The sequence below is a fragment of the Ideonella sp. genome, assembly GCF_044358605.1.
Lineage (GTDB): Bacteria > Pseudomonadota > Gammaproteobacteria > Burkholderiales > Burkholderiaceae_C > Ideonella.
On sequence record NZ_JBIKNQ010000031.1, the window covers coordinates 1 to 55,517 of the forward strand.

Below are 55,517 nucleotides of genomic sequence, written 5' to 3' on the forward strand. Positions count from 1 at the left end.
GCGCGAAGGCCATCTGTTCGTCGGTGAATTTGCTCTTCCTCATGGCATGAACTCCTAGGCCCTCAGGGGCCATCTTCATGCCGGTCCATTCTGTTACTGAACGGTTCGGATTCTTGGGACAGGGTCAACGCGATTCGCTCAGCTGAACCAGTCGCTCTATCGTCCGTTCCTCCCAGGCTTGATCGAGCGAAGAAATGGGGTCGTCAAAGATGAACGGTGCGTTGCTGGGCTTTTCAGACAGGTCAGCGAGGAATGCCGCGAGCGCAACAATTCTTCGCTCACCCTCACTCAACACTGCGTCGATGGCCTGCTTACCGACAGCGCCTTTGAGCTGCAAGCGGTGTAGCACCTTGCCTTTTTCAGCTTTGGTTTTGACCAGTTCTACCTTGATGCGGGTCGCACCCAGGGCCTGCAACTCACCGTTGAAGCGCTTTACATAGGCTCGTGTGATGACCTGCTCAGCCACTTCGCTCGATTTTTTCGATATGCGCAGTGAGTTCGCCAATGACTTCCAGTCGTCATAGGTCTTGTATTGCTTCAGGCGCTCGACTTCGGCACGCACGGCAACGGCTTGCTGGCTAACCCACTTCTTCGCATCCAGTTCCAACTTCGCCCTCTGCAGCGCGATCATGTCAATGCAATTGGCATCTGCATCGTGTTGGAGTGCTTCTTTCTCAAGCTGGTCGGCAAAGTCTGTCAGTGTCTTGACCGCATCGGAGACATCTGCAACTGGAATGGCTGGCGCCGCCTTCTCGTCATCGATCAATGCTGTTCTGGCCTGGACAGCACTTGCCCAGAATGCTTTCAAGTACTTCGGCCAGACCTCTTCGGAGGTAAGCCCTGCGGCCTGAACATGTGTGTCGGTTTGGATTGACGTCCAAGCAATGGGCAACTGATTCTTCGAGTTCGTGTACGCGGCTTCTGCGGCAGTTGCCTCCGATGCCAGTTTGCTCTGCACAAAGCGTTCAAATGCCTTCAGGCGTTCTTGGGCGGCATGTGACAGTTCTTGGTGGCACAGCACGCAGCGGGCACTCTGCGTGGCTGGAAACGGTTGCGCCGAGTAGACGTCTTGCGAGTACTCGCGTGCAGCCATCCACATAGCTCGCCAGGTGTCAGAGCCAACCTGGTCCAGCTCTGCTGACTCAACCTTTGCAGACTCCATGGCGATCTTGCGTTTGCTTTGAGCGGTGGCACGCAATGCGCGTAGGCTTTCTGTGGCGACGGCACCGTAGGCATTGAATGCCTGTTGCAGGCCGGTCGCAATCTGCTGAACCTGGGTCTGTTGCGCGCGCTTCTGCCTGGCAAGTGCTCCATGGTCACCGGTTTTCAATCGCTCGATGGTCTGGTTCAGTACTCTTTCGTTGTCGTCTGTCCATGTGAGCAGGTCATTCAAGATGTCCTCACTCACATTGGGCTTGAGGCGCGAATACTCCGCATGGGCGGCTGTCGTCGAAAATTGAATTGGCATAGCTGGCAAGGCCTTGATCAGCAGGTCTTGCTCAGCTTGTAGCTTGGCCTTTACCAGATCGCATGCTCCAGCAAGGCCCTCGAACATCGCGACGATGGGAGGGGTATAGGCGGCAGCACTTTCGTTTCTAAGGTAGTGGGCAGCTTCCTCCGCATCGAAGATGTCAACTGCCCGAAGTGCTTCAATGGGCACGGCATTCGCCACCCATTCTGTTTGGGTCTCTCTGCCTGCAAGCGCATATGTGAATTTGCACTTGCTCTTAGGTGCTTTGGGCTGAAAGACATTGGCTTTCAACTCTTGAGCCCTGGGCTTGCCGGTCACTTTTTTCAGCAGCCGCGCGTAGCTGGATTTACCCGATCCGTTATGGCCATAGACTACCGTCAGGTTCGACTTTCCAAATGTCAATGGGCGACGTGGAGCCAGGCCTTCGATGTCTGCAATCTCGCTGATGCTGTGCAAGCGCAAGTCAACATTGGCGTGAGCCGGTTGCGGCAAGCCAGCAAAGAATCGGTGGTTGGTGACCTTTTGCTCGTGCGGCGTTTTCAGCAAGGCCACGAGGTCCTGCACATCGGATTGGCTAAGTGGCCCCTTGCTCAGCAGCCGGTCTGCAGCTTCTTGAAGCCAATCTGGCTGTTGAAGCAGCCATTGGCGGATGTCTTCGCCGGTGGATTGCATGAACCTTCCCCTGATTGATTGTGCTATTCCCGCCGTCAATGGACTCAGGTCCACTAGACAAGCCGCGTGCGGCCCGTCAACAGCTCTTGCATCATCCCGTGCTTGACGGCGCGGGATTTGGCGAGGCGTGCTTCGAGCGCGGTGAGGTCGGCATCCATACCCGAGAGGATGGTGGCGATGGCGGATTGTTCATCTTTCTCTGGAATGCAAAACTCAAGTGACATGACACTTGCAGATGACAGATTGTTGATGTTTGAATCTGCCAAGAGATTGTTGATCTAAAAATCATTCAAAGGGCGCTTGCGCTAGAGCGCATTCACCACCCACCCTAAGCCGCTGGCGCGCTGTGTGCGGTTCTCCAGCGCCTGCCCCCAAATCTGCCGTTGTGGGCACACCAAGGTGAAGGCTTGGCGCGCCCGGGTGATGCCGGTGTAGACCAATTCGCGGCTGAGCAACTGGCCGCCCTGGTCAGGCAAGACCAGGACGGTGTGGCCGAACTCGGAGCCTTGGGATTTGTGCACCGTCATGGCAAAGGCGGTGTCGGTGTGGGGCAGGCGCATGGGGCTGATGGCGCGCAGGGTGTCGCCTTGGGCGAACCACACTTTGAGCGAAGCGGGCTGTCCCGGTGCGCTCCAGGCGGACAGGGTCAGGCCAATGTCGCCGTTGAACACGCCCAGGGCGGGCTCGTTGCGGGTGACCATGACCGGGCGGCCGGGCCACCACAGGCCGTCTGGGCGCACAAGGCCGGTCTGCGCCATGGCTTGTTGAATGGCGTCGTTGAGACCGCTGACACCCCAGGGGCCTTCACGGGTGGCGCAGAGCAGGCGGAAGCGCTCAAAGCTTTGCAGCAGGCCACGCACCCATGTAAGGTGAGCCTCTTCGCTGCCTGCAGGCCGCTCGGCCAGTGCGGCCAGGCAGCGCGCATAACCGCCAGGTTCAGGGGCTTCGGTCCGGCCATGCAGCGCCAGGTGGATCAGGCGTTCTCTTTGGGCTGAAAAGTCTGCGGCCAGCTCAGGCCCGGCGTGCATCAAGGCGTGGGTGGCCCCTGCAGCATCGCCCCGGTTAGCGGCCAGGGCCAATTGGCCAATGGGGCCGCTGAAGCGGCGGCTTTCGCGCAGCATCACGGTCAACTGGGCCAAGGGCTTGGGGCTGCTGCTGGCCAGCGTCTCGGTGGGCAAGGCCTGGCCGGTGGCTTGCTGCAGCCAAGCGGCGGTGGCTGGGCTGTAGCCGCCTCGCTCAGCGCCTTGGCAGAGGTCGCCCAGCACGGCCCCGGCTTCGACGGAGGCGAGCTGGTCTTTGTCGCCCAGCAGCACCAGGCGGGCGTGGGGCGGCAGGGCGTCCAGCAGGGCGGCCATCATCTCCAGGTGGATCATGCTGGCCTCGTCCACGATCATCACGTCCACCGCCAGCGGGTTGCCGGCATGGCGGGCGAACTGCCGGGTGTCGGGGCGGGCGCCCAACCAAGCGTGCAGGGTGCGGGCGGTCTCTAGGCGGCTGACCAGGGCGGGCATGTCCAGCGTCTCGCCGGTGCGCGGGGAGGTGACCTCCGGCAGGGTCAGCAGCGCGTCTGCAATGCTGAGTTTGAGCCGCGCGGCGGCCTTGCCGGTGGGGGCGGCCAGGGCGATGCGCAAGCTGCTGGGCTCGGGCGTGGTGGCCAGCACCGTGGCCAGCAAGCGGGCGGCGGTGTAGGTTTTGCCAGTGCCGGGGCCGCCGGTGATCACGCCCAAGCGGGCGCGCAAGGCCAACGCGCAAGCCTGGCGCTGCCAGTCCACATGTTGCTCATTGGCCGGACCAAAGAGTTGGGCTAGCACCAGGCGCAGCAGGCTGGGCGCTGGTGAATCCTCCGCCGGCTGGCTGCGCCAACGCAGGTGCTGGGCCACCACCTGCTCGTCCGCGTGGTGGCGGCGGAGGTAGAGGCGCAAAGGGTGCTGGGCCAGCACCAGCGGCTGACCCTGGTCCGGTTGCTGCTGCTCACGCACCGTGGGCTGCTCGGCCAACAAACCGTGCCATTGATCCTCGCTGGTAGGCAACAGTGGCCACAGCGACTCCAGTGCTGCTTGGCCCACCGGCGGCCAGGGCAGCCACATGCTGCGCTGGGTGTGCAGGGCTTGCAGCGGCATGCAGGTGTGGCCTTGGCCTTCCAGGTGCGAGAGCAGGGCCACGCCCAGCAGCAGCGCTGGGGGGCTGGCGGGATGCAGATCGTGCACCAGCGCGGCCAGCGCAGCATCCAGGCGCCGCAGCCAGCCCTGCTCGGTCCAGTGGCGCAGGGTGGCCAGCAACTCAGGCGCGGTGAGGGCGGTGGCTGCAGGTTCCACGGTTTCGGGCTCGTCAAACAGCGAGCGGGTCAGTTGGGTGCTCAGCATGGCTGACCCTCCAGCATCGCGTCCAGTGCCTGCAGTAGCGGCCAGGGCGTGGGCACTGTCAGCACACCATGGCTGGGGGCGGCCACGCCGCGGATGAACCAGTAGAGCGCGCCGCCCAAGTGGTGTTCAGGCTGATAGGCGGCGCCTAAGCGGCTGCGCAGCAGGCGGTGCAGGGCCAGTAGATAGAGTACGGCCTGCACGTCGTATCGGGCTTCGACAAAGGCCTGGGCCATGCGCTCGGGCGTGTAGGCCGCGTCCTGCGAGCCCAGGTGGTTGCTCTTGTAATCCAGCACCCAAAAGCGGCCCTCATGCTCCACCACCAAGTCAGCAAAGCCCATCACCAAGCCGTGCAGTTGGCGCTGGGGCAGCGCAGGGCGGGGCAGCTCGGGCCAGAGCTGGGCTTGGCAGAGCCGGTGCACCTCTGGTGCATCTAGTTGGGCCGCTGGCAGCCAAAACTCCATTTCGGCCATCACGCGTTGCAGCTCGGGCGCGGCCACGCCCGGGCCCTGGGTTTGCGCGTCGCACAACGGGGCCGCCAGCAGGGCTTGCAACCAGGCCACGCCATCGTCGGCTTGGGCGCTGCGGCCCGCGCGCTCAAAGCGCTGGCGCAGCGCGGCCTCGGTGCCCGGCCCCCATGCAAAGTGCTGGGTGGCCAGCCACTCCAGTTGCTCATGTAAAAAGTTGCCCGCCAAAGCGCCACGCTCAAAGCGGTGCCATGGTGCGACGAGGCTAGGTGTTGCTGCGGTCGATAGCGGCGCCTCGAGCGACTCAGCCAGGGTTTCATCCTCTGCGGCTTGGCGGGGCAGGGGCGTTAGCGCCGAGCCGTGCGTGCTCATGGCCCGCACTAGAGATGAAAAACTCGCCACGCCCCAGCGGGTGTCAAAACCCCCGGCGTAGGGGCGGGCAGGCGCCAAAGCGGGCGGGGCCTCGGCGGCCACCCAGCGGGTCAGCGGGGCCGGGTCTTGGGCGGGCTCGATGCGCAGCGCAGGCCCCAGCGTGCGGCGGCCGGGCCAGTCGTCCACGGCGGCTTCCAGTGTGGGCACCTCAACCTCCTCTGGCCCCACCAACAAGCGGCCCAAGGCGCTGAGGTGGGATTGGGGCTTCTGGCCTTGGCCCCGCCGCAGCGGCGCAAAGCCCAGCCACAGTGCATGGCGGGCGCGGGTCAGGCCCACATAGAGCAGACGCAGTTCTTCGCGCAGGCGTTCATGGTCTTCTTCGGCCTTGGCCTCGTCGCTGGGGTTCAGGTCCCATCTCTTTTCAGCGCTGTCCGGCAGCGCGCGCTGCACCGCTTTGATCGCCGATTTCTTCAGCGGGCGGAAGTGGCCGGCAAAGGGCATCAGCACCAAGGGGTACTCCAGGCCCTTGCTTTGGTGGATGGTGACGATCTTGACCAAGTCAGCGTCGCTCTCCAGGCGCACGATCTGGTCTTCAGCCTGGCCGCGCTGGGCTCGGGCGTCCAGCACATGCTGGGTCAGCCAGCGGATCAGCCCCGCCTCGCCGGGCACGGCCAGCGCGTCTTGAGCGGCTTGCTGCATCAGCTCGGCCAGGTGCAGCACGTTGGAGAGGCGTCTCTCGCCCCCCATTTGCATCAACCACCGCTGCGGCAGCCCCAGCCGATGCAGTGTTTGCCGCCACATCGGCAGCACGCCCTGGCTGCGCCAGACGTTTTGCAGGCTGCGCATCAGCTCGCAGCGCTCGTCGAGCAGCTCGTCGTCTTGGGCCATGCGCTGCAGCTCGTCTAAGCTCAATGCCCAGGTGCTGCTGGCCCAGGCGGCACGCACCAGGCCGATGTCGCCTGGCTGGGCCACGGCCTGCAGCCAGCGCAGCAGGTCCAAGGCCTCTTGCGAGTCGAACACCGATTCACGGTCACTCAGATAGACCGAGGGCAGAGCCCGCGCCTGGAGTGCTCGGCGCATGGCCTGGGCTTCGCGGCGGCCGGGCACCAGCACGGCGACATCGGCGGGGCGCAGGCGCGCAAAGCCCTTCTCGCTGTCAAAGCCTGCGCTGTCATCCATCAGCCAGGTGCAGATGCGCTCGGCGGCCAGTGCGGCCATGCGCTCGCGGTAGGCGTCACCGTTCAGCAGCTCGCCCTCCCAGCAGACGGTCAGCGCCGCTTGGTCCAGCCCACCCACCACCCAGCGCTCGGGGCGGCCTTGGGCCAGCACGGGCGCGAAGGGCAGGGGGTTGCGGCCATCGGCCTCGCGGTAGGCAAAGGCACCTCGGTTGGCCTCGCGGCTCTCGGCTTGCTCAAAAAGCGCGTTCACCGCCTGCACCACGGCGATGCTGGAGCGGAAGTTGGTGCCCAGGCGGTAGTGCCGCCCCGCCGTGGCGCGGCGGGCTTGCAGGTAGCTGGCAATGTCAGCGCCCCGGAAGCGGTAGATGGACTGCTTGGGGTCGCCAATCAGCAGCAGCGCGGTGGCCGGGTCGTTGGCTGGCGGGTGGAACAGTGCATCAAAGATCTGGTACTGCAGCGCCGAGGTGTCTTGAAACTCATCAATCAAGGCGACGGGCGTTTGCTCAACGATGCGCTCACGCAGCCGCGCACCTTGCGGGCCGAGCAGCGCCTTAGCCAGGCGCTCTTGGACCTCGCCAAAGCTCAGCTCGCGCCGGGCCTGTTGCAGGGCACGCATGCGGCGCTGCACGGCGTGGGTGGCCACGCAGCGCAGCGCGGGGGCGAGCTCGGGCAGATCGGCCAAGTCGGCTCGGAGTTGGGCGAAGGCGTCGAATACTGGCGGAATGGGCGTGTCCGGGGCGTTTTTGTTGCGACAGGTCTCCAGCGCGTCGGGCATGAAATAGCACACGCCCTTGTCGGTGGACATGGCTTTGAAATCCGGGGCTTCAGCCGTGTCGTTGCGTGCCCATGTGTCCAGCACAGCCAAGCGCTTGGCGACGGTGTCGGGCTTGAGCTTGTTCCCACTCCAGTGCTTTGTTGGGAGTTGGACCTCAAACCAAGCTCGCATCGCCGCCACCCGCTCAGGCCAGCCCTGGCGTGCGGCCTGCACCCGGCGCAGGCGCTCGCCGCCCACTTCGTCCAGCGCCTGAGCCAGGTTTGCATGGGGCGAGTCGGGCAGGGTGTGGGGGAGCAGGTCTTTGAGATCCGCGGCCATGCGGGCCAAGTCCGGCCAGATGCTGGCCAAGGCCGTCATCTGCGGAGCCGTGAGCGGGTAGGCCTGCTGGCGCCAAACGTCTTGCAGGGCTTGTTGGCGCAGGGCTTGCTCTTCGGGCTGCAGGGTTTCGTCAAACAGGCTGCCGCTGTCCAGCGCATGCTCGCGCAGCATGCGCTGGCACCAGGCGTCGATGGTGTGGATGGCCGCGTCGTCCATGCTGGTGGCGGCTTGCTCTAGCCGCCAGGCGGCTTGTGGCCACTGGCCTTCCGGCCAATCGGCCTTCAAGGCCGTCAGAAACTCGTCCTCGTCTTTGGCCGCTAGGCTGCCCCGGAAGGCCTGCGCGGCTTGCACCAGGCGGGCCCGAACACGGTCACTCAACTCGCGCGTTGCAGCGCGGGTGAAGGTCATCACCAAGATCTGGTCGGGCCGCAGCGCGCGGGGGTGGGCGGCCTCGCCGCCATGCCCCAGCACCAAGCGCACATACAGCGCCGCCATAGTCCAGGTTTTGCCGGTGCCCGCACTCGCCTCAATCAGGCGGCTGCCCCAGAGTGGAAAGCTCAAGGGCGACAGGGCTTGCACGGTGTCGTCGGTGCTCATTCGTCGCGGCCTTCATCGTCGCTGTCGTCGCCAGCCTCGCCATGCCATTCGATCTGCGCGGTGGCGGCCCAGGCGGCGAGCGGGTCGTAGACCGCCTCGGCCAGATCCTCAAACTCGCCGCTGGCCAGGAGGCTATCCGCATCTGCAAAGAGCCGAGCCACGGCTGGGTGATCCACGTCGCCGACTTGGCGTTCGTCCCCCTCAAAGGCCTTGGCAACGTCTTGCTCCAGGGCATAGGCCAGGCCGGCACGCAGCGTCAAGGGTAAAGGCCGAGTTTGGCCTTGGGCCCAGGTGCTCAAGAGATGGGTCAGGACCTCGCCGGCGCTGTCGGCGTCCGGGGCTTCCAGGCGCACGGTAGCGTCGGCGCCGATCAAGGTCAGACCGGCGAGTTGCCCCTGCGCCGCCAGTGCCGTCAAGCCGACCCAAGCGGCCAGCAGTTTGTCGGGGCGGACGCGGTCGACCTGCTTTTGGCTGGAGGCGGGGATTGCCACCTTGCTGGCCGAGACCTCTACCCACTGAAAGGCCCCAGGGCTCTTGGGCTGTCCACGCAGCCCTGGCAACCAGTCGTCCAACGGTGCTTGCTCATGCGCCCAATGCAGCGCCGCCGGGCCCAAAGCCTGGGGCCAGGCTTGCAGCGCCTGCAGCCACGCTTGCAAGCTGTGCTGCCACGTGGCGCGCAAGCGGGCCAGGCCTTGTTCGCCGGGCGCGCCCAGCGGCAGTTGGCCCGCACTGGCCCAGTGCTGCACCATCGCGTCCATCAAGGCTGGGACTTGCGCTTGTGCGGCACGGGTGTCGCCGTCCTGGCACAGGGCCAGCAGCGGGGCCTGCAAGCCCTGCAAGGCGGCGTCGCCCAGCTGCCAGTGCGAGAGGCCATCCAAGGCAAAAACTTCGTCGTCGCCCGCGCCATCTTTGGGGTCGCGCAGCTCGACGTGCAACTGGCTCCGCAGGTATTCGGCCACCGGGTTCTTGAGCCAGCGTGCCAAGTCTTTGAGCGTGACGGGCTGCGGGCCTTCAGTCGGCGCTGTGGTGTGAGTTTGCGGGACAACGGTGGGGCTGTCATGGGCGCCGCGCCACTCGGCCGCCCAGGTGTGCAGGGCGCTGCCCTGTTCAAAGTAGCGGCGGCTGAAGGGCTGCAGCGGGTGGTCCACGGTGCGGGCTTGCACGGCGGCCTCGCCCCAGCCGCTGACCAGGTAGTCGCGCAACTGGGCCACCAGCACCGAGGGCGGCTGCTCGCCGTTGTTGCGCGGGCTGAAGCCGGCCCAGCTGACATAGAGCACGCGGCGCGCGGCCAGCAGGGCGTCGAGCATCAATTGGCGGTCGTCATCGCGGCGCGAGCGGTCACCCGGCCGCGCCATGCTGGGCAGGGCCAGCAGGTCGAAGTCGTTGCGCACGGCGCGGCGTGGGTAGTCGCCCTCGTTCATGCCCAGCAGGGCCACCACCTCAAAGGGGATGGCGCGCATGGGCATCAGGGTGCAGAAGGTCAGCCCCCCGGCTTTGAAGCGCTTGTTGACCGAAGGCTCATCGACGGCGTTGAGCCAAGCCTCGCGGGCCACGTCCATAGGCAGCTCTGCGCTGAACTGGGCCTCGGCGCAGTGGGCCAGCCAGGTGCCCAGGGCTTTGTCCAGCGCGGCCAGGGTCTGGCGTTCGTCGTCGGCTTTGGCCAGCAGCAGGTCGGCCAGCAGGGCGCGGAAGCGCTCGGCCCATTGCGTGGGCGTGGTGGGCGTGGCGAGGGCCTGCGCCCAGTGCAGCAGGCGCTCCAGCAGCAGGGCCAGGCAGCCTGCCAGCTCGGCGTCCAGACCGCCGACCTCGGTGTACGGAGCGATGCCCGCATATTCACCATCCCCGCGCGGGCCATTCATGAAGCCCAGCAGCATGCGGCGCAGGGCCCAGAGGCCCGAGGTCGTCTCGCCGCTGGCACCCAAACCCAGGCTGTCGCGGTGGGTGGCGTCCAGGCCCCAGCGCCAGGCGGCGCCTTCCATCCAGGCGTTCAGGCGGAAAAGGCCGTCTTCGGGCAGGCCAAAGCGCTGGCGCAGGGCGGGCACGTCCAGCAGGTCGCGCAGCTCAGACAGGGTGCAGCGCTGCTGAGGCAGGCGCAGCAGCCAGTCGAGTGCGGCTAGCAGCGGGCTGGTGTCGCGGCTAGAGAGGTCGGCAATGTCAAAGGGAATGAAGCGGGGGTCGTGGCGTGGGATGGCGCCAAAAACGGCGCGGATGGCCGGGGCAGCCGCCGCAATGTCCGGCACCATGACCACCATGTCGCGTGGATGCAGTGCGGCACTGTTGCCCTTGCCGCCCGCCGCCATGAGAGTCAGCAGATGGTCTTGCAACACTTCCAGTTCGCGTACCAAGCTGTGGCAGCGGCGAAAGACGATGCTCTGGTCGTCGTCGGCCAAAGCTAGGCGCGGGTGCTCGTGCAGCGGGCGCAGGTCGCGGATGTGGGCCTGTACCTGGCCCAGCAGAGGCAGGCTGTCGGCGGGGCTGTCGTCGAAGAGGTCGATGCGTGGCACATCGAGGGCAGCTTGCAGGCGCTGCGACTCATCAAAGGCATCCAGTTGCCGCACCAAGTCGCGCGCCTGGCGGCCCCAGGCGGCCAGCAGCGGGTGGGCGTGGGCATGCATCTGCTCCAGCGGCACGGTGCTGAGGTCGGCCCCGCCGCGCTGGTGGCGTTTGGCGGTGGCGCGCAGCAGCTCGCGGCCGTCGATGATGTCGCCCCAATAGACGCTGCAGGGGTTGGGCAGGGCCAGCATCACCGGGATGCGGGTGGCCAGCGCGGCCAAGAGGTCCAGCGTGCTGGCAGGCAAGTGCGTGGTGCCAAAAAGCAGCACGCGGCCGGGCAGCGGCTGGGCCGTGGGCTCGCTGCCGCGTAGGGCAGCGATGGCGCGGCGGTGGACCTCGGGGCGCAAGCCTTGCTGGTCGGCCGCTTCAGTGACGGTGCCCAGCACCCGGCGCCACAGCTCGGCCTGCCAAAGTTGGTCTGCAGGCAGCGGGTTGCTGCTGCCTTGGGGCTTTTGCAGCACATCGTCCTTGGCCTTCCAATCAGCCAGCCAGTCGGCGCGGTACATCTGGTACTGGTCGAACAAGTCAGCCAAGGTTTGGGCCAGTTGCCAGCGCCGGGTGGCGGCTTGCTCACCTTGGCCCAGGTAGGCACGCAGCGGCGCAAAGGCGTCTTCTTGGGCCCAGGAGGCCAAGCCTTGCATCAGGCGCCAGGTCAGCGGGGCTTTGTCGAGCGCCGACTCAAAGGGCACGGTGTGGGCACCCAGCACTTGGCGGTAGAGCCGCCAGATGAAGCGGGCGGGCAACTCCACCTGGGAAGCCGCGCACACGCCCCAGCGCTGGGCCAGGTTCATCTTCAGCCACTCGGCCATGCCGTTGGAGGGCACGAGCATGACCTCGGGCTCCAAGGGCGGCAGCGGGTGGGCGGCCAGCCAATGGGCCACTGCGTCGGCCAGCCACTCTAGGCGGTTGCCGTGCAGCACCAGCAGACCAGGAGGGTGTAAGGAATGGGAGGCAGGGGCGACCATAGAGGATTGACTTTAACGTCAGGACAGCGAGATGCTGGGTGTTGCCTGGGCTTTTTGAACCCCTGGCCGACTGCATCGACCCTTAGACTTGTCCGACCATGACCCACGTTCCGCAAACCGGCCTGATCCTCACGGGGGGCGGTGCGCGTGCGGCCTACCAAGTGGGGGTGTTGAAGGCGCTTCGAGACATTCGCCAAAGCTGTGTCGCCCCTGCGGGCAACCCGTTTCCGGTGATTGCCGGCACCTCGGCCGGGGCCATCAATGCGGCGGCGCTGGCCGGCTGTGCCGATGAATTTGACCTGGCGGTGAGTAAGCTGGTCGAGGTGTGGGCGCAGTTTCATGCCGATCAGGTTTACCGTGCGGATTCGATTGGCGTGATTCGCAGCGGCGCCAACTGGCTGACCATGATGTCGATTGGCTGGGTGATTGCCCGTTGGCGCAAGCTCAAGCCCCGATCGCTGTTGGACAACAGCCCGCTGGCCAGCCTGTTGAGTCAGCTGGTGGCTGTAGAGCGTGTGCCGCAACTGATTGCCCAGGGGCACTTGAAGGCCTTGGCGGTGAGTGCGTCGAGCTACAGCAGTGGTCAGCATGTGACCTTTTACGATGCTGCCCAGCCAGCCGACCATTGGGTGCGCTCGCAGCGCATGGCGGTGCATAGCCGCATCAGTGTCGAGCACTTGCTGGCGTCTGCGGCTATTCCTTTTGTGTTCCCAGCCACCCGCTTGCCGCTCTTGGGTGAGCAAGAGTGGTTTGGCGACGGCTCCATGCGCCAAGCCGCGCCCATCTCGCCCGCCGTCCATCTGGGGGCCGAGCGTGTTTTGGTGGTGGGGGCAGGCCGCATGCATGAGCCGCCGGGGCGGCGCGTGGGCAGCACCGATTACCCGAACATGGCGCAGATCGCCGGGCATGCGCTCTCCAACATCTTTCTGGATGCCTTGGCGGTGGATGTGGAGCGCCTGCAGCGCATTAACGCGACGCTGCGCCTCTTGCCACCCGAGGCACGTGCCCACACGCACCTGCGGCCCATTGATGTGCTGGTGATTGCGCCGACTCAGCGCTTGGACGACATCGCAGCCCGCCATCTCAACGCCTTGCCTACGCCCATCCGGGCGCTGCTGCGGGGTGTGGGCGTGAATGGGCAGGGGCAGACCGCACGCGGGGCGGCTTTGGCCAGCTATCTGCTGTTTGAGTCGGACTACACCTGTGAGCTGATGGCGCTGGGCGAGGCCGATACCCTGGCGCGACGACAGGAGGTACTGAGCTTCTTTGGCTGGAGCGAGCCGCTGGCGGCTTCAGGGCAGAAGCGGCCTCAGTCTGGGGTGGCCGTCACGGCTTCGGCAACGGTGTAGCGGCCGCCCAGGCTTGGCCGTTGATGCGCAGGCCTCGTTCAGACAGCCGTTTGGCACTCGCCGGACCCAGGCCTTTGACCCGCTGTTGGGCGTCGGCCCAACTGATGAACAAGCCTGCTCGGCGGGCGTGCAAGAGCCGCTCTGCCAATTGGGGCCCCAAGCCGGGGACCTGCTCTAGCTCGGCCTGATTGGCCAGGTTCAGCTCGGTGGTGGCAGGCGTTTGAGCCATGGCTTGAACCAGCGGCAAAGCTAAGCTGAACAGCGCTGAGGCCGTGAGGCGAAGAAGGCTGGGTTTAGGCCGGGGCATGCCCGCCATTGTGCAGCGCCGGCCCCGCCAGCGACTGCAGCTGCGCCTTGCCCAGCCGAGTGGCGCTCTCAAAATCTGCCTCGATCTCGGCCAAGGCTTCGGGCGTCTCCGCTTGCACGGCGGCCAGGCCTAGGGCTTGGTTGCGGCCTTGGCTCTTGGCCAAGTAAAGCGCCATGTCGGCCAAGTTCAGGGCTTGCTCCCAGGCCACATGCAGCGCTGCTTGGGGCAATGGGTAGGTGCCGAAACCCACTGAGGCGGTGACGCGCAATGCCACGGACGGCAGCAGCACGGGGCGTCCACCAATGGCCTGCAGCACAGCATCAGCGACCTCTGCGGTGCGCTTGGGCGTGGCCTGGGCCAGGTGAATGGCAAATTCTTCGCCGCCCCAGCGTCCCACCACATCGGCGGGGCCGATCAAGGCTTTGAGGCGCCGCGCCACCTCTTGCAGCACCACATCGCCCGCGCCGTGTCCGTGCTCGTCGTTGATGCGTTTGAAATGGTCCAGATCAATCAGCAACAGGCCACCCCGGTACTCTCCGGCGTCGCCCTGGGCGGCTTGAATGCTGCGGTGCAGACTGCGGCGGTTGGCCAAGCCGGTCAGGCTGTCCTGCTCGCTCTGCACACGCAAGTCGTCTTGACGGCGGCGCAGCAGGCGCTGGGTTTGACGCATGCGCCGCAACAACAAAATCAGGATGACCATGATGAGCAGTGCCACCACCGCCAGCCAGGCCCAAAGGCGTTGGCGCGCCTGATGGTTGTCCAGCAGGGCTTTCTGCACTGCGTTCTCGCGCACTTGAAGTTCGATCTCTCGCTTCTGGGCGTCTTTGTTGAAACGGCTGTGCAAGGCGCTGAGCGAGGCTTCTCGGTCGGCTGCCAAGGCTTCGTTCTTGAGCTTGCGTTCACGGTGGTAGGCCGACAAGGCGCCTGCCGTGTCTCCGGCTTTTGCCAGGGCTTCGCTGTACTCTTGCAAAGAGCTGGCCAGCTCTTCGCGCGCGCCTGAGCCTTCCCAAAGGGTGAGCCCGGCTTCGATGTCGCGTTTGCCTGCTGCGACCTGCCCCAGGGCGAGACGGGCCATGCCCAAGTTGTGTTTCAGGGTCGCCTCTATGCGCTTGTCCTTCAGTGCGGACATGCTCGATTGCGCTTGTTCCAGGGCTTGAATGGCCTGGGCTGGCCTGTGTGCCTTGAGCTCCAAGTCTGACAAGTTGATGAGGATGGTGACGGCATGGCGGGTGAGGTGTGCAGATTGCGCCAACGCCAGGGCCTCGCGCAGGTGGCCTTGCATCCCGACGCTGTCGTTGCGTGCACCTTGCAGTTGCGAAGTGAACATCAAGACGCGGACCTTCAAGCTTGGCTCATTGGTCTGGTCTGCCAAACCACGGGCCTGCCGCAGCAGGCGGTCGGCCTGGTCCAGCTGCTCGGCATGGATGGCCTGTGCGGCCAAGCCCACCAGGGAGACAGTTTGGCGGTAGGCGTCTTTGCCACTCTTGGCGGTGTGCAGGGCGGCTTGCGCCATGCGTCTGGCTTCGTCCTCCAGGCCCCTGGCACGCGCTGCGCCGCTGGCCAGCATTTGCAACTGCCACTGCCGCCGCCAGTCACAAGCGCTGGTGGGGGGCTCACAACTGAGCTCAAGCCTCTGCAAGCCTGCTTGGGTGTGGCTGGCGGCGCGATCCGGTTTGGCCTCGACCTGTGCCAATTGGGCCAGCACCATGTCGGCAGCCACCAGTCCGGCGTCACCATGCAGGGCAGGGTCAGCTTGCTGCAGTGCTTCTGCGATGGATCGGGCCTCTTGAGCCCGGCCGTTCGCGGCATAGATCAGACCTTGGGTGATGCGACGCTGAAACACATCCTTGGGTGCGGTCAGCGGCAGCAGATCTAAGGCACGCAATGCCCGGTCGGGCGCTTCTCGCCCCTGGCGCTCCAGTCTGTCGAGCGTGTCGGCCAGGCTGGCCGCAGCCAGTGGAGTGCTCAGCGCAAGACTCAGCAGCAGCAAGGCTAACTGCTTCATGCGGGGGCTCCTGGGCTAGGCGTCTCGGTGCAGCCTTGCAGCAATTGCAGGTCAATGTGACCGTTCCGCCAAGCTTCTTCTAGAGAGGAGGCAACAGCCAGCAGATCGTCCTCTCGGGTGATCTCTCTGGTGTGCACGCCATAGGCGCGGTTGCGGCCATGGGCCTTGGCCAAGTAGAGCGCGGTGTCGATCAGGTCCACGGCGCGCTCCCACGGCAAGGTCAGCAGACTCGGCCCCATAGGAAAGCAGGCATAGCCGATGGAGGCTGTGACGGCGATAGATTGACTGTCGTGGGTGACCGGGGCTTGGCACAGGCAGTCCAGCACCCGCTGAGCCAAGCGTTCCGCGTCCTCGGCGGTGGCTGTGTGGGCCGCAATCAGAAACTCTTCACCGCCCCATCGCACCACCAAATCGTCGGCACGAACTGTGGCCGCAAGGCGGCGTCCGACCTCGACCAACACAGTGTCGCCCGCTGCGTGTCCGTGTTGGTCGTTGATCCTTTTGAAGTGATCCAGGTCCACCAGCATCAGGCAGCCGTGCCAGCGGCCATCGCTATGGCGTTCCGCCATGACCTGGGCCATGCGACGCCGGTTGGCCAGACCCGTGAGGGGGTCACGCTCACTCTGGACCAACAACTGGGCATTCACCTGAGCCAATTGCTGGTTGGCGCGGCGGGTTTGGCGCCATAGCCAGACCAGAAGTCCCATGCTGAGTGCGGCGGCACTGGCGATGGCCAACCAGGTGCGCTCTTGAAGTTGCTTGCCTTCCAGGCCTGCTGTTTGCAGTGCGGCCTCTTCCTGCAGCAAACGCAATTCACGTTGCCGTTCGCTGCGTTCAAACCCAGCCTGCAACTCCAAAACAACTTGCTGCTGCTTGTCCTTGAAGAGCCGGTCGGCCAGGGGGCGATACTCGAGGTAAAGCTGGAGGGCGCTGTTCAGGTCTCCGGCGCGCTCTAGGTAGCCGGCAGCCTCCTTTAATCTCGCGGCTTTCTGGCTGATCTGCCCGGACTCCTCGTCCAGTTTGATGGCTTCTTTGAGGTCCGCTTTGCCCAAGTCAAACTGCCTCAGCATGATTCTGGCCATGGCGCGGTTGGAAAGCGCCAAGGCCATCACGCCTTTGTCATTCAATTCTCGGCCCATGCGCAAGGCACGCTCGGACTGCTGGAGGGCGGTGTTGTAGTCCGCGCTCTTGAGACTGAAGTCCGCAGCATTGCCCAAAAAGAGCGCCATAGAGGACTTGTCGCCAGAGTTTTCCACCAAGGCAATTGCCTCGTTCATGGCGCGTAGGCCTTCTGCCGGGAGACCGGACTCCGCATCGATGAAGGCCTCCGCATTGAGGATCTGCGCCAGCACCTCGTCATTGTTCAGGCTGCGAGCCTGCTGCAGTGCTCGCGCATTGACCTCCTTGGCCGCGACGAACTGCTGCATGGTCATGTAGGTCCAGGCCAAGGATGAACGTGCCAAGGCGCCTCGGCGCACGTTGCCCAAACGGTCTGCCGCTTCAATGGCGAGCAGGCGCAGGCGAACAGCTTCGTCTAAATGGCCTGTCTCTTCTTGGGCAAAGCTGAGAATGGAGAGGTACCGGAAGCGGATCAAGTCACCCACTGCGGGCGTCAAGTCGCGTTGGGCGTCCAACAGCCAGCGTTTAGTGGCCTCTGCGTGCGGCTCCAGCGCCGCTCGCAAAACAGCTTGGGCTACTTTGGCATCGGCACCTTCCAAACGCTCTAGACGCGCGACGACGGCCAACGTGGGGGCTTTGTCCTCTGCGTCTGCCAACATCAGTCCCAGGCTCATGAGGAGCTTGGGCTGCGCCTCCTTGGAAGCATGCGTGAGCAAGGTCTCAAGGCCCTGCACGATGGCTTTGTCGTGTACGGTAGGCAGGCTCAGCAGATGTTCGATCTCTTGATCGACCGAGTCTGGTGCTGCGGCCAGAGGCCCGCACAAGACCAGCGCGAACAAAGCCGCAGCCAAGAGATGTCGCGATAAGTGGCGGAGCCCTCCAGAGATCATGGGTGCGTATCGGTCAGTGGGCCACAGACTTGAGCATTGGCTGCAGGCGGAAGGCCATTCTTGGCTGCTTTCATCGGCCTCGCTGATGAGAATTATGTTGCAGAAGTTGGCCTGGGTAAGACTGCTTGTAACGGCGGTCCGTTCGCCTGGCCGTGAAGGATCTGATTCACTTGCGCGGGTCCCCCTACACAAGGGCCTTGGATCGGCCGAAATCCCTTCACTTATGTGCACAGAGCAGCAAGTTGAAGGGCGAGCATGACAGACCGCGCACCAATTGAAGTTGTGCTGGCGGCGTCGCCTGTGGGCTTGCAGTTCACGGAGCACTGGCATTTGCCCGTGTTTGCGGCGGACACCGAAGGTCGCTTGGTGTACGGCAATCCGGCCTTCGCGCGGGCTCTTGATGATGAGATGCAGCATCTGATGGGGTGCGATGTGCGGGGTTGGGTCAGCGCTTGGCAGCCGCCCTCCGCTTGGGAGGCCTTGACGGCCGGCGCCGAAGCGTCCACCAACTGCGGCCTGATTTCCTTTGAGCGCCCAGAGCGTCAGGCGCTGTGGATGGAGGTCTCGTGTTGGCGCCCGGTGCCAGACGCGCCGTCTCCCATCATGTTCGTGGCCACCGACATGACGCTTCAGCGGGCGGCGCAGGAGCGCTTGAGTGAGAGCAACGAGCGCTTGCGCATTGCACTGGAAGGCGGCAACGATGGCCTCTGGGATTGGCTGGACACGCACAGCCAGGACATGTGGTGGTCGCCCGAGTTTGTCGGTTTGCTGGGCTATGAGATGGGCGAGATCGAGCCCAGCTTGGTGAGCTTCGACAGCCTGCTGCACCCGGACGATCAAGCGGCCACATTCACGGCCTTGGCGCAGGCCCTGGAGGGCGGTGCCGACTATCGGGTCGAGTTTCGGCTGCTGACCAAGGCCGGTGGCTACCGCTGGTTCCGATCTCGCGCCAAAGTGCTGCGCGATGAGCAGGGCGAGCACCGGCGCATGGCGGGTTCGCTGCAAAACGTTGATGACCTCAAGCGCAGCCAGGAGCGTCTGGATCTGGCGCTGGAAGGCGGCAGTCAAGCCCTGTGGGATTGGCTGGACACCCACAGCCAAACCATGTGGTGGTCGCCTCAGTTCTACCGCATGTTGGGCTACAGCCCGGGCGAGATTGCGGCGGACTTGGCCGTGTTTGACACCCTCGTGCATGAGGACGACCAAGGCAGCTACTTTGAGGCCCTGGGCGGCGCGCTGGATGACGCGCCGCACCTGAATGTGGAGTGCCGCCTGAAGACCAAGAGTGGGGTCTACCGCTGGTTCAAGCTCTTGGGCAAGGTGTTCCGCGACGGCAGCGCGCAGCACAGCCGGATTGCCGGCTCCATGCATGACATCGACGACAGCAAGCGCATTCAGGCCGACATCCGCCGACGCCAGGAGGAACTGGGCGCCATCGCTGCCATCAGCCCCGATGGCTTCCTGTCCTTCGACGAAGACTATCGCTTGCGCTTCTCTAGCGATGCGGTGGGACGCCTGACGGGCTTGGATGTACAGGCGGCCATGGGCCAGACCTTGCAAGCGGTCTTGCAAGCCCTGAGGCATCTCAGCACCCAAGCCGATCTGCGTTTGGACGAGGCGACCTTGCACACAGGCTCGGTGCAGACGGGCGTGACCGCGTCTCCGGGGCGCACAGTGGAGTTTTCGTGGCACCAGGCCGTCAATGCGGCTGGCAGCAAGGGCGAGGGCGGCGACGCTGAGGGCACGCACCTGCTGAGGGTGCGTGATGTGACGGTGGAGTTAGAAGCCGAGCAGATCAAGGCGGACTTTCTGACGGCAGCGGCGCATGAACTGCGCACGCCCCTGGCCAGCGTCTATGGCTATACCGAGCTGCTGCTGAACTACGACATGCCCACGGAGCGGCAAAAGAAGATGCTGGCGACCATTTATCGCCAGTGTGAGGTGTTGATGACCATCGTCAATGAGCTGCTGGACATGGCGCGCATTGATGCGCGCGGCGGTCTGCCCTTTGACCTAGAGCCGGTCGACCTGCATGCGCTGGCCTGTGAGGTGATCAGTGACTACCCCGTGCCTCCAGACCGCCACGCGCCTGTGCTCCAAGTGGGTGAGGGCCCTTGGGTGGCCTGGGCCGAGCCAACCGAGGTCAAGCAAGTCTTGCGAAATCTGCTGTCGAACGCTTACAAGTACTCGGAAGCGCTCAGCACAGTCGCCGTCGGCCTAGATGTGGAGTCCGGTCAAGAGACCGGGCGCCAAGTCAGTGTCAAGGTGTGTGACCAGGGGGTGGGCATGGACCAAGAGCAACTGGCCCATGCCACCGAACGCTTTTGGCGAGCCGACAAGAGCGGCCACGTGCCGGGGGCAGGCCTGGGACTGAGCTTGGCTCAAGATGTCATGAAGCTGCTGGGCGGTGAACTCCGCATGAGCAGCAGCCCAGGCCAGGGCACGACGGCTTGGTTGACCCTGCGCGAAGCCACCCAACCCTAAGGCCCAGCGCTTCAGCCATCTTGGCCCTTGCGCCGCATGAAGAGTGTGACGATCAAGGTCACGATCAAGATCGGTGCCACAAAGCTCAGCATGGCCGAGGAGAACGTGGGCAAAGCAGCGTGCTGCTGTGCGGCCATGATCAGATAGGCCACATAGGCGGCATAACCGCCCAAGAAGAGGCCGCCTTCCCAGCGGGCGATCTCACAGCCGCTGATGAATACCGGCAGGCACGCCAAACTCACCGCCAACATGACCCACAAGTCGAAGCTCAGCAGGGCGGGGGCGATGGGCAAAGTGCCCCCCATGCTGCTCGCTGTGACGCTTGACAGGCCGACGACGCCCAAGATGTTGAAGGTGTTGCTGCCCACCACATTGCCCACAGCAATGTCGCGCTCGCCCTTGAAGGCGGCGGTCAGGCTCGCCGCCACCTCGGGCAGGCTGGTGCCCGCCGCCACGATGGTCAACCCAATGACAAGGTCGCTGACGCCCAGGGCTTTGGCGAAGCTCACGGCCGCCGTCACCATCCAGCCAGAACCCAGCACCAATGCGGCCAGGCCCACGGCAATCAGGGCCACTTGCACCAGCCAATGCTTGTCCCAGGAGCCCTGGGCTGCAGGCTGCAACTCGGCCTCGAACTCGCTGGCTGCGCCGGCGCTTTCTCGGCGCGATTGCACGATCAGAAAGACCGTGTAGGCGATCAGCAGGCTACAAAGCAGCACGCCGTCAAACAGGGAGATGCCGCCATCCAGTGACATGACCGCCAGGAGCAGGCCCGCACCGATCATGATGGGCACCTCTTGGCGGATCAATTGCACATGGACAACCAAGGGCACGATGAGGGCACTGACCCCCAAGATGAACAGCACATTGAAGATATTGCTGCCCACCACATTGCCCACGGCGAGATCCATCTTGCCGTCCATCACGGCGCCCACGCTCACGGCCATTTCTGGCGCGCTGGTGCCGAAGGCCACGATGGTCAGCCCCACAACCAGGGGGCTGATGCCAAAAGACAGTGCCAGCTTTGAGGCCCCTCTGACGAGTGCGTTCGCACCCAAGACCAAGAGCACCAAGCCGCCGATAAAGAGTAGGAGGTTCATAAGTGACTGAGCGTGAAAGTGGGTGGGCAACGAGATCGTAACGACAAACGCTTACCCACAGCACTTGGGTGGGTCCAAATTTGTGCCGTCAAAAAGCACAAAAGTCAGAGGGATTGCTCCGGCTGACTTTGGCTTGAATTGGCTCCTCGACCTGGGCTCGAACCAGGGACCTACGGATTAACAGTCCGGCGCTCTACCGACTGAGCTATCGAGGAATTGATCGGTACACCACTGAGGGTGATTCACTTGGCTCCCCGACCTGGGCTCGAACCAGGGACCTACGGATTAACAGTCCGGCGCTCTACCGACTGAGCTATCGGGGAAGTGAAGCCTCAGATTATAGGCAGAAAATTTGCTGCTTCACCAATTCGACTTACAAATTCACTTGCAGTGAGGCGCGCCAGGTGCGCGGTGCCAGCGGGTAGAGGTAGCTGTGGCCGTACTGATAGGGCGTTTCTTGCCAAGCGCGGCGGTCAAAGACATTGTCTACGCCGGCGCGCAACAGCCACTCGGCCCCCACGGCCTTGAGGCTGTAGCGGGCCGACAGGCTGGTGGTGGTCCACGACGCGACTTGCAGGCTGTTGTCGGGCAGCACATAGCGCGGGCCTTCGTGGGCCAATTGGGCTTGCAGGGTCAGGCCAGGCAGGGCGGCCAGCTGGTGCGCGGCCATCAGCCGCAGGCTGCGCTGGGCCACGTTGTCGGGCACCAGGCCATTGAGACTGGCGGTGGCGCTGCCTTCGCGGCGGGCTTGCAGCCACATTGCGCTGCCGCGCAGGCTCCAAGCGCCCCAGCGGGTGTCAGCGTTGGCCTCCAAGCCGCGGTGGCGGGCGTTGCCGTCAAGGCGGCGGGTGCAACTGTTGTCGATGTCGCACGCGCCCAGGTCGGCTGCCACGGGCCGTTGGATGTCAAACAGTGTCACACCCCAGCCCAGGGTCTTGCTGCTGTGCTTCACACCGACTTCGACTTGGTCACTCTTGAGGGCGGGCAGGGGCTCGCCGGCATTGGTGTAGCGCGGGCGGTTGGGGGCCACATCCGTCTCGACGCCTTGGCCCCAGCTGGCATAGGCCATGGTCTCTGGGCTGAACTGCCAGGTGGCGGCCAACCAGGGGGTGGCAAAGCTTTGCTCATAGCTGATGGCGCGGCTGCCATCTGTGCGCACGCTGCTGCGGTCCAACTGGTTCGCGCGCAGGCCCAGCCACAGGCTCCATTCGGCGTTGAGCGCTACGCGGTCCCGCAGATGCCATTCCAGGCTGCGCTCGTCGCGGTGGGTGTTTTCGTCCGTCAGCTCCGGTGCTGCGGGCACTTGCACGCTGCCATCCACCTGGCCCACGCCGGCCCAGTTATAGGCTTGGCGGCCAAAGCGCGCGGTGAGCTGGCTCCATTGCAGGCCGGTCGAGAGATGGTGCTGCAGGCTGCCCGTACGCAGACGGCCCTCAAGGCTTAAAGCCAGAGCCTGTGTGCGGCGACGTTCGCCTTCGCTGCGGAAGTCGTAGAGGTCGAAGCTGCCGTCGCTGCAATAGCGGTCGTAGTTGTTCTCCGCGCTGCAGCCATAGGGGAAGGCCAAGCGGTCGTCGGTGTGCAGGTGTTGGCTGGCGGCATGGGCGGTGAGCTGCCAGTCTGTGCTGATCTGCCGCGTCCAGCGCAGGCTGGCGGTTTGGCCCTCAAACACCACGGGCTGGCTCCAGGCCTGGTTGTTGAGGTTCAGGCGCGGGTCGAACTTATCAGCGCTGGGCAAGGTGGCGCCCAGCAGGCTGAAGCCCGGCACGCTGGGTTGGGACTGACGGCTCCACTCGACCTCGGCGTCCAATACATCATCGCGGCTGAGCTTGGCCTGCAGCGCGGCGGCCAGCAGGCCTCGCTCACCTTTGGCGTTACGAAGCTGAGGGGCCAGCTTTTCGTAGGCGGCATTGACGCGCAAGCCTAGGCTGTCCTCGCTGCCTGTCGCTCCGAGTTGGCGGTCCACATCGACAGCCGCCTTCAAGCTGGCTTGTTCGGTCCAGCCCAACAGCAGGCTGGTGGCATGGCCGCGCGGGCGCTTGACCACAAGATTGGCCAAGCCCGCTGGGCTGCTGAGGCCCGCCTGCGCACCGCTGATGCCCTTGAGGACTTCGAGGCGCTCTTTGTTGTCGAGCAGGAGGGCGGTCTCGCCACTGATGGGCAGGCCATCGCGGCGGTAGTTGTTTCGGTTGTCGAGTTGAAAGCCACGCACGCGCAGAGAGGACCAATAGCCCGGTGCGTTGTAGGCATCGCCGATGCTGGCGTCGAGCTTGGTGATTTCGCCCAAGGTGTCGATGCCTAAATCGCGCAGCGCGGTGGTGTTGATGCTGGTGACCTGCAGCGGCGTGCGTGCCAGCGGTACCTCGCCAAAACCGGCCATTTGCGCCGGTGGCGCTTCATAGCGGCCGGTGACGGTCACTGACTCAGGCTTGGCGGCTTCGGCACTGGCCTGGGCCAGCGCATGCAGCGGGAAGTTCAGCGTGAACAAGGGTGCCAGGGCCAAGCCCCAGGCGCGGGAGGAAAAAGCAGTGTGTGCCATCGCAACTCATGAGTTGGTGGCAGGTGAGCAACATCGGGAGACTTTGGGTGGGTGCCAGAAAAGGCGAGCCCACGGTGGTTCGATGGCTTCCCTGCGCGAGGATTACCTCAATCAGGTTCAAAGGGACTGTCTCAGTCGGCATCACAGCAAGCTGTGGTGACAACACCCCTAGCGAATGCGTGGCCCAGACAAGCTGAACCACGGCAGGCGAGCATTCTATGCGGCCTAAGAAAAAGCCCGCTGAAGCAGCGGGCTTTGGACAAGGACTTGAGCGTCTTAACGGATCAGTTGATCCAGCTTGTCCTTGCGGTCTTTCCACTCATCGGCATCGGGCAAGGGTGCTTTGCGCTTGGTGATGCTGGGCCACTTCTTGGCCAGATCAGCATTGAGCTTGATGTAGGCTTGCTGGTCGCCAGGCACATCTTCTTCAGGCAGGATGGCATTGACCGGGCACTCAGGGATGCAAACGGCGCAGTCGATGCACTCATCCGGGTCAATGGTCAGGAAGTTCGGGCCTTCGCGGAAGCAGTCGACGGGGCAAACGTCGACGCAGTCGGTGTACTTGCAGCGGATGCAGGCTTCGGTGACGACGTGGGTCATGGTCGAGAAGTTTTGGATGAGGCCAAGGCCTCGGTCAATGAAATGGTGTCGGCAGCAGTCTGGCGGGCGGCCCAGACTGGCAAAGGCCGATAAACGGCGGATTTTAGGCGCTGGCGCAGGCCTTGGCGTGATGCCCCTCAAACTCGCTGCCCTGGACAGTGCGGGCCGTGCTGGCGGCCATGGGGCTGGCGCCTACACCGACGGTCACCACGCTAGGGCGCCCCGCATGCAAGACCACGGCGGCCGCCAGGGTGGCCACAGTGTGGTCGGATTGAGACTGGTCGGCACAACCGGCCCGCGACACCACCATCACCGGGGTGTCCGCGGCCCAGCCCGCGTCCAGCAAACGGCGAGATAGAGCGGCCAATTGACGGCCCGCCATGTAGAACACTTCGGTGTCGGCGCGCTGGCCAGCGGTGAAGGCGCCTTCGCGCGTCATGGCGGTGGACAGCGCCACGCTGCGGCCACGGCCACGCCGGGTCAGCGGGCGGCCGGTGGCCGCTGCAGCCGCCAAGGCCGCTGTGATGCCAGGAATGACCTCATAGCTCAGGCCCGCTTCAGCCAGGGCTTCAATCTCTTCTTCCAAGCGGCCAAAGACGCTAGGGTCGCCGCCCTTGAGGCGAGCCACGCATTCACCCTGGCGCCCATAGTGCACCAGCAAGGCGTCGATATGAGCTTGGGCTGTGGAGTTGCAAAAGCCACGCTTGCCCACGTCCACCCACAAGGCCTTGGGGGCCAGGGCTTGGAAGCCAGGGTCGGTCAGGGCGTCGAACAGCACCACGGTGGCGTTTGCCAAAGCTTTGGCACCGCGCAGGGTGATGAGGTCCGCCGCGCCCGGGCCTGCCCCGATGAAGCAGACATGGCCCGGCTGGGGGCCGATGCTCAAGACGGCGTCGCTCATGCGGCCACCGCGTCAGCAGCCTTGACGTGCAGACCGCACTCTTTGGCGGCTTCGTCTTCCCACCACCAGCGGCCGGCGCGGAAGGGCTCACCCACCGCAATGGAGCGGGTGCAGGGCGCGCAGCCGATGCTGGGCATGAACTGGTCGTGCAGGGCGTTGTAGGGCACGTTGTGCGTGTCGATGTAGTGCCAGATGTCCGCCCAGGTCCAGTCGGCCAAGGGGTTGAACTTGGTGCGGCCGTTGGCTTCCACTTCGCTGTGCGGCACCGCACCTCGGTTGGCGGATTGCTCGCGGCGCAGGCCAGTGACCCAGGCGCTGCGGCTGGCCAGCATGCGCGACAGCGGCTCCATCTTGCGCACTTGGCAGCAGCTTTTGCGCAGGGCCAGGCTTTGGTACATGGCCTTGTCGCCATGGGTCTTGACGAAGTGCACCACAGCCTCGTGCTGGGGCTCATAGACCTCGACCTTCAGGCCGTAGCGCTGCTCGATGGCCGGGATCAGCGCCGTGGTCTCTGGGTTGAGCGCACCCGTTTGCAAGGTGCCCAGGGCGATGGGCAACTGGTGGCGTGCGATCAGGTCGGTCAGCACCATGTCTTCGGCGCCCAGGCTGTTGGCCAGCACGATCTGGCCGGGGTGTTCGGCAGCGGCTTGTTGGAGCTGGGCCAAGGTGTCGGCCACGCGCTGCTCAAAGCCTTCGGTCTTGCGGGCGTAGAGGTCGATGGCGCTGGAAGGGCCAAAGTTCAGCGGCGCGAAGTCGTCGTCGGTGGTGGTTTGGGGGGCAGTGGATGAGGAGAGAGTCACAGGGCAGTCCTCGCAAACGCTGGGCGGGTGGCGTGCACATCGCCCTGGTAGTTTTCGGTCACGATGCTCAGGGCGCGGCGGGCGCTGGCTTCACGCTGGTCGGGGCGCAACTGCACCGTGTTGAAGCCTGCGCGGTGCAGCAGCGGCATCATGTCCACCAGCACCTCGCCCACAGCGCGCACTTCACCCTTGAATCGCAGGCGGGCCCGCAGCACATGGGCCTGGCTGTAGGCCCGGCCATCTGTCCACTTGGGGAACTGCAGGGCCAGCAGGCTCAGGCGGGGCAGGTCGTCGGTGAGGTCTTCCACATCCACCGTATTCGGCACGATCACGCCGACGGAAAGGCCTTGCGGCCAGGTGTCGCGCACGGCGTGCCATTGTTCCCAGCTCAGCAGGGCATTGGCACGGGGCTTGGGGCCGTCTTCGCCCCCCACGCGCTTCCAGACATCGTCTTGAGAATGAATGAATTGCATGTTGGATCTCGAGCTCAGATGGACAGGGCAGGGTCGGCAGACTCGGTGCGCGCGGTGCTGCGGCGCACAGCGTCGGCGGCGGCGCGCAGCGGCGGCACGCCAATGCGGCGTGCGGCGTCCACAAAGCGCTCACCGGGTTGGCGCTGCTGGCGGTAGACCTCGATCAAGGCTTCGATGACATCAGGCACTTCATCAGCCGCGAACGAGGGGCCAATCACTTTGCCGGGGGTGGAGGCGCCGCTGAGCGTGCTGCCGTCGGAGCCCCCCACCGAGACCTGGTACCACTCGTCACCGTCTTTATCGATGCCCAGAATGCCAATGTGGCCGGTGTGGTGGTGGCCGCAGGAGTTCATGCAGCCGCTGATGTGCAGGTCGATGGGGCCGAGGTCGTACAGCTCGTCCAGGTCGTCGAAGCGCTCAGTGATGCTCTCGGCCACGGGAATGGAGCGGGCATTGGCCAGAGCGCAGAAGTCGCCGCCGGGGCAGGCGATCATGTCGGTCAGCAGGCCAATATTGGGCGTCGCAAAGCCGGCGTCTTTGGCGGCATGCCACACGGCCAGCAAATCAGCCTCACGCACCCAAGGCAGCAGCAGGTTTTGCTCATGGGTCACGCGCAACTCGCCCAGCGAGTAGCGGTCGGCCATGGTGGCGGCGGCATCCATTTGGTCGGCGGTGGCGTCGCCCGGGGCCAAGCCCACGCGCTTGAGTGACAAGGTCACGGCGCGGTAGCCCGGCACGCGGTGCGGCTGCACATTGCGCTCCAGCCAGCGCAGGAAGGCGGGCTGCGGGTTGCCGGTGCGGTGCGGGTCAAAGTTGTTGGTGGCGGGGCGCACACCGGCCGGGTCTTGGAAGGAGCGGCTGACGCGCTCCAATTCGGACACCGGGATGATGTGCTCGCGGCCGCCCGCATCCAGCGTCAAGATCTTGTCGAACTCGGCATTGACGGCGTCAAAAAATGCCTGGCCTTCAGCCTTGACCAAGATCTTGATACGGGCCTTGTAGAGGTTGTCGCGGCGGCCAAAGCGGTTGTAGACCCGCACAATGGCTTCGAGGTAGACGAGGATCTGCTGCCAAGGCACAAAGGCATTGATGACCGAGCCGATGACGGGCGTGCGGCCCATGCCACCGCCCACCAGCACCTTGAAGCCGACCTCGCCGGCCTCGTTTTTCAGCAACTGCAGGCCCACATCGTGCCAGCCGATGGCGGCACGGTCTTCTTGGGCGCCGCTGACTGCGATCTTGAACTTGCGCGGCAGGTGGGCAAACTCAGGGTGCAGCGTGCTCCACTGGCGCAGGATCTCGCAATAGGGGCGGGGGTCAACGATCTCGTCTTGGGCAATGCCGGCCAGGGCGTCGGAGGTGATGTTTCGGATGCAGTTGCCGCTGGTTTGGATGCCGTGCATGTCGACTTCGGCCAGTTTGTCCATCACGTCTGCGGCTTGGCGCAGCGGGATCCAGTTGTATTGCAGGTTCTGACGCGTGGTGAAGTGGCCAAAGCCGCGGTCGTATTGGCGGGCGATCAGGGCCAACTGGCGCAACTGCTTGCTGGACAGCTCGCCATAAGGCACGGCCACCCGCAGCATGGGGGCGTGGCGCTGCACATACCAGCCGTTTTGGAGGCGCAAGGGGCGGAAGTCGTCGTCGGCCAGTTCGCCCGCGAGGTTGCGTTCGAGCTGATCGCGGAACTGTGCCGCACGTTGGCGGACGACTTGGCGGTCAAAAGCGGTGTACTGGTACATGGAGTGTGCGTGTTCAAGGCGCCCTTCTTGGGCTTTGGGGCGACTGTAGGCAGTCTCTATATGCTTGGGAACTACATTCTGGGTGTTTATAAATTTCTTGCAGATATATAGAAGGTTTTCGTTCTTCCTAGAATGGGCGGATGAACGCTTCTGATCCTTCTGTGTCTGCCTGTCTGTGGGGCCGCCGCCAGTGGTGCTTGGGGCTGGCAGCCCTGGCGTTGGCGGGCTGCCAAACCCCAGCGCCACCGGTGGTGGTGCAGCCGCCGCCCTCCGTCATTCCGCCGCCACCGCCCAAGCCGCCGCGCATTGGCTTGGCGCTAGGCGGCGGGGCTGCCCGAGGTTTTGCCCACATTGGGGTGATTCAGGTCTTGGAAGAGCAGGGCATCAAGGTCGACCTGGTGGTGGGCACCTCGGCAGGCAGCTTGGTGGCCGCGCTCTATGCCTCGGGCCGCAGCGGCCCTGAGCTGGGCAAGATGGCCGATGGCATGGATGAATCGGCGCTCACCGACTGGGCCTTCCCCGGCCGGGGCTTGATCAAGGGTGAGGCCTTGGCCAAATACATGCGCACCCAAACCGGCGGCACACCGATCGAGCGCATGAAGCTGCCGCTGGGCATCGTCGCCACCGACCTGGCGGACGGCCAGCCTATCTTGTTCCAACGCGGCGACGTGGGCACGGCAGTGCGGGCGTCCAGCGCGGTGCCTGCGGTGTTTCAGCCGGTCAAGATTGCAGACCGGGAGTATGTGGACGGCGGTTTGGTGTCGCCCGTGCCGGTGCGCTTTGCCCGACAAATGGGCGCCACGCTCGTGATTGGCGTCGACATTTCATCGCCGCCCGAGGGCAAACCTACGGCTGGGCCTATCGACATCCTGATGCAAACCGTGGCCATCATGGGCCGCAGCATCAACACCTTTGAGTTGAAAGATGCCGATGTGGTGATGCGCCCACCGCTGCTGGGTGTCTCTAGTGCCGACTTCACGGCGCGCCACAAGGCCATTGCCTCTGGCCGGGAGGCGGCCTTGGCGGCCTTGCCTGCGATCCGCCAAAAGATCGCCGCTTTGACGCGATAAAGCGGCGCCCAAAAACAAACCCGCCGCACGACTGCCGTGGGGCGGGTGAGGGCCTGAGTCGCACGTCAGGCTTTCAGCGCGTCGCCCCCCGAGGGAGGCGGTCGTCTGAATTAGGCAGCGCGGCGAGCCTTGGTGGCTTGCTGGCTGGCCTTGACGGCGGTGTTGCTCACAGCTTGGAAGTTGGCTTCGGCCACTTCAGCGGCTTGCTTGGCAGCCTTGTGCACGCTGTCGTAGGCGTTGTTGGCAGCGGCCAGAGCCGACTTCACCAAGGCCACAGCGTTTTCGGTGCCAGCAGGAGCGTTCTTGACGGCGGTGTCAACCAAGCCGGTGAAGTTCTTTTGCAGGTCAGCGACTTGGGCTTCAGCAACCTTGGTCACTTCGGCGTTGGTGGCAGCAGCGATGTCATACAGATGACGGCTGTAAGCAGCAGCCTTTTCAGCGGCAGGCTGGAGCAGGCCAGCTTGCAGGCTCAGCAGCTCTTGGGCGTCCTTGACAGCCAGGGCAGCCTTGGTGGTTTCGGCGGCTTCGCCCATGGAGGCCTTGGCCACTTGCAGGTTCAACTCGACCAGCTTTTCAACGCCTTCGAAGGCCTTGTTGGTCAGGTCAAACAGAGTTTCGAGGTTGGCTTTTTGAGCGGCAACGATTTGTTCGGCAGTCAGCATGAGAAATCTCCTGTTTCAACGGTTTGGAACTCACAGGCAGCTCACTCAACAACTTTCATTGTGCGCTGCAACATGACTCGTATTCTAAGGGTTCATCCGTAGATTGCAAGCTGTTTTGTTGCGGTGCAGCAAAATGAGCTGCGTAACTGTGGTTGGGAGGGAGTGTCACCTTTGCGACATTGGCGGGGTATCGCCCAAATGGGGGGGGGATTTGTACGTAGATGTTTCTACCAAATGGGTATCCTGCTGCGTAAGCATTGAATCTGCACAATGATGAAGGCCTACACCTCTGACCGCTTTGTCTTGCCCCTGCCGCCGGGCCATCGCTTCCCGATGAGCAAGTACGCCTTGCTGCGCGAGCGGGTGGAAGCGCTGTCGCCGCACATCCGGCTGACGGAGGCCCCCCAGGCCATCGAAGATGAATTGCTGCTGGCCCACAGCCCCCGCTATGTGACCGCCGTGCTGCAGGGGCTGTTGTCTGCGGCGGAGCTGCGCGAGATTGGCTTTCCGTGGTCGCCCTGGATGGCCGAGCGGGCACGCCGCTCGGTGGGCGCCAGCATCGCGGCGGCCCGATCTGCCCTGGCCGAAGGCGTGGCGGCCAATCTGGCCGGAGGCACCCATCACGCCAGTGCAGACAAGGGCTCTGGCTTCTGTGTGTTCAATGATGTGGCGGTGGCCGCCCGGCTGATGCAAGCGGAGTGGCGCCGCACCCACCGCCAACTGCTGCACGTGCTGGTGGTGGACTTGGACGTGCACCAAGGCAATGGCACGGCAGACATCTTCAGCGAAGACGACACGGTGTTCACCTTCTCCATGCATGGAGCCCGCAACTTCCCGTTTCGCAAAGTGCCCAGCAGCTTGGATGTGGACTTGGACGATGGCTGCGACGACGCCCATTACTTGGCGGCATTAGAAGGTGCGCTGGCCAAGATTGATGAGCGCTTGGCGGGCGCGCCGCCCAGCTTGGCCTTTTACCTGGCCGGTGCAGACCCGCATGAAAGCGACCGGCTCGGCCGCCTGAAGCTGAGCGCCGAAGGCCTGGCTCAGCGCGACCGCCGGGTGCTGAGCTGGCTGCGCGAGCGCCGTATCCCCGTGGCCTTGAGCATGGCTGGGGGTTATGGCCATGACATTGCCACCACCGTCTCGCTGCAACACCGCACCCTGGAATTGGCCGCTGAGGCCTGGACACAGTGGCGGGGTGCTTGATGCACATGCCTCAGCAGGGTCGCCACCGACCCCCTGGGCCATTCCCAGCCCTTGGGTGCTGAGGGGCCTGTTCAAATAGATGTTCACCACAAAGCTCACCGGGCCATGTCGAACCCTCCCGCTCCCACCCGGCCGCAAGCGCGGCCCCGCAGCGACTTCAAGCTGTTCAGGCCCATCCAAACCCGCTGGATGGACAACGATGTCTATGGCCATGTCAACAACGTCGTCTTTTACAGCTACTTTGATACAGCGGTGAACGCCTACCTCATTGACGCTGGCGCGCTGGACATCCACCACGGCGAGGTGATTGGCTTGGTGGTCGAAACCCAATGCAACTATTTCGAGCCGCTGGCCTTTCCGGGCGCAGTGGAGGCCGGCTTGCGCGTGGCCAAAATGGGCGGCTCCAGCGTGCGCTATGAGATCGGGCTGTTTGCTGAAGGCGCGCCGCTGAGCGCGGCTGCCGGTCACTTTGTTCATGTGTACGTTTGCCGAGACTCCCGGCGCCCAGCTCCGTTGCCCGCAGCCTTGAAGCAGGCCTTGATGCCGCTGCTGTGAGCCTGTTTTTTTGATCCTCTCTCACCACCATCATGACCTCCACCACTCCCCAGGACCGCAGCGTAAACGCTGCCCACACCACCGCCGTTGATGCTGCTTTGAGCTCTCGACGCTCGATCCGCGCTTACCTGCCCACGCCGGTGCCGCGCGAGACGCTCGAAGCGCTGCTGGCCGTGGCCGCCCGTGCGCCCAGCGGCACCAACACCCAACCCTGGCAGGTGCATGTGCTGACGGGCGAGCGGCTGAAGGCGCTGAGCCAGCGCATCGAGGCCGCCTATTTGGACCCGGCCGAGCGCGCCTCCCACAGCGAGGAATACGCCTACTACCCCACCGAATGGCGCAGCCCTTACATCGACCGCCGCCGCAAGGTGGGCTGGGACTTGTACTCGCTCTTGGGCATCACCAAAGACGACAAGGCCCGCATGCAGGCCCAGCATGCCCGCAACTACCGCTTCTTTGATGCGCCCGTGGGCCTGATCTTCACCATCGACCGGGTGATGCAGCAAGGCAGTTGGTTGGACTACGGCATGTTTGTGCAGAGCGTGATGATCGCCGCCCGCGCACGGGGGCTGGATACCTGCCCGCAGGCCGCGTTCACGCAGTTCCATCGCGTGATCGAAGAGGAACTGTCGTTGCCTGCCGAGCAGATGGTGGTCTGCGGCATGGCCCTGGGCCGGGCCGACCCGGCGGCCATCGAGAACAGTTTGCACACCGAGCGTGAGCCCGTCTCAGGATTTGCCCGGTTTTGGGACTAATTCGCTGAGGGGCTCAAGCAAGCTCGGGGCCGCCCGGCGTTTGCTGGTGCGGCCTGACTCAGACAGAAGCCTGAGGGTCCTGGGGCGGCAAATCGCTGGGGGGCTCCGCCTGGGAGGGCAGCTTCTGGTGCAGGGCGGCCTGAGCCAGCAAATTGGCCGAGACGGGGGCCGTCACAAAGACAAACAGCGTGATCAGCAACTCGGCCAAGCCGAAGCGATCTTGGCTCGCTGCCACCACGATGGAGGCCAGCAGCACGCCACCCACGCCCAAGGTCGACGACTTGGTGGGGGCATGCAGGCGCATGTAAAAGTCGGGCAAGCGCACCAAGCCAATAGCACCCACCAGCAAAAAGAAGGCGGCTACCACCACCAGCAAGGCTGCAAGCCATTCGAGCATGAGGTTCATCGCGTTGAGTCCTTGAGTGTCATTCCACCACGTCGCCACGACTGAGGTAGCGCGCGAGAGCCACGGTCGAGGCGAACCCCAACATGGCCACAATCAGTGCGCCCTCGAAAAGCAACTCCGTGCGCCAACGGATGCCCAGCAGCACGATCAAGGCCACCGCGTTCATGTACAGGGTGTCCAGCGCCAAGATGCGATCGGTGGCGTGCGGGCCCTTGAAGAGCCGCCAACCGCACATCAGCAATGCCAGGGTGACGGCCGCCACCCCGATGTTCAGGGCGAGATCGAGCACGTTCATGTGGGGCTCCCTGCGTTCAGATAGAACACACGCAACAGCGGGGCTTCATAGCGAGTCTTCATGTCGGCCACCATCGCTGCGGCGTCATCGCCATTCAAGGCGTGCACCCAAATCACACCTTGCGTTTCGTCCACCACCGCAGAGACCGTGCCGGGTGTGGTGGTGATGATGCTCGCAAACAAGGCGTTCACCCGTGGATGCTGGCTGGCCAGCGGCACTTTGAGCCACACCGGGGACATGCGCTCTAAAGGCCCCAAGACCAAGCGGGCCACGGTGATGTTGGAGATCACGATGTCCCACAGCACCACCATGGCCAATCGACAGGCGGTGGGCCAATGAACCGGGCCAGTTGCGGGCAAGAAGGGGCTGATCAAGCGGGGAACGATCAGGCCGATCAAGGTGGCGGACAGCAGATGCACAGGCTCTAGACTCTGTGAAAGAGCGAGCCAACTCAGCCCCAGGAGCACCGACAGTATGGGGTGAGCCAACCACATCGATGCGGGGGCCCCGGTGGGCTGCGGCTTGGGCGTCACGTCAGAGCTTGAGGCAGGGGGCTGGGGCCTCATGGCTTCTCCTTGAGGGGTGCTTGCTGCCCGTCATAGGGGCGCGTTGTCGCGCTGGGCGCATCACCCAGCACGGACTTCAGATAGCTGGCGCGGTCCGCCAACTGCAGGGCTGTGGCGTCGGTATAGCGTTTGATGGGCGAGGCGCTCACCGCCAAGCCCACGGAGATGACCATCAGCACCACAGCCGCTGACAGCATCTTGGGGCTTGAGCCCGAGGCTTCAGTGGGAGTTCCGGTCGTGGGTTGGACATGCCAGAAGATGATCACTCCAGCCCTGGCCAAACCCACAATGCTGACAAAGCCGACGCAGAGGACGACGGTCCAAACCCAGGCTTGCGCGGGCAGTGCCGCGCTGCTTTGCAAGATCATCAGCTTGCCCAAGAAGCCTGGCAAGGGCGGGAGGCCCGCAACAGAGGCCGCACCAAACAGCATCATCAGGCCCAGCAACACGGGCTCTTTGGCGGCGTTGGCGGGTTGAAGGGCATCACCCGCTGTGCCGCGTTGGGCGGCCATCAACTCCACCAGCAAGAACAAGCCCGCGATCACGATGGTGCTGTGCAGCATGTAGTAAAGCGCGGCCGACAGCGTGTCGGGCGTGAACAGGCCCACCGACGCCAGGATCGTGCCCACTGAGGACACCGTCAGGTAGCCCACCAAGCGGCTCAGGCTGTGAGAAGCCAATGCGCCCAAGACACCCAGCACGCTGGTCAGCAAGGCCGCAGGGAGCAGCCAGGCTTGTGCGCTCAGGGCCGCTTCACCCGGGGCGTCGCCAAAGATAACCCAGTGGGTTCGGATGATGCTGTAGACGCCGACCTTGGTCATGATGGCGAACAGCGCTGCCACCGGGGCGCTGGCAGAGGCATAGGTGCCTGGCAGCCAAAAGTAGAGGGGCACGATCGCGGCTTTCAGGCCAAACACCACCAACAACAGCAGGGACGATGCGCGCGCCAGGCTTGCGCTGTCCCCTTGGAGTTGGGCCACGCGCTGGCTCAAGTCGGCCATGTTCAGCGTGCCGGTGACTGCGTAGAGCATGGCCAGCCCAATCAAGAACAGGCCCGAGCCCCCCAGGTTCAGCACCACGTAGTGCAAGCCCATGCGCAGGCGTTCGGTGCCCAGCCCATGCAACAGCAGCACGTAGGACGAGATCAGCAGAACCTCAAAGAAGACAAAGAGGTTGAACAAGTCGCCCGTCAAAAATGCACCGGCCAGCCCCATCAATTGGAACTGGAAGATGGCGTGAAAGTAGGGGCCGCGGCGATCCCAGCCGCCCAGCGCGTACCAGAGCGCCGGGGCAGCCACGACATAGGTGAGCAGGACCATCAGGGCTGAGAGGCGATCCAGCACCAGCACGATGCCGAAGGGCGCCGGCCAATCGCCCAGGCGATAGGTGACGGGTGGGCCGTCCATGGCGCGCCACACCAAGGCCATGGCCATGCCGCAGCCCAGCAACACCGAGCCCATGCTCAGACGTCTCCGCCAGCGCAGCGCGGCGGAGTCGTGGCCGCCACCCGTTTGGCTCATGCCCTGTGGCTCGCCCAGCAGCAGCAAGAGTACCGCCGTCGCAGAGGGCAGCAGCACGGACAACACGGGGCCATGCATCCACCAGAATTCGTAAACAGCATCCATCATCGGGAGGCCTTCTCGGTGCTGGGTGGGTAGCCCACCGCGTGGCCAGGCTCATGCCCGTCGACATGGTCACTGCCACTCTCATGGCGGCTGCGCAAGGCCAGCTCAATCACAAAGCCGGTGGTCGCAAAGCCGATGACGATGGCCGTCAGGACCAAGGCCTGGGGCAGGGGATCTGCCATCGGAGCCGATCCTCCAAGAATAGGCGCACCGTTGACCCACAAACGACCCATGACAAAGATGAACACGTTGACGGCATAACCGAAAAGGCTCAAACCCAACACCACCGTAAAGCTGCGACCCCGCAGCATCAGGTAAAGGCCACAGGCGGTGACAAAACCAATGCCAGAGGCCAGCAAAAACTCCATGCTCATGCGTGGACTCCCGAATCAGAGGAAGGCTTGGGTCCGCGCTCACGGCTGACTGAGCCCAGTACGGAGATGGTCAGCAAGGTAGCGCCCACCACGGTGCAAAACACACCCAGGTCAAACAGGGCGGCTGAGGCCAGGGGTAACTCGCCTAAGACCGGCACGGCTGGATGCCCATGCGCACTGGTCATGAAGGGGCGGCCCCACACAAAGGCCCCAACGCCCGTCAGGCCAGCGATGGCCAGGCCACTGCCAATCCAGCGCACAAAACGGCGGCCACCATGGGCTTGCATCAGTGCTTCTGCGCGCTCTTGACCCATGGCCATGAACTGCAAGACCAGCGCGACGGCGGTGATCAGGCCTGCAATGAAGCCACCGCCAGGGAGGTTGTGACCGCGCATAAAGATGTAGAGCGCGAACACAAGGGCCAGCGGCAGCACAACCGAGGCCGCGACCTTCAACAAGAGCGGCTGGGCCGCGAAGGTCCAGTGCCGCCCTTCGGGGTCAACCGCAGGGCGCCGCGCACGCAGGCCGTCCATCAGTGCCAGCACGCCAATGGCGGCAATGCCCAACACGGTGATCTCGCCGAAGGTGTCGTAGCCACGGAAGTCGACCAAGATGACGTTGACCACATTGGTGCCGCCGCCCATGGGCAGTGATTGGGCCAGGAAATACCAGGAAATGGACTCTAGGTCTCGTGTCATGAACAACCATGCGACCCAGGCCATGCCCGAGCCACCGGTCAAGGCGATCAGCGCATCACGAACGCGCCGCCCGGAGCTAGACTCCCTGGGCGACTGCTGTGGCAGCAGAGCCAGGCCCATCAGCAGCATGACGGTGGAGACCACTTCCACCGAGAGTTGGGTCAGCGCCAAATCTGGCGCAGACAGGCTCACAAAGCACAGCGATGTGACCAAGCCGACGACACCCACCAAGACCACGGATTGAAAGCGTTGGCGGTGCGTGAGGACGATGGCCAAGCAGGTCACGCCCAGCAGAACCCAGATGGCGATGGCCAGACCGTTGGCGGGCATCTGTGGCCGCTGGCCCGTGCTGATGTCTTGACCCATGAACTGCGACCCCACCAAGACGATGGCAGCGATCACCAAACACAGCACATAGCGCTGCAGAGAGCCGGTCTCAAGCCGCGCAGAAAGGCGCCCCGACAGTCCAAACAGGCCGTCCATCAAACGGCTCAAGATCTCCCGCCCAGTCAGCGCACCGAACCAGTCCTCAGAGCTCAGGCTATGCAGTCGCTTGCCGCGAGCCAAGGCGAAATACAAGGCTACCCCGAGGCCCAAGGCCAAAGCGCTCATCAATAGCGGCAGATTGAACCCGTGCCAAATCGCCAGGTGATACGCCGGCAGCGGCTGGCCCACCATGGCGGTCGCGGCGACATGCACCAAGGGGCCGAAGGTCAGGGCCGGCAACAGCCCCACCGCCAAGCACAGCGCAACCAGCAGGATGACAGGCAGCTTCATGCCCAGCGGCGGTTCATGGGGGTGCGTGTTCGGCACATCGCCGAGTGCGCCGTTGAAGTAGGTGTCATGTACCAATCGCAGCGAATAGGCCACGCTGAAAACACCGGCTAAGGTGACCAGGACAGGCACAGCCATGGCCCAGAGGCCGGTGCTGGCGTTCACGGCTTCCGTGAAGAACATTTCTTTCGAGAGGAAGCCATTGGTCAGGGGCACGCCGGCCATGGACGCCGCAGCGACCATGGAGAGGGTGGCGGTCCAGGGCATGAACTTCCACAGTCCGCCCAACTGCCGCATGTCACGAGAGTGGGTTTCATGGTCCACGATGCCCGCGATCATGAACAGAGAGGCCTTGAAGGTGGCGTGATTCAGCACGTGAAACACCGCAGCCACCGCAGCCAAGGGCGAGCCCAGGCCGATCAAGAACACGATCAAGCCCAGATGGCTGATGGTGGAGTAAGCCAGCAGCCCTTTGAGGTCATGCTTGAAGATGGCAACAAAGGCCGCGAACAGCACGGTGATCAGGCCCGCGCCACTGACGATGGCTTCAAACCAACCCGTGCCAGACAACACAGGATACATGCGCATCAACAGGAACACCCCGGCCTTGACCATGGTGGCGGAGTGCAGGTAAGCGGAGACCGGGGTGGGGGCCGCCATGGCGTCCGGCAGCCAAAAGTGAAACGGAAACTGAGCGCTTTTGGTCAGGCAGCCCAGCAAGATCAAGATCAAGGCGGGTACAAAAAGCGGAGAGGCTTGGATGGCTTCCACTTGGCCCAGCATGCCGCTGAGCTCATAGGTGCCGGCGATCTGCCCGAGCATGACCATGCCCCCGAGCATGGCCAAGCCGCCGCCGCCGGTCACGGCCAATGCCTGACGGGCGCCTGCTCTGGCCTCAGGGCGGTGGCTCCAGTAGCCAATCAACAAGAATGAAGAAATGCTGGTCAGCTCCCAAAAGACCACCAGCAGCAGCACGTTGTCCGAGAGGGCCACACCCAGCATGGCGGCCATGAACAACATCATCTCGCTGAAAAACTTGCCCGCGGAGTCCTGTGGACTCAGGTAGAAATGGGCATACAGCACGATCAAGAGGCCGATGCACAGAATCAAGCCCGCAAAAAGCAGCGATAGACCGTCCAGCCTGAAGCTCAAATGCAGTCCAATTTCGGGCACCCATGACCACGCATTTCGGATGGTTTGCCCGGCCATGACGGCTGGCGCATGGCTCAGCAGCAGCCCGAGACTGCCTGCAGTGACGGCGCCGGCCGCGATGGCAGTGAGCGGTCTGGACTTGGCGCCCAGCCACCATGTCAGCAGCGTGCCGATGCACAGTGGGAGGAGAACAATGAGGAGCAGCACGCTTGTCTTTCAGTGAGTGGCGGGATTCTAGGCGGCGGAACTTTGAAGTCAGCTGAAAATGCACGGGGCAAGCTGTCAGGGAAAATCAGGGGGCAGCAGCCTGCGTCGCCCTGCTCCTCTATCTTGCCCCTTGCCCCTATCTCTGTTTCTGAAAGCCCGCCGTCTCATGAGTCCTCCTCGCCTGCTGGTCACTCGACGCATTTTTCCGGAGGTGGTGGCGCGCTTGCAGCGCCACTTTGACGTGCGATGGCATGACAGTGACATGGCCTTGAGCGCGGCCCAATTGCGGGATCAACTGCAAGGCTGTGATGCGGCCTTTGTGGCCACCACCGAGCGCATCGACGCGGTCTTGCTGCAAGCTTGCCCGCAGCTCAAGGCCGTGTGCTCCATGGCCGTGGGCGTGAACAACATCGACATCGAGGCCTGCACGGCGCGCGGCGTGATGGTGAGCAACGCGCCCGACGTGTTGACCGAGACCACGGCCGACTTTGGCTTTGCGCTGATGATGGCGGCGGCACGGCGCGTGCCTGAGAGTGAGCGTTTTTTGCGCGCCGGGCAGTGGACGCAGTGGAGCATGGATCTCTTCGCGGGTGCCGACATTCACGGCCGCACCTTGGGCATCTTGGGCATGGGCCGCATTGGCCAGGCCGTGGCGCGCCGGGGTGTGCATGGCTTTGGCATGTCGCTGCTGTATCACAACCGCAGTCGCTTGGCGCCTGAGCAGGAGGCGGCCCTGAAGGCCGAATACGTCAGCAAGACGGAGCTGCTTCAGCGTGTCGACCACCTGGTGATCGTGGTGCCCTATACGCCTCAAACCCACCATCTGGTGGGGGCAGCCGAACTGGCGTTGATGAAGCCCACCGCGACCCTGACCAACATCGCTCGCGGCGGGGTGGTGGACGACGCAGCCCTGGCCAGGGCATTGTCTGAAGGCCAGATCGCCGCCGCAGGCATTGATGTGTTTGAGGGCGAGCCCAAGGTTCACCCAGACTTGCTGGCGGCGCCCAAGGCGGTGCTGACGCCACACATCGCCAGCGCCAGTCTGCCCACGCGCTTGGCCATGTGCAATCTGGCGGCAGACAACCTCATCGCGGCCTTTACAGGTGGGCAGCCGCCGACCGCGCTGAACCCGCAAGTCCTTGCTCTGAAATGGCGAGGCCAAGCCTGACAGAATGCGGGAATGCCCGCTGCGCTCCCTCTGTCTGATATGCCCCTGCTTTGGGGTGTGCTGATTCTCCTGATTCTCAATCTTTTGGTGCTGCTTTGGGTGGCGTTGCGTCGCTCAAGCGGCCCAGATGTGGCGGGCCTGATGGCCCAGGCCGAGACCCGCCAGCAGCGCGATGCCGAGCGCCTAGAGCGCGAACTTCGCGAGGCGGTGATGGCCACCGCGCGTGACTTGCGTGCAGAGGTCGGCCAGCAATTGGCCCTGACCCAGCAAACACTGCTGCAACAGTCTGATGTGCTAGGGCGGCAGCAAGTGGGGCAGTTGGAGCGCTTGGCCGAGGTGCTGGAGCGGCAGATGGCCGAGTTGCGGGAGCGCATGGGCCAAGCCTTGACCCACCTGCAAGAGGGCAACGAGCGCAAGCTGGATGCCATGCGGGCGACCGTGGATGAGAAGCTGCATGCCACGTTGGAGCAGCGCTTGGGCGAGAGCTTCAAGCAAGTGGCCGATCGCCTTGAGCAAGTCCACCAGGGCTTGGGTGAGATGCAGGGCCTAGCGCGCGAGGTGGGCTCGCTGGGCCGCGTGCTCAGCAATGTCAAAACCCGCGGCGTGTTTGGCGAGGTGCAACTGGCCGCGCTGTTGGAGCAGGTCTTCACGCCCGAGCAGTACGCCGCCAATGTGGAAACCGTGCCGGGCACAGGGGCGCGGGTGGAGTTTGCGCTGAAGCTGCCGGGCGGGCAGGGCGCCACGGGGCCGCTGTGGCTGCCCATTGACGCCAAGTTCCCGCGTGAGGATTACGAGCGCCTGTTGCAAGCCCAAGACGAGGCCGATGCACCGGCGGTGGAGTTAGCCGCCAAGGCCATCGAAGCGCGCCTACGCGCCGAGGCCAAGCAGATCCGCGACAAGTATCTGGCGCCGCCCCACACCACCGACTTTGGCATCTTGTTTGTGCCCACTGAAGGCCTTTATGCCGAGGCCCTGCGTCGCCCTGGGTTGGTGGAGAGCCTGCAGCGCGAGCAGCGCATTTTGGTGGCCGGGCCCACCACGCTGCTGGCGGTGCTCAACAGTTTGCAAATGGGCTTCAGAACCTTGGCCATTGAGAAGCGCAGCGCCGAGGTCTGGGAGGTGCTGGGCGCCGTCAAGACTGAGTTTGGCCGCTTTGGCGAGGTCTTGGCCAAGACCAAAAAGAAGCTGGAAGAAGCCAGCAGCACCATCGACGCGGCCGAGGTGCGCACCCGCGCCATGACGCGCAAGCTCAAGGGCGTGGAAGCCATGCCGGTGGAGCGGGTGGGCGGTGTGCTGGGCGCAGCCGCGCTGGACGATGACGAGGCTCAAGGGTGAGGGGCGAGGCTGAGCACAGCCAAGCCCTGAGGCAGGCCTTTCCGGCCGTGATCGCCATGTTGGTGTGCGTGCATGCCAGCATGGCCGCGACTCGCGTGGCCGCCAGCCTGTTGGTGCTGCACCGCGGCTATCCGGAGTGGGTGGTGGGCGCCTTGTTGTCGCTGTTCGCGGTGGCGCCCATTGCCTTGTCACTCTGGGCGGGGCGCTTGGCGGATCGTCATGGCATGCACAAGCCCCTGGGCGTGGGCGTGCTGCTGGGCACGGGCGGTGCCGCCGTGGCGGTGGTGTCTCAGCACCCGGTGGCTTTGGCCATTGCGGCCTTGGCCACGGGCGGCGCCATCGCCGTGGCCGCCGTGGGGGTGCAGCGAGAAGCCGGCCTGATGGCGCGCGACCCTTCTGACCTCAAGCGTGTGTTCAGTTGGGTCGCCTTGGGCCCGGCCCTCTCCAATGCGCTGGCGCCGGTGGCGGTCGGCCTGTTGATCGACCATGTGGGCTTTCGGGCCGGCTTTGTGTTTGCGGCGGTGCTGCCCTTGCTGGCGTGGTGGCTGGCGATGCGGGTGCCGCGCAGTGTGCCCGCAGCCGCCAAAGAACCGGCATCCGGCACTGTCGGCCGGGGGGCCTTAGCGCTTCTGCGCCTGCCGGCCTTGCGCTGGCTGATCTTGGTGAACTTGGCGCTGTCGTCCTGCTGGGACGCCCACAGCTTTGCCGTGCCCGTGATTGGCCACGGCCGCGATATGAGCGCCTCGGCCATCGGCCTGGTGCTGGGCAGTTTTGCGGCCGCCGCTACGGTGGTGCGCCTCTTGATCGGCCGCTTCGCGGACCGGCTGGATGAGCGGGTGGCGCTGCGATCCGCCATGGCCCTGGCCACGGCCACCTGCTTGGTCTATGCCTATTTGCCGGGGCCAATGGGCATGATGCTGGGCTCCGCCGCCTTGGGGCTGGCTTTGGGCTCGGTGCAGCCCATGATCTTGGCCATGCTGCACCGGGTTACGCCCTCAGACCGGCATGGAGAAGCCTTGGGCGTGCGCATGCTGGCCACCAACGCCGCCACCATCGTCATGCCCTTGGGCTTTGGGCTGCTGGCTGCCGCCACCGTCCCCTGGGCGCCGATGTGGCTGATGGCTGGCCTGGTGCTCTTGGCCCAGATACCGGCCAGTCGGATTCAGGCTCGGCCGGGGCACTGAACACCCAAGCCCATCAGAACCGAATCTTCGGAGCGTTGGGGTCGGCCGGTGGCGCGGTGGGCGCGGCAGGCTCAGGCCTGCGTTGCTCGACCGGCTTGGGCGCTGGTGCCGGCGTGGTCAGCGGTGTGGAGGCTGGGTTGCGGTAACTCGCAGGAAGCGCCGAAGTCTTGGGGTAGCCCGCAGCATCCAGGTAGCCCTGCCAATCATTGGACTGGTAGCCCTTGAGTTGCTGGCTGCCAATGGTCAGCACCGGCAAGTTGCGGTCCCCGGTGAGCTTGGCCAAAGCGGCCGTGTCAGTGTCGGTTTCGACCCGTTTCTCGGCAAAGGGGATGCCTCGCTGAGTGAGGAGCGAGCGGCCCTGATCGCAGGGTGCACAGCCTGGGCTGGTGTAAAGGGTGACTGGATAGCGGCCCACTACGGGACGCAATGCAGCCGGGAGATTGGCTGCATCGACCCGCCCGCCGATGCCGCTGATGGGCACGGCCTGCGCCTTGGCCTCGGCCGGAGGGCGGTCGGTGTAGGTGACCGTGCCATCCGGGCCGACGACTTTGTACTGAGCACAGACCACGGACGCCCACAGAGCCAAACTGCTGGCCAAAAAGGGTCGGAGAGTGTTCATGGCAAGACCGAGCAAAAAAGGACAGTGAAAAAGACAGCGCTTAAGCCGCAATGCCTTGATGCCGCAGCAGCGCGTCGATCTGGGGTTCGCGGCCACGGAAGGCCTTGAAGCTCTCCAGGGCTGGGCGGCTGCCACCGGCCTCAAGAATCTCGCGACGATAGCGCTCACCCGTGCGGGCGTCCAGAACGCCAGCCTCTTCAAAGGCACTCCAAGCGTCCGCAGAGAGAACTTCTGCCCATTTATAGCTGTAGTAACCGGCGCTGTAGCCCCCGGCAAAGATGTGCGAGAAGGTATGGGCGCCGCGCGCGAAAGCGGGCGGAAAGATCACCGCGACTTATTGGCGTACCTCGTCTGCCACTGCCAACACGCGCTCAGCGGCTTCTGGCTCGGTGTGCAGGCGCATGTCGAACAGGGCGTATTCCACTTGGCGCAGGGTCTGCAGGCCGCTTTGGAAGTTCTTGGCCGCCAGCATCTTGTCGAAGAGCGCGCGCGGCATGGGCTCGCCGCTGTCCACATGGGCGGTTAGCGTGTTCAACACGTCCCACTCCCAGCAGAAGTTCTCCATGAACTGGCTGGGCAATTCCACTGCGTCCCACTCGACGCCGGAAATGCCTGAGATGCCCAGGTCATCGACCTGGGTCAGCAGGTGGTGCAAGCCATGGCCGAACTCGTGGAATAGGGTGATGACGTCGTCGTGCGTCAGCAGCGAGGGCTTGTCGCCTACCGGCGCGGCAAAGTTGCAAATCATGTTGGCCACCGGGGTTTGCAGGTGGCCCACATCGGCCCGCACCCAGCGCGAGCGCACGTCGTCCATCCAAGCGCCGGGCGACTTGCCTGCGCGCGCACAAGGGTCGAGGTAGAACTCGCCAACCAACTGGCCAGCGCGCTCGATGCGGAAGAACTGCACGGCCTCGTGCCAAACGGGCGCGCTGGCGGGGCTGATGGCCACGTCGAACAAGCGCTCGATGATGCCGAACAGGCCTTTGAGCACGGTGGGCAGCGGGAAGTAGGCCTTGACCTCTTGTTCGCTGAAGGCATAGCGAGCCTCTTTGAGCTTTTCGCTGGCAAAGGGGATGTCCCAGCTTTGCAGGTCCGACAGCCCCAGTGCGGCTTGGGCGAAGTCCTGAAGCTCCGCCCAGTCCCGTTGGGCCGCCGGGCGGGCCTTGCTGCTCAGGTCACGCAAGAACTGCATCACTTCGGCGGGGCTGCGCGCCATCTTGGTGGCCAGCGAGACCTCGGCATAGTTGGCATAGCCCAGCAGACGGGCCTCTTCTTGGCGCAGTTGCAGCAGCTCGGTCATCAGCGCAGAGTTGTCGCGCTCCGGCGCGTCCAGCTCGCTGGCCCGGGTGATGTAGGCACGGTAGAGCTTTTCACGCAGCGGCCGGTGGGTGGCGTACTGCAGCACCGGGAAGTAGCTGGGGAAGTGCAGGGTGATCTTGTGGCCGTCTTTGCCCTCGGCGGCGGCGGCATCACGGGCGGCTTGGGTCACATCGGCGGGCACGCCCGCCATCTCGTCGAGGCTGGCGTAACAGGCGAACGCGTCCGTGGCGTCGAGCACATGGTTGGAGAAGTTTTGCTCCAACTCGGCTGAGCGGTCTTGGATCTGCTCATAGCGGGTTTTGGCCTCGCCGCGCAAGTCCGCGCCGCCCAGTTTGAAGTCACGCAGCCAATGGTTCAGGGCATGTTGGCGCGCTGGGGTCAGGGCGCTGCCCGCGGGGCTGGCGGCCAGGGCTTGGTACTTGGCGTAAAGGCGCTCGTCGGCGCCCAGTTGGGTGAAGAACTCCGTCACTCGCGGCAGCGCCGCGCCGTAGGCCTCGCGCAGCTCTGGCGTGTTGGCCACGCGGTGCAGGTGGCCCACGGCGCCCCAGGCGCGGCCCAAGCGCTCGGTGGCCACGGACAACACCCGCGCCATGGCGTCGAAATCGGCCGGCACCTCGTCACTTACCACCTGCTCCAGTGCTGCTGCAGATTGCGTCAGCAGCGCCTCCACGGCCGGCGCGACATGCTCGGGCCGAATGGCGTCATAGGCCATCAGGCCCTCAGTCTGTAGCAGGGGGTTATTCATGAGTCCTCCGTTGAATCTAGTCGTGCTTCAGCTCCGCGCTGCGCGCTCAGCTGCCTCCAGGGTGTTGACCATGAGCATGGTGATGGTCATGGGACCCACGCCACCCGGCACGGGCGTGATCCACGAGGCTACCGGTGCCACGCTTTCAAAGTCAACGTCACCGCATAGTTTGCCTTGTTCATTGCGGTTGATGCCCACGTCAATGACGATGGCCCCACGTTTGACCATGTCACCCCGCAAGGTGTTCTGTCGGCCCACCGCAGCCACCACGATGTCCGCCTGGCGGGTGTAGACGCCCAGATCAGGCGTGCCGCTGTGGCAGATGGTGACGGTGGCGTTGGCCTGCAAGAGCAGCAGTGCCATGGGCTTTCCCACCGTGTTGCTGCGGCCAATCACCACGGCATGCTTGCCTTTGAGCGATTCGCCGGTGCTCTCGATCAGCTTCATGCAGCCATAAGGGGTGCAGGGCCGAAAGCCGGGCAGGCCCGTCATGGTCTCGCCGGCAGACAGCACCGAGTAGCCGTCCACGTCTTTGCGGGTAGAGATGGCCTCGATGACCTTCTGTGCATCAATGTGCTTGGGCAGCGGCATCTGCACCAAGATGCCGTGCACGGTGGGGTCGTTGTTCAGGGCGTCGATGCGGGCCAGCAATTCGGCCTCGGTCATGCTGGCCGGGTATTGCTCAAGGATGGAGCGGATGCCGGTGGTCTCGCAGGCCTTGACCTTGTTGCGCACATAGACAGCCGAGGCAGGGTCGTCACCCACCAAGATCACGGCCAATCCGGGCTGGCGCCCTTGAGCGGTCAGGGCGGCGGTGCGCTGGGCGACTTCCGCGCGGAGTTGGGTGGAGAGGGCGTTGCCATCAATGATGCGGGCGGTCATGGTGGTCCTTCAGGAGAGAACGGGGTCAGGAATGGCAAACGGGGCCCAAGGGCCCCGTCAGTGGTGTGTGGTTGCGTGGGCGCTCAGGCCTTGGCTGCGGGCGCGTTGGCACCCAGTGCGATTTTGAGAAGGTCGGCCACGGTGTTGGCGTTGAGCTTCTCCATGATGTTGGCGCGGTGCGCCTCCACCGTCTTGATGCTGATGCCCAGGTCATCCGCGATCTGCTTGTTCAGGCGGCCAGCGACGATGCGCTCCAGCACCTGTGCTTCGCGGGTGGTCAGGCGCGAGAGCAGGGCGTCGCGGCTGGCTTGCTCTTGGTGCTGGCTGAAGGCCACGCGGGCTTGGTCCAGCATGCGCTCCACCAAAGACAGCAGCTCTTCTTCCTTGAAGGGCTTCTCGATGAAGTCCATCGCGCCCTTCTTCATGGTGTTCACCGCCATCGGCACATCGCCGTGGCCGGTGATGAAGACGATGGGCAATGGGCTCTTGCGCTCTAAAAGGCGGTCTTGCAACTCCAGGCCGCTCATGCCGTCCATACGGATGTCGGCGATCAGGCAAGCCACTTCACGCGGGTCGAAGCGTGAGAGGAAGGACTCGGCGGAGTCGAAGCACTTGACGCGATAGTCTTTGCCTTCAAGGAGCCATTGCAGGGAATCTCTGACCGCTTCGTCATCATCGACAACGTAGACGGTACCTTTCTTGGGGATCAGGCTCATGAGGACGATGCGTTTGGGTTGGAGACTGCGGCTTCCATCGGCACGTCGGGGACAGCAGGCCCCTCGGCTCGTTGGGTCAAATCCACCGGGAGTGTCACCGCGAAGCGACATCCGGTGACGGAACTCCCATTGTAGAGGTTCTGGGCCCGGATGCGTCCTTGATGCGACTCAATGATCGAGCGGCACAAGGACAGGCCAATACCCATGCCTTCGACCTTGGTCGAGAAAAAGGCTTCGTACAGGCGGGCCAGCACGTCTTCCTTCATGCCCGGGCCGGTGTCGGTGACACTGAACTCAATGACGCCACCTTCTTCGGCACTGTGCTTGGGCACCACACGCAGCTCAATGTGGCGGCGCGACGGCGGCATCTGCGCGCTATCAATCGCCTCGGCGGCGTTTTTGAGCAGGTTCATCAAGACCTGCTCGATCAAGATCGGGTCCACCATCAGCGGGGGCAGGCGCTGCGCCACATAGGTGTGGATGTTGACCTTGCGGCGACGCAGCTCGATACCTGCCAATTCCACCGCGTCTTCCACAATGTCCACTGCTTGCGAGGCTTGGCGCTGGGGTTCGCTGCGCTTCACAAAGGCGCGGATGCGGTGGATCACCTGCCCGGCGCGCTCGGCTTGGCGGGCGGTTTTCTGCAGTGCGGCAATCATGTCGTCAGTCTGGATGGTGCCGGCGCGCACGCGGCTGACGATGCCATTGCAATAGTTGGTGATGGCCGTCAGCGGCTGGTTCAGCTCATGCGCCACCGAGGAGGCCATCTCGCCCATGGTGATCAGGCGGCTGGTGGCAGCGGCCCGCTCGGCTTGCTGCTGGGCTTGCTCTTCAATGCGGCGGCGCGCAGTGATGTCGGTGGCAATCAACATCTGCGCTAGCCGACCGTCCGTCCACTGCAGGTAGCGGCTGCGTACGTCGAACCACATCTGCAGGCTTTCGATGTAGACCTCGCGCGGCTGCGCCCCAGACTCTGTCAACTCTTGCGTGGGCAAGCCAGACAGCGTATCGACGTTGTCTTCCCCTTCGGCCTGGAAGGGCGGGCTGATGCCGACACTCGTCAGTCCTTCATGCCCCTTGGCGTCACCGCCAAACCAGAGTCGGTAGGAACGATTGGTGAACAGCAATTCGCCTTGTTGGACCGACAGCACGGACACCGCGGCATCCAACTGTTCCAGCACGGTGGTGAAGCGTTCATGGGAGGCAGAGAGCTGATCGCGGATGCGTTTAGCCTCTGTGATGTTGGTCATCGAGGTCATCCAACCCGTCTGCTGGCCTTTGGGGTCGATCAGGGGCGAGACATACATGCGGGCATCAAACACCGAGCCGTCTTTGCGCTTGACCTTGACCTCAATGCCACCGGCGGGGCTGCGGCCCTGGAGTTCTTGTTGCAGCAGGCGCATGTTTTCTTCGATGCGGTCTGCAGGCCAGTAGGGGAAGGGCGGGAATCCGTCGACCAGGTCGGTCTCGGCGTAGCCGGTCATGGCGCAAAAGGCGGGGTTCACGTAGGTGACTTGGCCATTCATGTCCATGGCCCGCATGCCCGTGAGCATGGAGTTCTCCATGGCTCGGCGGAAGTTGGTCTCTTGGACCAGGGCCTTTTGGATTTGGCCGCGTCGGCGCATGTGGCGCCATGTGCCCAGCAGCATCCACACCGTCAGCACGGAAAGGGCCACCACCATCCAGAACAAGGTGTTGCCGATCAGGCCAATGGAGGTTCGGAAGCCCTGGCCACGAAGTTGCATGCCGTTGGCCAAGGGGGCCAAGGGGACTTGGTAGGCCAGGGTGTTGGTGCTTTGAGTCTGTGTCGGCGTGTTGACCGTGCCTGTCAGGACGCGCTGGTCCGGCCCAAGCACCACGATGGCATGGCGGCGGGTGACCTCGGCGGGTACAAAGTAGCGCAGCAGGGCTTCAATGGAGTACTCCACGACGATGGCCCCGGCAAAGCCGTGGCGGTCTATCAGGGGGACATGAAGCTGAAACACCGGCGCACCTTGGGCGTCGTTGTAAGGCTTGGAGTAAAGCGGTTGGCGGGCTTCTCGGGCAGCCAGGAAGGCGGCTTCGGCTTCGCTGCGCTGGTTCTCCACCGGCAAGGCGGGCTCGGGAATCTCGCCATTGGGCGCGGTTTCTGGGTGGAAGGTGCTGACGGCTTGGCTGGCACGCACTTCGCGCTGGGCATTGATCCAGGCCACCAAGCGCACCTCAGGTCGCTCTCTCTGAAAGGTGGCGGCCTGGTGCATGAACTCTTTGGCGTCGATGTCGCGGGTGACCAGCTCTCGGGCCATCCGAACCAATTGCTCTTGGTTTTCGATCAGGTGCAGGCGGATTTGCTGCTGCGCGACCTCGGTATCACGGTGCAGGGCTTCCGTGGCGCGGTCGATTTCTTCATTGCGCAGGTACCAAAACGCCGAGGTGATGGCTGCCAGGAACAGCAACACCGACACCAGTGGCCCCATGGTGGCAAAGCGGTCTTGGCGCGAGGGCGATTGCCGACGCCACCAGCGTCCGGCCAATCGCTTGAGCCGGGAGGGGGTGGGTTTGGGAGCTTCACTCAGATCAGACATTGGTGTCCATTATCGCGAAGGGACATTCCTTGCCAGAACTTGGTTTCATCCGAGTACGTATTTCTCACAATACGAAACGAGTAGCCGCCATTTGAAATACATATCAAGTTGTGCCACACTCTCGCCCACCTAACGACCCATGGCCTTTCAATAGGAGACAAACCATGTCCGCCATGCCTGATTCCCGCCTTGGAGCGTCCGCCATCGATGTGGATGCCCAGGAAACCCGCGAATGGCTTGACGCGCTGACCGCCGTCATCAGTGCCGAGGGCCCAGAGCGCGCCCACTTCTTGTTGGAGCAGTTGCTCGAAGAGGCACGTCAGCACAGCGTGGACCTGCCGTTTTCTGCCAACACGGGCTATGTCAACACCATCGAGACCTCGCAAGAGGCGCGCTGCCCCGGCAATATCGCCATCGAGAAGCGTCTGCGCGCCTATATGCGCTGGAACGCCATGGCCATGGTGGTGCGTGCCAACCGGCTCAACCCGGCCGACGGCGGCGACCTGGGCGGCCACATTGGCTCCTTTGCGTCTTTGGCGTCCATGCTGGGTGCGGGTTTCAACCACTTCTGGCACGCAGAAAGCGCGGACCACGGTGGCGACCTGCTTTACATCCAAGGCCACAGTGCGCCTGGCATTTACGCCCGAGCCTATCTGGAAGGCCGCTTGACCGAAGCCCAGCTCGACAACTTCCGCCAGGAAGTGGACGGCAAGGGCTTGCCCAGCTACCCCCACCCCAAGCTGATGCCGGAGTTCTGGCAGTTCCCCACCGTCTCGATGGGCTTGGGCCCTCTGATGGCCATCTACCAAGCCCGCTTCTTGAAGTATCTGCATGCCCGTGGCATTGCCGACACGGCCAAGCGTAAGGTCTGGGCCTTCATGGGCGACGGTGAAATGGATGAACCGGAAAGCCTGGGTGCCATTGGCTTGGCGGCCCGTGAAGGTTTGGACAACCTGGTGTTCGTCGTTAACTGCAACCTGCAGCGTTTGGACGGCCCGGTGCGCGGTAACGGCAAGATCATCCAAGAGCTGGAAGGCGAGTTCCGTGGCAGCGGCTGGAGCGTCATCAAGCTGATCTGGGGCAAGGGTTGGGACGAGCTGCTGGCCCGCGACAAGAGCGGCAAGCTGCGCCAGCTGATGATGGAAACCCTGGACGGTGACTACCAGGCCATGAAGGCCAATGACGGTGCCTTCATCCGCAAGAACTTCTTCGGCAAGTACCCTGAGACCGCCAAGCTCGTGGAGCACATGAGCGACGACGAGATCTTTGAACTGCGCCGTGGCGGGCATGAGCCTGAGAAGGTCTATGCCGCCTTCCATGCTGCGCACAACAACGTGACAGGCCAGCCCACCGTGCTGCTGGTCAAGACCGTCAAGGGCTATGGCATGGGCAAGGCCGGTGAAGGCAAGAACACCGTGCACCAGACCAAGAAGCTGACGGACGAAGACATTCGCTACATCCGCGACCGCTTCAACATCCCGGTGCCAGACAGCGATCTGCCCAACTTGCCCTACTACAAGCCGGCCGACGACACGCCGGAGATGAAGTACCTGCAAGAGCGCCGCAAGGCTTTGGGCGGCTACCTGCCCAAGCGCCGCCCGGTGGCTGAAGAGAGCTTCACCGTGCCGCCCCTGGAGACCTTCAAGGCGGTGCTGGACCCCTCGGCCGAAGGCCGCGAGATCTCGACCACCCAAGCCTATGTGCGTTTCTTGAACCAACTGCTGCGCGACCAGGCCTTGGGCCCCCGCGTGGTGCCTATCTTGGTGGACGAGGCCCGCACCTTCGGCATGGAAGGCCTGTTCCGCCAGATCGGCATCTACAACCCCAAGGGTCAGCTCTACACCCCGGTCGACAAAGACCAGGTGATGTACTACCGCGAAGATAAAGCCGGGCAGATCCTACAAGAGGGCATCAACGAAGCCGGCGGCATGGCCAGCTGGATCGCTGCAGCCACCAGCTACAGCACCAACAACCGGATGATGATCCCGTTCTTTGTGTACTACTCGATGTTCGGCTTCCAGCGCATTGGTGACCTGGCCTGGGCGGCGGGTGACATGCAGGCGCGTGGATTCTTGCTGGGCGGCACCTCGGGCCGCACCACGCTGAACGGCGAAGGCTTGCAGCATGAAGATGGCCACAGCCACATCTTGGCTGGCACCATCCCGAACTGCATCTCTTACGACCCGACCTTCGCCCACGAAGTGGCGGTGATCATGCAGCACGGCCTGAAGCGCATGGTGGAGAAGCAAGAGAACGTCTTCTACTACCTGACCTTGCTGAACGAAAACTACCCGATGCCCGGCCTCAAGGCCGGCACCGAAGAGCAGATCATCAAGGGCATGTACTTGCTCGAAGAGGGCGCCAAGAAGACCCCGCGCGTCAACCTGCTGGGTTCTGGCTCCATCCTGCGTGAGTCACAGTTCGCCAAGCAATTGCTGGAAGACGACTGGGGCGTGGCCGCCAATGTCTGGAGCTGCCCGAGCTTTAACGAACTGGCCCGTGAAGGCCAGGATTGCGAGCGCTTCAACCTGCTGCACCCCACCGACGCACCGCGTGTGCCCTTCATTGCTCAGCAATTGGACGGCCACCCTGGCCCGGTGATTGCCTCGACCGACTACATGAAGAACTTCGCCGAGCAGGTGCGGGCCTTCATCCCCAAGGGCCGCACCTACAAGGTGCTGGGCACCGACGGCTTTGGCCGCAGCGACTTCCGCTCCAAGCTGCGCGAGCACTTCGAGATCAACCGTCACTACATCGTCGTGGCCGCACTCAAGGCCCTGGCCGAAGAAGGCAGTGTGCCTGCGACCAAGGTGGCTGAAGCCATTGCCAAGTACGGCATCAAGGCTGAAAAAGTGAATCCCCTTTACGCTTAAGCGGAAAACGGGATTCACTTTTCAGCGAAGACTCACATCGCTCAGCGATGTGATGTCGTAGCTACAAGATGGATCCCATCACTAAGATTGAGACACATCATGAGTTTGATTGAAGTGAAAGTCCCCGACATCGGCGACTTCAAAGACGTGGCCATCATCGAGTTGCTGGTCAAGGTGGGTGACACCGTGAAGGCCGAGCAGAGCCTGATCACCGTCGAGAGCGACAAGGCCTCGATGGAGATTCCCTGCTCGCACGCTGGTGTCGTCAAGGAACTGAAGGTTGGCCTGGGCGACAAGATCAATGAAGGCACGGTGGTGTTGATGCTGGAGGTCGCCGGTGCCACCGCAGCAGCGCCTGCCGCCGCGCCCGCACCGGCTGCGGTGGCCGCACCCGCGGTGGCTGCGCCAGCGCCTGTTGCCGCACCCGCTGCGTCGGCTGTGGGCCGCATTGAAGTCTTCGTGCCTGACATCGGTGATTTCAAAGATGTCGCCGTCATCGAGCTGCTGGTCAAGGTTGGTGACACCGTCAAGGCTGAGCAGAGCTTGATCACCGTGGAGAGCGACAAGGCCTCGATGGAGATTCCGTCGTCACACGCCGGTGTCATCAAGGAGCTGAAGGTCGCGCTGGGTGACACGGTCAACCAGGGCACTTTGCTCGCCATCGTGGAAGGCGAGGGCGCTGCTGCTGCGTCTGCCCCCGCACCGGCTGCTGCCCCAGCGGCGGCGGCAGCTGCGCCCGCACAAGTTGCAGCTGCTCCGGTGGCTGCTGTGGCCTCTGCCCAGCCGGCCCATCAGCCAGGCACACCGGCCGCAGGCTTGCCGCATGCGTCCCCCAGCGTCCGCAAGATTGCGCGTGAACTGGGCGTGCCCCTGGCTGAAGTCAAGGGCTCGGGCCACAAAGGCCGCATCACCGCGGACGACGTGCAGAACTTCGTCAAGGGCGTGATGGCCGGCAGCCTGCAAACGGCCGCCCAAAAGGCCAAGGCTCCGGCGGCAGCGTCTGCGGGGGCTGGTGGCGCCTTCCCTGGCCTGCTGCCCTGGCCGCAGGTGGACTTTGCCAAGTTCGGCCCCGTCGAGCGCAAGGATATGTCGCGCATCAAGAAGATCAGCGGCGCCAACCTGCATCGCAACTGGGTGGTGATCCCGCACGTCACCAATCACGACGACGCCGACATCACCGATCTCGAAGCCTTCCGCGTTCAAACGAACAAAGAGAATGAGAAGTCGGGCATCAAGGTCACCATGCTGGCCTTCATGATCAAGGCGGCCGTGGCGGCTTTGAAGAAGTTCCCCGAGTTCAATGCCAGCTTGGATGGCGATCAGATCGTCTACAAGAACTACTTCCACATTGGCTTTGCGGCGGACACGCCCAATGGCCTGGTGGTGCCGGTGATCAAAGACGCCGACAAGAAGGGCATCTTCCAGATCAGCCAAGAGATGGGCGAGCTGGCCAAGAAGGCCCGTGACGGCAAGCTGGGCCCGGCCGATATGTCGGGTGGTTGCTTCAGTATCTCGTCCTTGGGTGGCATTGGTGGGCGCTATTTCACGCCCATCATCAATGCGCCGGAAGTGGCCATCATGGGCGTGTGCAAGAGCAGTATGGAGCCCCGCTGGGATGGCAAGCAGTATGTGCCGCGCTTGATCTTGCCGCTCTCCTTGAGCTGGGACCACCGCGTGATTGACGGCGCAGCTGCTGCACGCTTCAACGTCTATTTCGCATCTCTGCTGGCGGACTTCCGTCGCATCGTCTTGTAAGGAGCCCAGCATGGCAACGATAGATGTTGTGGTGCCGGACATCGGCGACTTCAAAGACGTGGGCGTGATCGAAGTGCTGGTCAAGCCGGGCGATACCGTGAAGGTGGAGCAAAGCTTGATCACCGTGGAGAGCGACAAAGCCTCGATGGAGATTCCTTGCTCGCATGCGGGCGTGGTCAAGGCCCTGAAGGTGGCCGTGGGTGACAAGGTCAACCAAGGCTCACTGCTGTTGGTGTTGGAGACGGCGGATGCCGCTGCGGCCGCTGCACCTGCTGCGGCGCCTGCACCGGCCCCTGCGGCTGCTGCAGCCCCTGCGGCTGCCGTGGTGGCTGGGCCAGCAGGCAGCTACAGCGGCGCGGCCGATCTGGATTGCGACGTGTTGGTCTTGGGGGCTGGCCCTGGCGGCTACTCTGCCGCCTTCCGCGCGGCCGACCTGGGGCTCAAGGTGGCAATCGTTGAGCGCTATGCCACGCTGGGTGGTGTGTGCCTCAACGTGGGCTGTATTCCGTCCAAGGCGCTGCTGCATGTGGCGGCGGTGATGGACGAGGTCAGCCACCTGGGCGCTCTGGGCGTGGAGTTTGGTGCGCCCGAGGTCAATATCGACAAGCTGCGCGCCCACAAAGAAAAGGTCATTGGCAAGCTGACTGGCGGCCTGGGTGCCATGGCCAAGATGCGCAAGGTCACCACCGTGCGTGGCCTGGGGCAATTCATTGACCCGCACCATGTGCGCGTCGAAGAGACCACGGGCAGCGGCCAAGAAAAGACCGGTGCCAGCAAGACCATCAAGTTCAAGCACGCCATCATTGCGGCCGGCTCGCAAGCCGTGCACTTGCCCTTCTTCCCGAAGGACGAGCGAATTGTCGACAGCACCGGGGCGCTGGAGCTCAAGGCCGTGCCCAAGAAGATGCTCATCGTCGGCGGCGGCATCATCGGCCTGGAGATGGGCACCGTCTACAGCACCCTGGGCGCCCGCCTGGACGTGGTGGAGATGATGGACGGCCTGATGCAAGGTGCAGACCGTGACTTGGTCAAGGTTTGGCAGAAGCTGAATGCCCCGCGCTTCGACAAGATCATGTTGAAGACCAAGACGGTGGGCGCAGTGGCCACGCCGGAAGGCATCACCGTGCAGTTCGAGGGCCTGGATGGCACCAAGAGCGAGAGCACCTACGACCTGGTGCTGCAAGCTGTGGGCCGCACGCCCAACGGCGGCAAGATTGCCGCCGACAAAGCCGGTGTGGCCGTGACGGAGCGCGGCTTCATCAACGTGGACATCCAGATGCGCACCAATGTGCCGCACATCTTCGCCATTGGCGACCTGGTGGGCCAGCCCATGCTGGCGCACAAGGCGGTGCATGAGGCGCATGTGGCGGCGGAAGTCATCGCCGGTGAACTGCAGGGCAACAAAGAGCTGGCCTCAGCCGCCTTTAACGCCCGCGTCATCCCGAGCGTGGCCTACACCGACCCCGAAGTGGCCTGGGTAGGCCTGACCGAAGACCAAGCCAAGGCCCAAGGCATCAAGGTCAAGAAGGGCCTGTTCCCTTGGACGGCCTCGGGCCGCGCCATTGCCAATGGCTGCGACGAAGGCTTCACCAAGCTGTTGTTCGATGACTCCCCCGAGGCTCATGGCCACGGCAAGATCTTGGGCGGTGGCATCGTCGGTACCCATGCCGGTGACATGATTGGTGAGATCGCCCTGGCCATCGAGATGGGAGCGGATGCGGTAGACATCGGCAAGACCATCCACCCCCACCCCACGCTGGGCGAGAGCATCGGCATGGCGGCTGAGGTGGCTCACGGGTCTTGCACGGACTTGCCGCCATCGAAGAAATAAGCGGCACGCAGTTCAAAGTAAAAGCCCCAGACGGGAAGCTGTCTGGGGCTTTTCCATTCCAGCGTGTGGCGAATTACCCCGAGCGCAGGCACCTCCCGTCGATGCTGTTCAGGCGCTGGACCTGAGGCGATGCTTTACCCAAGGTGAGC

Annotated in this window: 38 protein-coding genes, 2 tRNA genes, 1 pseudogene and 1 riboswitch; of the genes and pseudogenes, 12 read left to right on the top strand and 29 right to left on the bottom strand. The window is 64.0% G+C overall.

What is annotated here, in order from left to right; translation table 11 throughout:
• Nucleotides 1-124: 124 nt before the first annotated feature.
• The 5 genes from ACIQ3Q_RS12205 to recC all read right to left on the bottom strand — a co-directional run bounded on the left by ACIQ3Q_RS12205 (nt 125) and on the right by recC (nt 11,728).
• Nucleotides 125-2,143: an AAA family ATPase gene (locus tag ACIQ3Q_RS12205; RefSeq protein ID WP_396269351.1), complete on the bottom strand. Its 2,019-nt coding sequence runs from the start codon at nt 2,141-2,143 to the stop codon at nt 125-127.
• A gap of 53 nt (nt 2,144-2,196) precedes the next feature.
• A complete protein-coding gene (locus ACIQ3Q_RS12210) occupies nt 2,197-2,367 on the bottom strand; it encodes a hypothetical protein (RefSeq protein WP_396269352.1) in 171 nt (56 codons plus the stop codon).
• Between the two features lie 81 nt (nt 2,368-2,448).
• On the bottom strand, nt 2,449-4,506 hold the full coding sequence (gene recD / locus ACIQ3Q_RS12215; RefSeq protein ID WP_396269353.1) for an exodeoxyribonuclease V subunit alpha: 2,058 nt from the start codon (nt 4,504-4,506) through the stop codon (nt 2,449-2,451).
• Nucleotides 4,500-8,210 carry an exodeoxyribonuclease V subunit beta gene (recB, locus tag ACIQ3Q_RS12220; protein ID WP_396269354.1) on the bottom strand — a complete coding sequence of 1,237 codons (3,711 nt, stop codon included), beginning with the start codon at nt 8,208-8,210 and terminating at the stop codon, nt 4,500-4,502. The genes recD and recB overlap by 7 nt, the downstream gene beginning before the upstream one ends.
• The gene (gene recC / locus ACIQ3Q_RS12225) at nt 8,207-11,728 is read right to left on the bottom strand and encodes an exodeoxyribonuclease V subunit gamma (protein ID WP_396269356.1); all 3,522 of its coding nucleotides are present in this window, start codon (nt 11,726-11,728) and stop codon (nt 8,207-8,209) included. Before recC ends, recB begins: the two co-directional genes overlap by 4 nt.
• Before the next feature lie 98 nt (nt 11,729-11,826).
• Between recC and ACIQ3Q_RS12230 the strand changes: the two genes are divergently transcribed.
• The gene (locus ACIQ3Q_RS12230; RefSeq protein WP_396269357.1) at nt 11,827-13,077 is read left to right on the top strand and encodes a patatin-like phospholipase family protein; all 1,251 of its coding nucleotides are present in this window, start codon (nt 11,827-11,829) and stop codon (nt 13,075-13,077) included.
• On the opposite strand, the gene ACIQ3Q_RS12235 is transcribed toward ACIQ3Q_RS12230, so the two are convergent.
• The 3 genes from ACIQ3Q_RS12235 to ACIQ3Q_RS12245 all read right to left on the bottom strand — a co-directional run bounded on the left by ACIQ3Q_RS12235 (nt 13,055) and on the right by ACIQ3Q_RS12245 (nt 17,359).
• Nucleotides 13,055-13,306, bottom strand: a complete 252-nt coding sequence (locus tag ACIQ3Q_RS12235; protein ID WP_396269358.1) for a ComEA family DNA-binding protein — start codon at nt 13,304-13,306, stop codon at nt 13,055-13,057. The two genes, ACIQ3Q_RS12230 and ACIQ3Q_RS12235, sit on opposite strands and share 23 nt — an antisense overlap.
• Nucleotides 13,307-13,370: 64 nt before the next feature.
• Complete coding sequence (locus ACIQ3Q_RS12240) at nt 13,371-15,389, bottom strand: diguanylate cyclase (protein ID WP_396269359.1); 2,019 nt, start codon at nt 15,387-15,389, stop codon at nt 13,371-13,373.
• On the bottom strand, nt 15,386-17,359 hold the full coding sequence (locus tag ACIQ3Q_RS12245) for a diguanylate cyclase (protein WP_396269361.1): 1,974 nt from the start codon (nt 17,357-17,359) through the stop codon (nt 15,386-15,388). The genes ACIQ3Q_RS12240 and ACIQ3Q_RS12245 overlap by 4 nt, the downstream gene beginning before the upstream one ends.
• 294 nt (nt 17,360-17,653) lie before the next feature.
• On the opposite strand from ACIQ3Q_RS12245, the gene ACIQ3Q_RS12250 reads away from it, so the two are divergent.
• Entirely contained in the window at nt 17,654-19,882 is a 2,229-nt protein-coding gene (locus ACIQ3Q_RS12250; protein WP_396269362.1) for a PAS domain-containing protein, read from the top strand.
• An 11-nt stretch (nt 19,883-19,893) separates the two neighbouring features.
• Here the strand turns inward: ACIQ3Q_RS12250 and ACIQ3Q_RS12255 are convergent, their stop codons facing one another.
• The 9 genes from ACIQ3Q_RS12255 to ACIQ3Q_RS12295 form a co-directional block, all read right to left on the bottom strand.
• Nucleotides 19,894-20,982 carry a calcium/sodium antiporter gene (locus tag ACIQ3Q_RS12255; RefSeq protein WP_396269364.1) on the bottom strand — a complete coding sequence of 363 codons (1,089 nt, stop codon included), beginning with the start codon at nt 20,980-20,982 and terminating at the stop codon, nt 19,894-19,896.
• A 139-nt stretch (nt 20,983-21,121) separates the two neighbouring features.
• A tRNA-Asn gene (locus ACIQ3Q_RS12260) sits at nt 21,122-21,197 on the bottom strand.
• A gap of 32 nt (nt 21,198-21,229) precedes the next feature.
• Nucleotides 21,230-21,305 (bottom strand) — tRNA-Asn (locus ACIQ3Q_RS12265).
• Between the two features lie 50 nt (nt 21,306-21,355).
• A complete protein-coding gene (locus ACIQ3Q_RS12270) occupies nt 21,356-23,518 on the bottom strand; it encodes a TonB-dependent siderophore receptor (RefSeq protein ID WP_396269365.1) in 2,163 nt (720 codons plus the stop codon).
• A 71-nt stretch (nt 23,519-23,589) separates the two neighbouring features.
• A riboswitch (TPP riboswitch) is annotated at nt 23,590-23,698 on the bottom strand.
• 96 nt (nt 23,699-23,794) lie between these two features.
• A complete protein-coding gene (gene fdxA, locus ACIQ3Q_RS12275) occupies nt 23,795-24,118 on the bottom strand; it encodes a ferredoxin FdxA (protein ID WP_396269366.1) in 324 nt (107 codons plus the stop codon).
• A 103-nt stretch (nt 24,119-24,221) separates the two neighbouring features.
• Nucleotides 24,222-25,019: a uroporphyrinogen-III C-methyltransferase gene (gene cobA, locus ACIQ3Q_RS12280; protein WP_396269367.1), complete on the bottom strand. Its 798-nt coding sequence runs from the start codon at nt 25,017-25,019 to the stop codon at nt 24,222-24,224.
• On the bottom strand, nt 25,016-25,762 hold the full coding sequence (locus ACIQ3Q_RS12285; protein WP_396269390.1) for a phosphoadenylyl-sulfate reductase: 747 nt from the start codon (nt 25,760-25,762) through the stop codon (nt 25,016-25,018). Before ACIQ3Q_RS12285 ends, cobA begins: the two co-directional genes overlap by 4 nt.
• 53 nt (nt 25,763-25,815) lie before the next feature.
• Nucleotides 25,816-26,292 carry a DUF934 domain-containing protein gene (locus ACIQ3Q_RS12290; RefSeq protein ID WP_396269368.1) on the bottom strand — a complete coding sequence of 159 codons (477 nt, stop codon included), beginning with the start codon at nt 26,290-26,292 and terminating at the stop codon, nt 25,816-25,818.
• Between the two features lie 14 nt (nt 26,293-26,306).
• A complete protein-coding gene (locus ACIQ3Q_RS12295) occupies nt 26,307-28,031 on the bottom strand; it encodes a nitrite/sulfite reductase (protein WP_396269369.1) in 1,725 nt (574 codons plus the stop codon).
• Nucleotides 28,032-28,171: 140 nt separating this feature from the next.
• Here ACIQ3Q_RS12295 and ACIQ3Q_RS12300 point away from each other — a divergent pair, with 140 nt between their 5' ends.
• Nucleotides 28,172-29,101, top strand: coding sequence for a patatin-like phospholipase family protein (locus ACIQ3Q_RS12300; RefSeq protein WP_396269370.1), 930 nt, complete (start codon nt 28,172-28,174; stop codon nt 29,099-29,101).
• A 110-nt stretch (nt 29,102-29,211) separates the two neighbouring features.
• Here the strand turns inward: ACIQ3Q_RS12300 and ACIQ3Q_RS12305 are convergent, their stop codons facing one another.
• Nucleotides 29,212-29,763 (bottom strand): phasin family protein, encoded by a 552-nt coding sequence (locus ACIQ3Q_RS12305; RefSeq protein ID WP_396269371.1) that lies wholly within the window; start codon nt 29,761-29,763, stop codon nt 29,212-29,214.
• Between the two features lie 273 nt (nt 29,764-30,036).
• Between ACIQ3Q_RS12305 and ACIQ3Q_RS12310 the strand changes: the two genes are divergently transcribed.
• The 3 genes from ACIQ3Q_RS12310 to ACIQ3Q_RS12320 all read left to right on the top strand — a co-directional run bounded on the left by ACIQ3Q_RS12310 (nt 30,037) and on the right by ACIQ3Q_RS12320 (nt 32,279).
• Nucleotides 30,037-30,969 (top strand): histone deacetylase, encoded by a 933-nt coding sequence (locus ACIQ3Q_RS12310; RefSeq protein WP_396269372.1) that lies wholly within the window; start codon nt 30,037-30,039, stop codon nt 30,967-30,969.
• 105 nt (nt 30,970-31,074) lie between these two features.
• Nucleotides 31,075-31,524 (top strand): acyl-CoA thioesterase, encoded by a 450-nt coding sequence (locus ACIQ3Q_RS12315; protein ID WP_396269373.1) that lies wholly within the window; start codon nt 31,075-31,077, stop codon nt 31,522-31,524.
• A 32-nt stretch (nt 31,525-31,556) separates the two neighbouring features.
• Entirely contained in the window at nt 31,557-32,279 is a 723-nt protein-coding gene (locus tag ACIQ3Q_RS12320; RefSeq protein ID WP_396269374.1) for a nitroreductase, read from the top strand.
• A gap of 58 nt (nt 32,280-32,337) precedes the next feature.
• On the opposite strand, the gene ACIQ3Q_RS12325 is transcribed toward ACIQ3Q_RS12320, so the two are convergent.
• Genes ACIQ3Q_RS12325 through ACIQ3Q_RS12350 form a run of 6 tightly spaced genes read right to left on the bottom strand, consistent with a single transcriptional unit; the run spans nt 32,338 to nt 38,376 of the window.
• Entirely contained in the window at nt 32,338-32,685 is a 348-nt protein-coding gene (locus ACIQ3Q_RS12325) for a Na+/H+ antiporter subunit G (protein WP_396269375.1), read from the bottom strand.
• A gap of 19 nt (nt 32,686-32,704) precedes the next feature.
• On the bottom strand, nt 32,705-32,980 hold the full coding sequence (locus ACIQ3Q_RS12330; RefSeq protein WP_396269376.1) for a K+/H+ antiporter subunit F: 276 nt from the start codon (nt 32,978-32,980) through the stop codon (nt 32,705-32,707).
• Nucleotides 32,977-33,546 carry a Na+/H+ antiporter subunit E gene (locus ACIQ3Q_RS12335; RefSeq protein ID WP_396269377.1) on the bottom strand — a complete coding sequence of 190 codons (570 nt, stop codon included), beginning with the start codon at nt 33,544-33,546 and terminating at the stop codon, nt 32,977-32,979. Before ACIQ3Q_RS12335 ends, ACIQ3Q_RS12330 begins: the two co-directional genes overlap by 4 nt.
• A complete protein-coding gene (locus ACIQ3Q_RS12340) occupies nt 33,543-35,174 on the bottom strand; it encodes a monovalent cation/H+ antiporter subunit D (RefSeq protein ID WP_396269379.1) in 1,632 nt (543 codons plus the stop codon). The genes ACIQ3Q_RS12335 and ACIQ3Q_RS12340 overlap by 4 nt, the downstream gene beginning before the upstream one ends.
• Nucleotides 35,171-35,539 (bottom strand): Na+/H+ antiporter subunit C, encoded by a 369-nt coding sequence (locus tag ACIQ3Q_RS12345; RefSeq protein WP_396269391.1) that lies wholly within the window; start codon nt 35,537-35,539, stop codon nt 35,171-35,173. The genes ACIQ3Q_RS12340 and ACIQ3Q_RS12345 overlap by 4 nt, the downstream gene beginning before the upstream one ends.
• A gap of 2 nt (nt 35,540-35,541) precedes the next feature.
• Nucleotides 35,542-38,376, bottom strand: coding sequence for a monovalent cation/H+ antiporter subunit A (locus tag ACIQ3Q_RS12350; RefSeq protein ID WP_396269380.1), 2,835 nt, complete (start codon nt 38,374-38,376; stop codon nt 35,542-35,544).
• A 166-nt stretch (nt 38,377-38,542) separates the two neighbouring features.
• Between ACIQ3Q_RS12350 and ACIQ3Q_RS12355 the strand changes: the two genes are divergently transcribed.
• From ACIQ3Q_RS12355 to ACIQ3Q_RS12365, 3 genes are read left to right on the top strand one after another with little or no spacing between them, the layout of a single operon-like run.
• Nucleotides 38,543-39,544, top strand: coding sequence for a 2-hydroxyacid dehydrogenase (locus ACIQ3Q_RS12355; RefSeq protein ID WP_396269381.1), 1,002 nt, complete (start codon nt 38,543-38,545; stop codon nt 39,542-39,544).
• Between the two features lie 12 nt (nt 39,545-39,556).
• Nucleotides 39,557-40,879, top strand: a complete 1,323-nt coding sequence (rmuC, locus tag ACIQ3Q_RS12360) for a DNA recombination protein RmuC (RefSeq protein WP_396269382.1) — start codon at nt 39,557-39,559, stop codon at nt 40,877-40,879.
• Complete coding sequence (locus tag ACIQ3Q_RS12365) at nt 40,876-42,063, top strand: MFS transporter (RefSeq protein WP_396269383.1); 1,188 nt, start codon at nt 40,876-40,878, stop codon at nt 42,061-42,063. The genes rmuC and ACIQ3Q_RS12365 overlap by 4 nt, the downstream gene beginning before the upstream one ends.
• A 13-nt stretch (nt 42,064-42,076) precedes the next feature.
• On the opposite strand, the gene ACIQ3Q_RS12370 is transcribed toward ACIQ3Q_RS12365, so the two are convergent.
• The 5 genes and pseudogenes from ACIQ3Q_RS12370 to ACIQ3Q_RS12390 form a co-directional block, all read right to left on the bottom strand.
• Nucleotides 42,077-42,682 (bottom strand): glutaredoxin family protein, encoded by a 606-nt coding sequence (locus ACIQ3Q_RS12370; RefSeq protein WP_396269384.1) that lies wholly within the window; start codon nt 42,680-42,682, stop codon nt 42,077-42,079.
• A gap of 40 nt (nt 42,683-42,722) precedes the next feature.
• Nucleotides 42,723-44,747 (bottom strand): annotated as a pseudogene (locus ACIQ3Q_RS12375) (M3 family metallopeptidase).
• A 27-nt stretch (nt 44,748-44,774) separates the two neighbouring features.
• On the bottom strand, nt 44,775-45,629 hold the full coding sequence (gene folD / locus ACIQ3Q_RS12380) for a bifunctional methylenetetrahydrofolate dehydrogenase/methenyltetrahydrofolate cyclohydrolase FolD (RefSeq protein WP_396269385.1): 855 nt from the start codon (nt 45,627-45,629) through the stop codon (nt 44,775-44,777).
• Between the two features lie 83 nt (nt 45,630-45,712).
• Nucleotides 45,713-46,345, bottom strand: coding sequence for a response regulator transcription factor (locus ACIQ3Q_RS12385; protein ID WP_210810237.1), 633 nt, complete (start codon nt 46,343-46,345; stop codon nt 45,713-45,715).
• A complete protein-coding gene (locus ACIQ3Q_RS12390; RefSeq protein ID WP_396269386.1) occupies nt 46,342-48,909 on the bottom strand; it encodes a PAS domain S-box protein in 2,568 nt (855 codons plus the stop codon). Before ACIQ3Q_RS12390 ends, ACIQ3Q_RS12385 begins: the two co-directional genes overlap by 4 nt.
• Before the next feature lie 164 nt (nt 48,910-49,073).
• Here ACIQ3Q_RS12390 and aceE point away from each other — a divergent pair, with 164 nt between their 5' ends.
• The 3 genes from aceE (at nt 49,074) to lpdA (ending at nt 55,368) form a co-directional block, all read left to right on the top strand.
• Entirely contained in the window at nt 49,074-51,782 is a 2,709-nt protein-coding gene (gene aceE / locus ACIQ3Q_RS12395) for a pyruvate dehydrogenase (acetyl-transferring), homodimeric type (RefSeq protein ID WP_396269387.1), read from the top strand.
• 99 nt (nt 51,783-51,881) lie between these two features.
• Entirely contained in the window at nt 51,882-53,537 is a 1,656-nt protein-coding gene (gene aceF / locus ACIQ3Q_RS12400) for a dihydrolipoyllysine-residue acetyltransferase (RefSeq protein ID WP_396269388.1), read from the top strand.
• Nucleotides 53,538-53,547: 10 nt separating this feature from the next.
• Nucleotides 53,548-55,368 carry a dihydrolipoyl dehydrogenase gene (gene lpdA / locus ACIQ3Q_RS12405; RefSeq protein ID WP_396269389.1) on the top strand — a complete coding sequence of 607 codons (1,821 nt, stop codon included), beginning with the start codon at nt 53,548-53,550 and terminating at the stop codon, nt 55,366-55,368.
• The last annotated feature ends 149 nt before the right edge of the window (nt 55,369-55,517 follow it).

What these genes read in the sequence shown, in the direction of transcription:
- ACIQ3Q_RS12205 (WP_396269351.1), bottom strand. Translation starts at nt 2,143, where the DNA reads ATGCAATCCACCGGCGAAGACATCCGCCAATGGCTGCTTCAACAGCCA.
- ACIQ3Q_RS12210 (WP_396269352.1), bottom strand. Translation starts at nt 2,367, where the DNA reads ATGTCACTTGAGTTTTGCATTCCAGAGAAAGATGAACAATCCGCCATC.
- recD (WP_396269353.1), bottom strand. Translation starts at nt 4,506, where the DNA reads ATGCTGAGCACCCAACTGACCCGCTCGCTGTTTGACGAGCCCGAAACC.
- recB (WP_396269354.1), bottom strand. Translation starts at nt 8,210, where the DNA reads ATGAGCACCGACGACACCGTGCAAGCCCTGTCGCCCTTGAGCTTTCCA.
- recC (WP_396269356.1), bottom strand. Translation starts at nt 11,728, where the DNA reads ATGGTCGCCCCTGCCTCCCATTCCTTACACCCTCCTGGTCTGCTGGTG.
- ACIQ3Q_RS12230 (WP_396269357.1), top strand. Translation starts at nt 11,827, where the DNA reads ATGACCCACGTTCCGCAAACCGGCCTGATCCTCACGGGGGGCGGTGCG.
- ACIQ3Q_RS12235 (WP_396269358.1), bottom strand. Translation starts at nt 13,306, where the DNA reads ATGGCTCAAACGCCTGCCACCACCGAGCTGAACCTGGCCAATCAGGCC.
- ACIQ3Q_RS12240 (WP_396269359.1), bottom strand. Translation starts at nt 15,389, where the DNA reads ATGAAGCAGTTAGCCTTGCTGCTGCTGAGTCTTGCGCTGAGCACTCCA.
- ACIQ3Q_RS12250 (WP_396269362.1), top strand. Translation starts at nt 17,654, where the DNA reads ATGACAGACCGCGCACCAATTGAAGTTGTGCTGGCGGCGTCGCCTGTG.
- ACIQ3Q_RS12255 (WP_396269364.1), bottom strand. Translation starts at nt 20,982, where the DNA reads ATGAACCTCCTACTCTTTATCGGCGGCTTGGTGCTCTTGGTCTTGGGT.
- ACIQ3Q_RS12270 (WP_396269365.1), bottom strand. Translation starts at nt 23,518, where the DNA reads ATGGCACACACTGCTTTTTCCTCCCGCGCCTGGGGCTTGGCCCTGGCA.
- fdxA (WP_396269366.1), bottom strand. Translation starts at nt 24,118, where the DNA reads ATGACCCACGTCGTCACCGAAGCCTGCATCCGCTGCAAGTACACCGAC.
- cobA (WP_396269367.1), bottom strand. Translation starts at nt 25,019, where the DNA reads ATGAGCGACGCCGTCTTGAGCATCGGCCCCCAGCCGGGCCATGTCTGC.
- ACIQ3Q_RS12290 (WP_396269368.1), bottom strand. Translation starts at nt 26,292, where the DNA reads ATGCAATTCATTCATTCTCAAGACGATGTCTGGAAGCGCGTGGGGGGC.
- ACIQ3Q_RS12295 (WP_396269369.1), bottom strand. Translation starts at nt 28,031, where the DNA reads ATGTACCAGTACACCGCTTTTGACCGCCAAGTCGTCCGCCAACGTGCG.
- ACIQ3Q_RS12300 (WP_396269370.1), top strand. Translation starts at nt 28,172, where the DNA reads ATGAACGCTTCTGATCCTTCTGTGTCTGCCTGTCTGTGGGGCCGCCGC.
- ACIQ3Q_RS12305 (WP_396269371.1), bottom strand. Translation starts at nt 29,763, where the DNA reads ATGCTGACTGCCGAACAAATCGTTGCCGCTCAAAAAGCCAACCTCGAA.
- ACIQ3Q_RS12310 (WP_396269372.1), top strand. Translation starts at nt 30,037, where the DNA reads ATGAAGGCCTACACCTCTGACCGCTTTGTCTTGCCCCTGCCGCCGGGC.
- ACIQ3Q_RS12315 (WP_396269373.1), top strand. Translation starts at nt 31,075, where the DNA reads ATGTCGAACCCTCCCGCTCCCACCCGGCCGCAAGCGCGGCCCCGCAGC.
- ACIQ3Q_RS12320 (WP_396269374.1), top strand. Translation starts at nt 31,557, where the DNA reads ATGACCTCCACCACTCCCCAGGACCGCAGCGTAAACGCTGCCCACACC.
- ACIQ3Q_RS12325 (WP_396269375.1), bottom strand. Translation starts at nt 32,685, where the DNA reads ATGAACCTCATGCTCGAATGGCTTGCAGCCTTGCTGGTGGTGGTAGCC.
- ACIQ3Q_RS12330 (WP_396269376.1), bottom strand. Translation starts at nt 32,980, where the DNA reads ATGAACGTGCTCGATCTCGCCCTGAACATCGGGGTGGCGGCCGTCACC.
- ACIQ3Q_RS12335 (WP_396269377.1), bottom strand. Translation starts at nt 33,546, where the DNA reads ATGAGGCCCCAGCCCCCTGCCTCAAGCTCTGACGTGACGCCCAAGCCG.
- ACIQ3Q_RS12340 (WP_396269379.1), bottom strand. Translation starts at nt 35,174, where the DNA reads ATGATGGATGCTGTTTACGAATTCTGGTGGATGCATGGCCCCGTGTTG.
- ACIQ3Q_RS12345 (WP_396269391.1), bottom strand. Translation starts at nt 35,539, where the DNA reads ATGGAGTTTTTGCTGGCCTCTGGCATTGGTTTTGTCACCGCCTGTGGC.
- ACIQ3Q_RS12355 (WP_396269381.1), top strand. Translation starts at nt 38,543, where the DNA reads ATGAGTCCTCCTCGCCTGCTGGTCACTCGACGCATTTTTCCGGAGGTG.
- rmuC (WP_396269382.1), top strand. Translation starts at nt 39,557, where the DNA reads ATGCCCGCTGCGCTCCCTCTGTCTGATATGCCCCTGCTTTGGGGTGTG.
- ACIQ3Q_RS12370 (WP_396269384.1), bottom strand. Translation starts at nt 42,682, where the DNA reads ATGAACACTCTCCGACCCTTTTTGGCCAGCAGTTTGGCTCTGTGGGCG.
- folD (WP_396269385.1), bottom strand. Translation starts at nt 45,629, where the DNA reads ATGACCGCCCGCATCATTGATGGCAACGCCCTCTCCACCCAACTCCGC.
- ACIQ3Q_RS12385 (WP_210810237.1), bottom strand. Translation starts at nt 46,345, where the DNA reads ATGAGCCTGATCCCCAAGAAAGGTACCGTCTACGTTGTCGATGATGAC.
- ACIQ3Q_RS12390 (WP_396269386.1), bottom strand. Translation starts at nt 48,909, where the DNA reads ATGTCTGATCTGAGTGAAGCTCCCAAACCCACCCCCTCCCGGCTCAAG.
- aceE (WP_396269387.1), top strand. Translation starts at nt 49,074, where the DNA reads ATGTCCGCCATGCCTGATTCCCGCCTTGGAGCGTCCGCCATCGATGTG.
- aceF (WP_396269388.1), top strand. Translation starts at nt 51,882, where the DNA reads ATGAGTTTGATTGAAGTGAAAGTCCCCGACATCGGCGACTTCAAAGAC.
- lpdA (WP_396269389.1), top strand. Translation starts at nt 53,548, where the DNA reads ATGGCAACGATAGATGTTGTGGTGCCGGACATCGGCGACTTCAAAGAC.